We start from the raw sequence: 55361 nt of genomic DNA, 5'->3' as shown, positions 1-55361 counted from the left end.
GGCCAAGGCGGTGGCGGGACGCCCGCTGGCCTTCGGCGGTCCCGGCAAGACGCCGGACGAGATCACGGCGGCCCTTGAGCTCGGCGTGGAGCGCTTCCATGTGGAGAGCGCGTACGAGCTGCGGATGCTGGCAGCGCTCGCCGCCCGCGTCGTGCCGCACACCCGCGTCGGGGTCCTGCTCCGCTTCAACCTCGACCTCAACGCCGATGCCCTGGCGGGGAGTTCACTGGCGATGGGCGGACGCCCCACGCCGTTCGGCATCGACCCGAGCGAGGCAGACTCCGTGGTCTCTGCGGACTCCGCGGTCTCCGGGTTCGCCGACGGAAGCTTCGCGCAGCTGCATCTGCTCGGCGTGCACGCCCATTTGGCCAGCGGACTCGACGCACCGCGCCAGCTCGCGGTCGCCGATTCCGTCGTGACCTGGTCGCAGGCGCTCGCCCGGCGGCACGGCATCCGGCTGTCGGAGGTCAACGTCGGCGGCGGGATGGGCGTGGACTACGCCGAGCCCGGCGCGCGCTTCGACTGGGCCCGGTACGGCGACGGCCTCGCCCGGCTCTGCGCGGCGCACCCCGAACTGACGCTCCGCATCGAGCCGGGGCGGGCACTGACTGCGTACTGCGGTTGGTACGCCACCGAGGTCCTGGACGTGAAGCAGAGCCACGGCGAGGAGTTCGCGGTGGTGCGCGGCGGCACCCACCATTTGCGCACCCCCGCGGCCAAGGGCCACGACCAGCCCTGCACCGTGCTCCCCGCGCGTGAGCCGTGGCCGCATCCGTGGCCCAGGTCCGAGGCGCGGCAGGGCCGGGTGACGTTCGCGGGGCAGTTGTGCACCCCGAAGGACGTCCTGTCCCGGCGGGTTCCGGTGGCGGGGCTGCGGGCCGGGGACCGGGTGGTGTTCGCGATGGCGGGTGCGTACGCGTGGAACATCTCGCACCACGACTTCCTCATGCACCCGAGGCCGGGCTTCCACTTCCTCTGACCGCCTGCGGTGGGTCCGCTGCCGTCCTCCTAGTAACCCTGGGACCACCGCACGACGTTGTGCGGCGGATCCCCGCCTGCGAGCCGCCGCCAGTTGTCCGCGAACAGGTCGAGGATCCGCTTCGTCTCGTCGCGTGATCCGCCCGCGGTGTGCTGGGTGAGGATGACGTTCGGGCAGCTCCACAGGGGGTGCCCGGCGGGCAGCGGCTCCTGGCGGGTGACGTCGAGGACCGCGCCGCCGAGGCGGCCGGAGGCGAGGGCGGCGACCAGGGCGTCCTCGTCCGCCAGGGTGCCGCGACCGGCGTTCACGAAGACCGCGCCGGGGCGCAGCCGGCCGATGCGCCGCCGGTCGAAGAGCCCGGCGGTCTCGGCCGTGCCCGGCAGCAGTCCCACGACGATGTCGAACTCGGGGAGCCCGGCGTCGAGTTCCGGTCGGGTGCGGAGGTCGCCGTCGCCCCGTGCGAAGTGCGTGACGGAGCAGCCGAAGGGGACGAGGAGTTCGGCGAGGCGCAGGGCGATGGATCCCCTGCCAAGGATGAGGACGTTCGCGCCGCCCAGGAGGCGAAGGCCGGGCCGTACGTCGAGCTTGGACCAGGACTCCCCGGCACGAAGTCCTGCCAGTACGTCGACCCCGCGGTAGAGCGCGAGGATGCCCGCGAGGCAGGTCTCCGCGACCGGTTCGGCGAAGAGGCCGCCGAGATTGGTGACGGTCAGACGCTCTCCCAGGACCGGCCAGTCGAGGCCGGCGTAGCGGTCGATGCCGACGGACGCGAGCTGCAGCCAGCGCAGCCGCGGCGCCTTCTCCACCCAGTCCGCCCTCGGGTTGCCGAGGGCGATGTGGGAGTCGGCGAGCACACGCGCGTCGTCGGCCGCTTCGGAGTCCGGTTCGGCGAACCAGACCGGGCCCGGCGTGACGGCGCGGACGCGTTCCTGTTCGGCGGCGTCCAGCGCCAGCTCCACGTACAGGGCGGCGTCCGGTGGCAGGTCGGCCGGGTCGGAGGCCTGCGGAGCATGTGGTGCACGGACCATTCCTGATTCCCCCGTGGTACGGAAAGCGCTGGTGAACGTGCGTTCACCGAACTTAGGGCTTTCGCTCCACGGGGGTCAACAGTGATCTATCCGCCCGTGAGGTGGAGGGTGAAGTTCTCGTGGTCGCCGACATCGAGTTCGCGGAAGCCGCGCGGATGCCCACCCGACACCGACGGCTTCCAGCACCGATTGAAGGCCTGGTCCGGAACCTGCGTGACGTACTGCCCGGCCCAGACGGGACCGTTGTTCACCGCCTCGGCCACGTAGAACCACTTGGGGCTGTACTTGTTGACGTCGTTGGCGTACACGAGCGCGGAACGCCCCGGGTCGATGCCCCACCAGCCCATGATGTGCGGCCCGGTGTTGAAACGGCAGGTGTCGTCGGAGAAGCCGATCGCCACATACACGCGTGCCCGGTAGTGGTTGCTGATCGTCAGACCCACGGTCTCACCCTTCCGGTGGTGCGTCCGCGGCGGTGGGCGCGGCGCCCGGCTTGTGCCACGCCTCCCCGTGGGGAAGCCCTGGAGCCGGGGCCTGGAACCCTTCGGGTCCGCGGCTCACCGGTTCGTCGCCGATCGCTCCGCGCGGATCGGCTCCGAACTCGTCGGGATCCCTCTCCGCGCCCGCGTCCGAATCGTTCACCGTCCCCATCGAGCACCCCCTCAAAGGAAGTTGAGCGTCTGACCACCTCTACTGCGGGGCTGCCGGTCGGTCAATCGACGGCGTACGGGGGATCAGGATCCCGGGAGAAGGGATCAGGCTCCCGTCGTGGAGCCGGGCCGGATGATCATAAGGACCGTGACGGTGGCCCAGAGGAGGTTGAACACGCCTGTGTACATGGCGAGTTGGCTGCTGGTGCGCTCGCCCACGGCCACCACACCCGCTCCGTCGACCGGGTGGCCGTCCACGTCGATGCGGCCTTCCCCGGTCACCGCGTCGAGCGCCGCCTCCTGACGCGGCAGGACGAGAATGATGAGCACCACGGCCGCGGCGGCGGTGAGGATGATCGATACGATCAGCCAGGCGCTGCCGAGCACGTTCAGGCTGGCGGCGGTCGCGAAGCCGGTGATGGGGACGGCGACGCCGACGAACGCGTACACCGAGCAGATGCGCTGCAGCAGGCGCAGCGAGGCGACGGCCGACGCGTCCTGCGGGTCGGCCTGGGCGCGGCGCAGGGCCGCGGGGAACATGCTGGCGGCGACGGTGACCGGGCCGACGGCGAGGATGGCGGCCAGCACATGGAGCGTCAGGAAGAACTTGGTCACGGCGGGCCCTCGGGATTCGAAGAACGGCGGAGGTCGGGTGGTCAGGTGGCTCCCGATCGGGACCCGGTCGCCGAGATTAGCCAGCGTCCGCGTCCGCGGAACAGTGGCATTAGTGACAGGTTCCGCAGAGATACCGCCATGGAATCCCAGGCCAGTTCACGCGCCACGGGCAGGCCGTACCGCCTGTGCACGCGCTTGGCGGGATGGCGGCGCCGGCGTACGTTGCCGCCATGCACACCGTGGCCGTCCTGGCGCTGGACACCGTCATCCCGTTCGACCTGTCCACCCCGATCGAGGTCTTCAGCCGTACCCGGCTGCCGGGCGGGCGGGCCGGCTACCGGGTGCGTGTCTGCGCCGCCGCGCCGGAGGTCGACGCCGGTCTGTTCACGCTCCGGGCGCCGTGGGGCCTGGAGGGGCTCGCGGACGCGGACACGATCATCGTGCCCGGCAGGGCCGACGCGTCCCGGCCGGTCCCCGACGCGGTGCTGGACGCGCTGCGGGACGCGGCGGCCGACGGCACCCGGATCGCCTCCATCTGCGCGGGCACCTTCACGCTGGCCGCGGCCGGTCTCCTGTCCGGGCTCCGCGCCACCACGCACTGGATGGCCGCGGCCGTGCTCGCCGAACGCCATCCCGACATCGACGTCGACCCGGACGTGCTCTACGTCGACAACGGGCAGATCCTGACGTCCGCCGGCGCCGCCGCCGGGCTCGACCTCTGCCTGCACCTGATCCGCCGGGACTACGGCTCCGCCGTCGCCGCGGACGCGGCCCGCCTCTCGGTGATGCCCCTGGAACGCGAGGGCGGCCAGGCCCAGTTCATCGTCTCCGAGGCCCCGCCCACGCCCCAGGGATCGGAGCTGGAGCCGGTGCTGCGCTGGCTGGATGAGAACACCAGGAGCGAACTCACGCTGGAGGACATCGCGGGCCGGGCGGGGATGAGCACCCGCACCCTGCTGCGCCGCTTCCGGGAGCAGACGGGCAGCACACCGCTGCAGTGGCTGCACCGCACGCGGATCCGGCAGGCACAGCACCTGCTCGAGACGACGGGGCACTCCGTCGAGCGCATCGCCGTCCAGGTCGGCTTCGGATCGCCCACCGCCTTCCGCGACCGCTTCAAGCGCGTCGCCGGTGTCAGCCCGCAGGCCTACCGCAAGGCGTTCCAATGAGCCGGGGACGCGGGTGACGCTCAGACCTTCCGCGCCTCGACGAGGCACCACCTGGGGCTGCCGTCGCCCCGGCGGCCGAACTCCTCCAGCGGGTGCAGCCGCATCGTGAACCCGGCCCGGAGCAGGTCCTCAAGGACTCCCCGCAGCGGGAAGGTCCGGTAGTACATGACGAACGGCGGGCGCCACAGCAGATTCCGCACCCGCATCACCCCGTCGAAGCCGAGCAGCGCCCAGTACAGCGGCGAGGTCGGGGGCGGCGGCGCGCCGATCGGGAAGGCGAAGACCCCGCCGGGCCGCAGCGCCCCGCAGACCTCCGCGAACAGCCGTGGCCGCTCGGCGGGCAGGAAGTGGCCGAACGCCCCGAAGCTCACCGCGAGGTCGTAGGCCTCGGTGAAGGGCAGGGCACGGGCGTCGGCGCGCACCCACTCCACCGCGGGCCCGCCGTCCCGGGGGACCACGGCAGCCCGCGCCTCGGCCAGCATCCCGGCGCTGAGGTCGAGGCCGGTGACCCGCTCCCGGCACAGCGGCAGCAGCGTCTCGACGCCCGCGCCGGTGCCGCAGCAGACATCGAGACCCGCGTCGAAAGGACCGAGGTCACTCAGCGTGTCCGCGACCGCGTCAAGGATCCGGTCGGGCGTACGGAACGGGGTGTGGTCGAACTTCGGGGCCAGCAGGTCGTAGCCGTCCTCGATGGAGGAAAGGGCTTGCACGGCCAGTTCGCGGAGTGTGGGTCCCTGGGAGGTGAACACCGTGCCCACCCTAGTCAGCGGTCCGACGGCAAGGGCTCGACCGTGGACAAACCTGGGCATATCTTTGTTAATGACGGGCGACTCGGAAGATTGGGGGTCGTCATGGTCGAAGAGCTGCTCACAGCAGGGGCCGCGGTCGCGGCTGCCGGGTTTGTGTACGTGGTGTCGGCTGCTCGCGTGGTCAAACAGTACGAGCGGGGCGTGGTGCTCCGTCTCGGGCGGCTGCGGGAGAGCGTCCGCCAGCCGGGGTTCACCATGGTGGTGCCCGGCGTGGACCGGCTGCACAAGGTGAACATGCAGATCGTGACCATGCCGGTCCCGGCGCAGGACGGCATCACCCGGGACAACGTCACGGTGCGCGTCGACGCGGTCATCTACTTCAAGGTGATCGACGCCGCCGACGCGGTGATCAAGGTCGAGGACTACCGCTTCGCGGTCTCGCAGATGGCGCAGACGTCGCTCCGGTCGATCATCGGCAAGAGCGACCTGGACGATCTGCTCTCCAACCGCGAGAAGCTCAACCAAGGTCTGGAGCTGATGATCGACTCGCCCGCCCTCGGCTGGGGCGTGCAGATCGACCGGGTCGAGATCAAGGACGTCTCGCTCCCGGAGACGATGAAACGCTCGATGGCCCGGCAGGCCGAGGCCGACCGTGAGCGGCGGGCCCGCGTGATCAACGCGGACGCCGAGCTGCAGGCATCCAAGAAGCTGGCCCAGGCCGCACACGAGATGGCGGACGAACCCGCCGCGCTCCAACTGCGGCTCCTGCAGACCGTGGTGGCGGTCGCCGCCGAGAAGAACTCGACCCTCGTGCTGCCCTTCCCCGTAGAGCTGTTGCGCTTCCTGGAGAAGGCCCAGCAGGCACAGCCGCCTTCACCCGCACCACCCGCCCCCTCGGCGAAGCCGATCCCGAAACGGCCGACGGCGGCATAGTCATGATCCCGGCCGTTCGGGCCTGAACCAGCTTCGGAGGCGTTCTTGGACAGGAGCGGACAACCGGCCTTTGACCAGCGCGCACACGGATCCGGCCGGGACTGCGGCAGGGGCGCGTAGCCGCCGTCGTGGCCGGTTACCGCCAGGAGGTCTATCGGGTTGAGCCATGGGTCAGGTAGACGTATCGCGGCCGTAGACCCGCCACTCAGCAAGAGGAGGCATGCCTCATGACCGGTGCCCGAACCACCACCGCGGCAGGCAAGACCCGGTTCGACGACATCTACAACCAGCCTGACCCCCGCGCGTACTTCCGTACGCTGGCCCCCCTGCAGTACGAGATACCGCACCAGGCTCAGGACGTCTTCCGGGGCACGCTCGCCCAGCGGTCGGCGGTGCGCGGCACCCACCTCCCCGTCACGGTCCTCGACCTCTGCTGCTCCTACGGGATCAACGCGGCGCTGCTCAACCACGACCTCACGCTCACGGACCTGTACGCGCACTACACGAGCGCCGAGACGGCCGCCCTCACCCGGGGTGAGCTCATCGAGTCGGACAAGGAGTTCTACGCCTCGCGGCGGCGGGCGGACGCCGTCCCGGTCGTCGGCCTCGATACGGCCGAGAACGCGACCCGCTATGCCTTGGAGGTGGGGCTGCTCGACGAGGCCTATGCGGAGAACCTCGAGCGTCACCCGCCCAGCGACGGGCTGCGCCGTGCCGTGGGGCGCGTCGGCCTGATCACGGTCACCGGAGGCATCGGCTACATCACCCACCGCACCTTCGACGCGCTCCTCGACGCGACGCGCGTCCCGGTGTGGGTGAGCGCGTTCGTCCTGCGCACGGTGCCCTTCCAGCAGATCCTGGCCAGTCTGGACGCTCATGGTCTCGCCACCGAGACCGATCCCCGACGGACCTATCCGCAGCGGCTGTTCAGCGGTGCCACAGAGCAGAGCAGCGCGGTGGACCAGGTGCTCAAGGCCGGCGACGATCCCACGGGCCTTGAGGCGGAGGGCCGCTACTACACCCGCCTCTACCAGTCACGGCCCCGCCCTGCGTAACTCGCGGCCGCCGAGCGGCACAGACCCCGCCCGCTCAGCTCGTGAAGAACTCGGTGACCTGCTCCGCGAACTGCTGCGGGCTCGCCTCGTGCACCGAGTGCCCGACCGGGATCGTGATCAGCCGGGAGTCGGGGATCTCCGTGGCCATGTCGGGGATGCGTTCCTGCGGCATGCTGCTGTCCGGGCCGCCCGCCACGATCAGGGTCGGTGCGACGATCTCGCCGAGCCGCTCGGCCCACTCCGGGTCGGGGTCGAAGATCTGGGCGCGGACCGCGGGGGACACGGGCCAGTCGAAGTCGAGGGCCCCCTCGGGGCGGGGGGCCTCGGCCATGTCACGCGGGTAGGGCGGCGGGGTCTCCTCGAGGACGAGGCGCTCGACGCGGTCGGGGTGCTCCTCGGCGAGCAGGTACGCCACGACGCCGCCCATGGAGTGGCCCACGACGCCCACGCGGTCGAGGCCGAGCTCGTCGAGGAAGCCGAGCACGTCGTCCCGCATCAGTTCGACCGAGTACTCGTCGGGCCAGTCGCTCTCCCCGTGCCCGCGCAGATCAAGCGCGTACACCCGCCACTCCTCGCCGAGCACCTGGCCGACCTGCTCCCAGGTCGCCGAGGAACCGCCGAGCCCGTGCAGCAGCACGACGGGCGCTCCGTACGAGTCGCCCCAGGTCCGATAGGCCAGGCGTACGTCGCCCACATCCACCACTGCGTGATCGTTCATACCCCTGACGCTACAGCGCGTTGCGCGACCCATTGAGCAGTGGCCTGGACCCATGCTAGAAAGCGCTTACTCTCCTCACGGCCCGCGCGCCTCTTCCGCCTCGCTCCCCCCCTCCCGCCATGCCGTCATCCCCTCCCGCCACCCCGTCATCCCCCTCCCACCATCGGAGACCCCATGCACTCTCCTTGGTCCCGCCGCGCCTTCCTGCTGACCACCGGCGGCTCCGCGCTCGCCCTGACGTCCTCGGGGCTGCTGCCCTCCGACGAGGCCGCGGCAGCGGCGGCCGACGAGTACGGAACACTGCGCGCCAAGTGGCGCACTTTGATACTCGGCGAAGGCTTCACCCCCACGGCCGAGCCCTTCAAGAGCCGCCTCGCCGAACTGGGCGCCACCGCGCGGGAGTTGCGCGGCACCATGGCCCCTGCCACGGGGTCCCTGTGGCCGGACGCCTCGTACGCCGATCCCGATCCGGACACCGACCAGGAGTCGTACGGCTACTCGGCGAACGTAGTAACCGGTTACAGCCGACTCGGCACCATGGCCCAGGCCTACCGGCAAGAGGGCACGGGCCTGACCGGTGACGCGGGCCTCAAGGCGGACATCCTCACCGGCCTCGATCATCTGTACGCGGAGATCTACAACGAGAACCAGGCGCGGTTCGGCAACTGGTACAGCTGGCAGATAGGCGCCCCGCAGCATCTCCTAGACGTCTGCGTGCTGATGTACGACCAGCTGTCGGCGGCCCAAGTGGCCGACTACTGCAAGGCCGTGGACCACTTCGTGCCCGACTCGGCGGTGGGCAGCTACACCGGGACGAGCACCGGCGCGAACCGCGTCGACCTGTGCCGCGTGCTGGCGCTGCGCGGGGTAGTCGGCGCCGATTCGGCGAAGATCGCGCTGGCCAGGGACGCACTCTCCCCCGTCTTCCCGTACGTGACGAGCGGCGACGGCCTCTACACCGACGGCTCGTTCATCCAGCACACCACCGTGCCCTACACGGGGTCGTACGGATCGGTGATGCTGGGCGGCATCGGCATGCTCTTCTCCCTGTTGCGCGGCTCCAGTTGGGAGGTGACGGACGCCAAGAAGCAGATCATCTTCGACGCCGTGGAGAAGGCGTGGGCGCCGTTCATCTACAACGGTCTCGTCATGGACGGCGTCGCGGGCCGGGCCATCAGCCGTGGCATCTCCGCGTCCGACACCAAGAAGATCCAGGCCGACGACCATCGGCGCGGCCACCCCATCATGTCCGCCGTCGTGCTCCTCGGTCAGGGCGCGAGCGCGGCCGAGAACGCGCGCTGGCGCGGCCTGGTCAAGGGCTGGATGCGGCGCGACTACTACAGCCCGCCGCTGAGCGACGCCTCGCTGGGGCTCACAAGTCTGGCCCGGCTGAAGGGGGTTGAGGACGACACGGCGGTGGCCGCCATCGCCGAGCCCACCGGCCACCGGCTCTTCGCCGACATGGCCCGCGCCACGCACCGCCGCCCCGGCTGGGCGGCTTCGATCAGCATGGCCGATCCCCGCATCACGTACTACGAGACGGGCAACGGCGAGAACCTGCGGGGCTGGCACACCGGCTCCGGAATGCTCTATTGGTGGGGCGACACCTACGCCAACGGGCAGTACAGCGACGCCTTCTGGCCCACCGTCGACCCCTACCGGCTGCCCGGCACCACGGCTTCGCGCAAGGCGCTCGCGGACGCCGCGGGCGGCGACTGGGGCGCGTCGATGCCGGACGTGAAGTGGGTGGGCGGCGCGAGTGATGGCCAACGGGCCTCCATCGGGCAGTACTTGAAGGGGCTGCAGAGCACCCTGCGTGCGAAGAAGTCGTGGTTCTGCCTGGACGACACGATCGTCTGCCTGGGCGCGGGCATCGTCTGCACGGACGGCGCGGCGGTCGAGACCACCGTCGAGAACCGCAACCTCGGCCCGACGGGCACCACCGCCTTCCAGGTGGACGGCGCCGCCAAGCCGACCACCGCCCCCTGGTCGGCGACCCTCACCGGCGCCAGGTGGGCGCACATCGGGGGCCACGGCGGTTATGTCTTCCCCGGCGGCGCGACGGTGAAGGCGCTGCGCGAGCAGCGCACCGGCAAGTGGAGCGACATCAACAAGGGCGGCGCGACGACCGCGATCGCCCGCAAGTACCTCACGATGTACGTCGACCACGGCACCGCCCCGACGAACGGGACGTACGCCTACGCCCTGATGCCGGGGGCGAGCGCGGCGCAGACGGCGGCCCGGTCCGCGGACACCGGATGGCTCCAGATCCTCGCCAACTCCGACAACCAGCAAGGCGTTTCCGTGCCCTCGCTCGGCTTCACCGGGGTCAACTTCTGGTTCGGCGGCACGGCGGGCAAGCTCACCGCGAGCGCGCCCTGCTCCGTACAGATCAGCGAGAAGAGCGACGGCACCGCGGTCATCTGCGTCAGCGACCCGATGCGCGCGCAGAGCTCCCTGACCCTCACCTGGAACCGCGCCGTGTCCGCGGTGACGGCCAAGCCCGCCACGGTCACGTCGGCGGTCACGGGTGCGTCCCTGAAGCTGACCTTCGGGGATCTCAGCGGCACGAGGGGGGCCAGTCAGCGGATCAGCGTCAAGCTGGGCTGAGGCGGGGCCGGCGGGGGTGCGGTCGTCCGGGGCGCACCCCCGATCCCCTTAGCACCGATGCTTTCCGGTCGACCCTCGATTCCGGTAGAAAATCAAAACAACTGTCGTCGCAGGTCAGGCTGTTGTTCTTGCTTGCACAATCGCTTCCGGTCCACATGTTGGACACTTGTAGCGCGGCCTTCCGCACCTCCGCCGCCCGTTCTGAGCTGCCCGAACAGTCGTCCGGCGACCGCTCAGCGGACACACGCATCCGGAAATCGACCATATATTTGGTGCTCACTCTCCGCACCGACAAGACTCCCGTACGCAACCAGGAAAACACCCGCATCAAAGGAGAGTTGACGTGCGTTTCTTCCTCAAGACGGTGGGCGCCACCGCTGTCGTGGCCGCCTGTGTGATGTCCGGAACCTCTGGCACGGCGCAGGCCCAACCCAAGGCCGCCCCCGTCGGCCTCTACGCGCCCTCGTCACTGGTCCTCGCCGTGGGCCAGGGCGAAGAGGCGAACACCGCGACCATGCAACGCGCCGTGACCCTGACCTGTACGCCCAAGGCCTCGGGAAGCCACCCCTCGCCGTCCGCCGCCTGCGCCGAACTGCGCGCGGTCAACGGCGAGTTCACCCAGCTCGTCGGCATGTCGTCCGGCATGGCCTGCACGAAGGAGTGGAAGCCCGTCGTGGTCACCGTCGACGGCGTGTGGCAGGGCAAGCGAGTCGCCTGGACCCATACCTTCGGCAACAGCTGCGAGATGCAGGCGAGCCTCGCGGGCGGCGCGGCCCTCGCGTTCTGAGCCCCGCCTGCCGTGCACCCGAGGGTAGCTGGGTGGACGCGGCCTCGGCCCTGACGGTGGGATGAGGCCTCGACACTCACGACCGCGCCTTGGACGACGCCCCGAGCGACGTCCAAGGCGCTTCCCATGACCGGGAGCCCCTCGGCTACGCTGCCTCGCGCGGCATAGGAGTCTCACCTCGGGGGCGTAGGACGTTGAACGGTCAGCCAAGCAGACGGGGTCGTTGATGGTGTCCCCCGTGGCCCCCGTCCACGCCCAGGAGATCGGCACCGCCCGCCTCGTCCTCGTACCCCTCCAGGTCGGGCATGCCGACGAGATGGCCGATGTGCTCGCCGATCCCGCCCTGCACGCCTTCATCGGCGGCCGTCCCGACGATCCACAGGCCCTGCGCGCCGCTACCGGCGGATGACCGCGGGCTCCCCCGACCCGGCGGTCTCCTGGTGCAACTGGGTGCTGCGGCTGCGCGACGATGGCTGCCTGGCCGGGACCGTGCAGGCGACGGTCGGCCCCGCCGACGACGGCAGCGGCGCGCTGGTCGCGGAGATCGCCTGGGTCGTGGGGACTCCGTGGCAGGGTCGGGGCATCGCCGTGGAGGCGGCCCGCGGCCTCGTCGAATGGCTGGCGGGGCAGCCTGCCGTGCGCGGCGTCATCGCCCATGTCCACCCGGACCACCGGGCCTCGGCCGCCGTCGCCACCGCCGCGGGGCTCACCCCGACGGACGAGTGGCAGGACGGAGAGGTCAAGTGGCAGCGGGTGCTGGCGCGTTGAGCCGAGCAGGGCGGCAACGCCTCAGCACCGGCCACGGAACGTGCGGCGCAGGTCGCCCACCCAGCCGTCGGGGATCTCCCACGGGATGAAGTGGCCGCCGCTCTCGTGCGCGGTGAGGTTCACGTGCTGATACCAGTCGGCCCTGTCGCCGGCGAGCCAGCTCTGGATCCGCTGCTCGGTGGTGGTGACACCGGGCGGGTTCTCGTGGCCCACGAAGGTGATGCCGGTGGGGGCCTCGATGAGCGGCTGACGGTCGTGCGAGGGAGTCCAGGGGTAGCGGTTGGCGTTGGCGTAATAGCGAATCGACGTACCGATGGCGTTGTTCACCCAGAAGATCATCGCGTGGGTGAGGAGATCGTCCTTGGAGAAGACGCTCTCCACGTCGCCGTGGCTGTCACTCCATTTGTCCCAGCGCTCCAGGATCCAGGCGAGCAGGCCGACAGGTGAGTCGCTGAGCGCGTAGGAGAGGGTGCTTGAGCCGAGGACGTGCACGGCCAGGTGGGCGGCGAAGCGCCTTTCCAGGGAGATCAGTTGGCGGTGGGCGGGCTCGGGCAGGCCCTCGGGGATCGGCTGCCCGCCGCTGAGGTCCCAGCCCCGGTCGCCGTTGAACATGGTGAGCTTCTGGCCGGAACCGATGTGGATGCCGTGGAGTTCGTCGGCGTACTTGTGGCCGAGCTGACCGGTGACGAGGGCGCCGATGTCGCATCCCGCGGCGGCGTACTTCTCGTGGCCGAGCGTGTCGGTCATCAAGGTGTGCCAGAGGTCGGCGACCTTCCAGAAGTTCATGTCGGGGTGGTCCGGCAGCGGCGTGGAGAAGCCGAAGCCGGGCAGCGAGGGGACGATGACGTCGAACGCGTCGGCGGGGTCGCCGCCGAAGGCTGCCGGGTCGGCCAGCGGGTCGACGACCTTGGACCAGTGCCAGAAGGTCCAGGGCCAGCCGTGTGTGAGGACGAGCGGGGTGGGGGCGGGGCCGACGCCGGGCCTGCGCATGAAGTGCACGGGCACGCCGTCGACGCTCACCCGGTAGTGCTCGTAGGAGTTGATCGCCGCTTCGGCCTTGCGCCAGTCGTAGTCATGGAGCCAGTACTCGGCCAGTTCCTGGAGGTAGCCGCGGCGGACGCCGTAGTACCCGTCGTCGTTGCCCGCGTCGTCGGGCCACCTCGTCAGCCGCAGCCGCGCCCTGAGGTCGTCGAGCACCGCGTCGGGGACGTGGATCGGCTCGGGCGTCAACGGGAAGCTCGCTGCGGCTGACATGAGGTTCCTTCCGAGATGTCCTGGCCACCGGCGGTCGCCCGCCGGTGGCCGGGGGATCAGTACGGGCGGTCGCCCGCGATCGCGACACGTTCGGCCACGCGACGGTGCGGGGCGTAGTCGTCGACGGCGTAGTGCTGGGTGGAGCGGTTGTCCCAGAAGGCGACGTCACCCGCCTGCCAGTGGAACCGCACCTGGTACTCCGGGACCTGCGCCTGCCGCACCAGATAGCTCAGCAGCCGGTCGCTCTCCGCCCGCTCCATGCCCACGATGTGCGTGGTGAAGGAGGTGTTCACGAAGAGCATCCGCCGCCCCGTCTCCGGATGCCTGCGCACGACGGGGTGCGTGACCGGCGGGAACTGCTCCTGGAGCGGGATCAGCTTCTCGGGGCCGTAGAAGCGGACGAAGCCGGGGATGAAGTCGTGCACCGCGCGGGCCCCGTCGATGCGTGCCTTCACCTCGTCGGGGAGGTTGTCGTACGCGGCCGCCATGTCGGCCCACATCGTGTCGCCGCCCACCGGCGGCACCTCACGCAGCTGCAGGACGGCGCCGAGCGCGGGGCGTTCGCGGAAGGTGACGTCGGCGTGCCAGACGTTCTCGTACGTGGGGGTGGCGCTGCCTCCCTTGTCGAACCGGACGACATCGTCGGCCGAGCCGCGCGCGAGCAGCGGATTGGTCTCCAGGTCACCCCAGTTGAGGGCGAAGGCGCGCTGCTGCTCGGAGGTGATACCGGCGCCCCGGAAGAAGAGCACCTTCCACTCCAGGAGGGCGCGGTTCAGCTCCGCACGCAGCGCGGCGGTGAGCGGCTTCGCGAGGTCGACGCCGCGGATCTCGGCGCCGATGAGACGCCCCTGGGGGACGACGTCCATCAGCTCGTAGGGGCGCTCTTCCCAGCCTTCGGGTACGCGGCGCAGGGTGCGGCGGCCTTCGTACATGCCGTCGGCGGGAACGCGGGCCTCGCGGAGCGCGGGAGAGACGGCAGGGGAAACCACAGTCATGGTGATCCTTCAGTTCTGAGTGAGCGGGTGGCAGTACGGAGACGGATCCCCGGACAGCTGCGGTACGGAGACGGATCCCCGGACAGCTAGCGACCCGATCGCTCGCACCCACGCCGCCACGGAACCCCGAAGGTCCTCACGGCGGCGGTCAGGTGCTGGATCATGCACACCATTGTGTATGGCTATGCCTTGCGGAGCAAACCCCCGTACTCGTAGATCCCCTTGCTCTGCTCGGTGGCTCCCAGGTAGGGGGCCAGGTCCTCGTGGACCGGGGCGAGCGGGGGCTGGTCGGCGTCGGGACGCCAGTCGACCAGGTTCACCAGGCCTGGCTCGACCGGCTCCAGGCCGTCCAGGAGCGCGTCCAGCTCGGCGGGGGTGCGGGTCTGCCAGGGGACACCGCCGCCGGAGATGTGCGCGCTCATCGCGGCGCCGCGGACCGGGTCGTCGGCGACGACCTGGGAGAGGCCCAGGTAGCTGCCGGGCGCCGCGCTGTCGATGATCGTGCGCAGCACGCGGCGGGGGCCGTCGGCGTCGGTGAGGTGGTGCACCACCGACAGGAAGAGCACCGCGACCGGCTCGTCGAAGTCGATGAGGCGCGTGATGTCGGGGTGGCCGAGGATCGCGTCCTGGTCGCGCATGTCTCCGTTGATCACGGTGGTGGTGGAGTCGTCGGCGAGCAGCGCCCTGCCGTGCGCGAGGACGATCGGGTCGATGTCCACGTAGACGACGCGGGTGTCCGGAGCGAAGCGGCGGGCGACCTGGTGGACGTTGTCGTCGGTCGGCAGGCCGCAGCCCATGTCGATGAACTGGCGGATCCCCGCCTGGGTCAGATGGCGCACGACGCGGAACAGGAACTCGCGGTTCTGCCGGGCGATGTCGACGCACTCGGGGAAGTCGGGCAGCGTCCGCAGCAGGAAGTCGCGGTCGACCGCGTAGTTGTCCTTGCCGCCGAGCATCCAGCCATAGGCACGTGCCGAAGTCGGCACGTCGAAGGGTATGGACATCATCTCGGACTGGTCGTCTGCGGCCACAGCGCGCTCTCCACCTCTCCCAGAGGGATATGGGTTTGTGCTCCGTCGCGGCGACACTATCCCGTGGCCCGAAGCCGGGTGAACCCGGCACGGGATCACCAACAGGCGGGCTCATAAAGGCGGTTGATGGCGCGATCACACCGCCCTTGCATCCGGAGCGGGGCCGTCGTCCGGGTTGTGCGGGGCATGGGGACGCGGATCGTGGGGCACGGTGAACCTCCGGCAGAGGAGCACTACTTGACCGACCGGCTGTGTGGCCCTCTCGCGCGCCGCGCCACCGGGGGAACCCGCCCGCCGCCGAGGCGGCCACATGACGCATGATCGAGGCATCGGGCCGTCCGCACCAGCGGCCGCGTCCCACCGGCGCCACCACCACCCGTACGCGAGATACGTACCACCAGAGAGGACCTCCCCATGGAAGACCGCTTCGACGTCGTCGTGCTCGGAGCAGGACCCGGCGGCTATGTGGCCGCCATCCGCGCCGCCCAGCTGGGCAAGCGGGTAGCGGTCGTCGAGGAGAAGTACTGGGGAGGTGTCTGCCTCAACGTCGGCTGTATCCCGACCAAGGCGCTGCTGCGCAACGCCGAGCTGGCCCATTTGTTCACGCACGAGCAGAAGACGTACGGCATCAAGGTCGACGGGAACGTCTCCTTCGACTACGGCGAGGCGTTCAACCGCAGCCGCACGGTCGCCGACGGCCGCGTCAAGGGCGTCCACTTCCTGATGAAGAAGAACAAGATCACGGAGTTCGACGGCCGGGGCACGTTCCTCGACGCGAACACGCTCCAGGTCGCCAAGTCGGACGGCACCACGGACACGATCACGTTCGAGAACTGCATCATCGCCACGGGCGCCACGCCGAAGCTGCTGCCCGGCACGCGGCGCTCCGAGCGCGTCGTGACGTACGAGGAGCAGATCCTCGCGGACAGCGTGCCGGAGTCGATCGTGATCGCGGGCGCCGGTGCCATCGGCATCGAGTTCGCGTACGTCCTGCACAACTACGGCGTGAAGGTCACCATCGTCGAGTTCCTCGACCGCATCGCGCCCCTTGAGGACGCGGACGTCTCGACGGAGCTGGCCAAGCAGTACCGCAAGCTCGGCATCGACGTGAAGACCTCCACCCGCGTCGAGTCGATCGACGAGTCCGGCGCCAAGGTCAAGGTCACGGTCACGGGCAAGGACGGCAAGCAGGAGGTCCTCGAGGCGGACAAGGTCCTGCAGGCCATCGGCTTCGCGCCGAACGTCACCGGCTTCGGCCTGGAGGCGGCGGGCGTGGCGCTGACCGAGCGGGGTGCCATCGACATCGACGGGCGCGGGCGGACGAACGTGCCGCACATCTACGCCATCGGCGACGTCACCGCGAAGCTGATGCTCGCGCACACCGCCGAGGCCATGGGTGTCGTCGCCGCCGAGACCCTCTCCGGCGCCGAGACGATGGAGCTCGACTACCCGATGATCCCGCGCGCCACCTACTCCCAGCCGCAGATCGCCAGCTTCGGCTGGACCGAGGCGCAGGCGAAGGAGAAGGGCTTCGACGTCAAGGTCGCCAAGTTCCCGTTCATGGCGAACGGCAAGGCGCACGGCCTCGGAGACACCGTCGGCTTCGTCAAGATCATCAGCGACGCGCAGTACGGCGAGATCATCGGCGCCCACCTGATCGGCCCGGACGTCACCGAGCTGCTTCCCGAGCTGACCCTCGCCCAGCAGTGGGACCTGACCGTGCACGAGGTCTCCCGCAACGTGCACGCGCACCCGACGCTCGGCGAGGCGGTCAAGGAAGCGGTGCACGGCCTGGCCGGACACATGATCAACTTCTAAGGGCCCCGCGGGCGCGCCCCGCCGCTCAGCCGAACGGCTCAAGTGGCGGGGCCGCCCGCTCCGGAAGATCCTTGGTCAGAACGCATCGCTACGCCTCGGGGGCGAGGGAGAGGCAGCAGCATGTTCTCTGGCCTGGGCCGATTCGTGGTCCGTCGCCCCTGGTGGATCATCCTGGCGTGGGTCGTGGTGGCCGGTGCCGTGATCTCCCTGGCGCCGAAGCTCACCTCAAGCAGCGACGAGGCGAGCTTCCTTCCGGACCACTACGAATCCATCCGCGCGGCGGACGTGCAGGAAGCGGAGTTCCCCAAGCAGCAGAACATCGGGGCGGTCATCGTCTTCCAGCGCTCCGACGGCGGGAAGCTGACAGCGGCCGACTCCGCGGACATCACCCGTATCTCCAAGGATCTGCAGGCCGAGAAGATCCCCGAGGTGCAGGCGGTCGTGCCCGGCGCGGTCTCCCCCAACAGGCTCGTGCAGACGTCGGTCGTCGCCATGCCGAAGCTCACCAACCCGGAGGACACCGCGCAGCAGGACGCGGTCGAAGACCTGCGGTCCGATCTCAAGCCCGAACTGAAGGGCACGGACCTGTCCGCCGGGATCACCGGCTCCGCCGCTCAGGCCCTCGACGAGAGCGACGCGTCGGAGCGGGCCGGACTGCTCGTCGGGGTCGGCACGATCGTGATCATCATCGTGCTGCTCCTGGTGATCTTCCGGAGCCCGATCATCGCGCTGCTTCCCGTGGTCCTTATCGGTCTCATCTCACCGATGGCGACCGGCCTGATCGCCTCCGCGAACAAGGCCTTCGACATGAAGGCCGACTCCTCCATCCAGGAACTCCTCACCGTCGTCCTGTTCGGCGTCGGTACCGACTACATCCTGTTCCTGCTCTTCCGCTATCGGGAGGCGCTACGGGCGGGCGAGGATCCCAAGAGCGGCATGGTGCACGCCGTCGAGCGGGTCGGCGAGGCGATCACATCGGCGGCGGGCGCCGTCATCGTCGCGTTCGCCGCGCTCACGCTCTCCTCGCTCGGCATGCTGCGTTCGATGGGCCCCGCCCTGGCCATCGCGGTCTTCGTCACGCTGCTCGCCGGGCTCACGCTGGTCCCCGCCGTCGTCTCGCTGCTCGGCACGAAGGTGTTCTGGCCCTCCAAGTCCTGGCAGCGGGAGCCGCAGGGCACCGGATTCGCGCGGCTCGGCGCGTCCATCGCCCGCAAGCCCGCCGTGTGGGCCCTGGTGTCGGCGCTGTTCATGGGCGCGCTCACCCTCGGCGCCCTCGGCTACAAGGCCAACTTCGACCTGGCGGGCTCCTCGCTGCCCAAGGACAAGGAGTCGATGGTCGCCCTGAAGAACCTCCAGAAGGGCTTCCCGGCGGGCACCACCGACCCCACCTTCGTCTACCTCACATCGGCGGACGACGGACCACTCCCCGCAGCGCGGACGGCCGCCTTCCGAGGGCAGCTGGACGACGTCCAGGGCGTGGGCGAGGTCTCCGCTCCCCGACTGAGCACGGACGGCACGACGGCGTCGTTCTCCGTGGTCCTCTCGGACCCGCCCGCGTCCGACAAGGCCCTGGAGACCGTCAAGGACCGCCTGCGCCCGATCGCCCACGACGACGCCCCGGCCGGCACCGATGCACTCGTCGGCGGGACGACGGCGGTGTACGTCGACATCAACAAGGCCGTGGACCGCGACTACTCGGTCGTCTTCCCGGTCGCCGCGCTGGCCATCATGGTCATCCTCGGCCTGCTGCTGCGGAGCCTGGTGGCGCCCTGGTACCTGATGCTGTCCGTCGCCCTCGGCTTCGGCGCGACCCTGGGCGCGACCTCGCTGCTCTTCCAACAGATCGGCAGCCAGCCCGGGTTGATGTTCATGCTGCCGGTGATCATGTATCTGTTCGTGGTCGCCCTCGGCACTGACTACAACATCCTGATGGTGTCGCGGCTGCGCGAGGAGGCCCGCGAGGGCCGCACCCCGCACGACGCGGCCGGCACGGCGGTGCGCCACTCCGGCCCGACGATCGGCTCGGCGGGCGTGATCCTGGCGGGCACGTTCGCCACGCTGATGCTCGCGGGCAACTCGACGCTCTCCCAGATGGGCTTCTCCCTCTCCTTCGGCATTCTCATCGCCGCCTTCGTCATGGCGATGATCTTCACGCCCGCCCTGACGGCCCTGATAGGGCACATGGCTTGGTGGCCGGGGCACGGGGACGAGAAGCGCGACGGAGGCGGTACGCCACGCGCCGGAGACGAAAGGCCGGACGAGGACGGCGAGTTGGATGTGGACCGGGTGCGCCGCTAGTCCCCCTTGGTCACTCTTAGCCCCCCTCAGCCCTCTTGCCGTACGCCGCCGAGAGCGCCTGGGCGTCCGCGTACGAAGGAAGGCCCTCCGGCACCGCGTCGCCCCGCGCGATCGAGCGCGCCGCCTCGACGGCTCCGTGCAGCGCGGCGCGGAAGAGCAGCGAACCACTGCTCACCCTGCGCACGCCGAGCTCCGCGAGACGCGGGTAGGTCAAGGCGCCGGGCGCGATGAGGATGTTCAGCGGGATGTCGATCACTCCCTCGACAAGGCCGGCGATGGCCTTGTCGTCCTGGAGGCCGGGGACGAACAGGCCGTCGGCACCCGCCTGTTGATAGGCGGTGGCCCGGCGCTCGGTCTCGCCCGCTCCCCCGGCGCGCAGCCAGAGCGTGTCCGTGCGCGCGCTGACGAACAGGTCAGGGGCCGCCTCCTTGACGGCGCCGATCAGCTCGCACTGCAGAGCCGTGTCGGCCAGTGTCCCGTCCGGGCGGCCGTCCTCGATGTTCACGCCCACGACGCCCGCCCCGACGAGTTCCGCCGCGAGCGCCGCCACCTCCCCCGGCCGGTCGCTGAAGCCGCCCTCGATGTCCACGGTGATCAGCGCGGGCAGCCGGGCCAGGCCGCGGGCGAGGCGCAGGGTCTCCTCCCGCGTGTCACCCGTGGCGTCCGCCTTGCCCGCGGCGGCCGCCACGCCGAGGCTGGTCGTGCCGATCGCGGGGAAGCCGCCGTGGGCGAGCGCGGCGGCGGAGGCGTGGTCCCACGCGTTGGGCAGCAGCAGGGGCTCGCCGGTGCGGTGCAGGGCCCGGAACTGGTCGGCTCGCTGTGCGTACGTCATGCCCGGACCGTAGCCGCGCGTCGGTTCGGCGACCACCGAAATGTCCTGGTCGGCGAGGGCCGGGTCGGGCAGCCGGGCACGCCCTTCCCGCATGGCGTCAAAATTGTTCCGGCGTAATGTCGAGAACGGGTCGTCCGCTCCGACGTCCCCTGTGAGAGTTGCCCACAAGGGGTGACCACCGCACAGCGGAGGAGCGACATCATGAAGTACCTGGTGATGGTTCAGGGCACGCAGGCGGACTACGAGGCGCAGAGCGGCAAGCCGAACGCGACCAGCCCGGCCTGGAGCGAGAAGGACCTGCAGGCGATGTTCGCCTTCATGGGCGCACTCAACGACGATCTGGCCGAGTCCGGCGAGATCGTCGACGGGCAGGGCCTGGCCGAGCCCTCGCAGACCCGGCTGGTCGACGTGGACAAGGACGGCCGCCCGGTCATCACGGACGGTCCCTACGGCGAGACGAAGGAAGTCCTCGCCGGGTACTGGGTCCTCGACTGCGAGAGCCTGGACCGGGTCACGGAGATCGCCAACCGGATCCAGACGTGTCCGATTCCCGAGGGCGCGCCCAACTACCCCGTGGTGATCCGTCCCATCATGGGCGGCATCGACGACGCGCCCTGAACAGCACAGCCACGGTCGAGGACCTGCTGCGCCTGCACGCGCCGCAGGTCCTCGGCGCGCTCGTGCGCCGGTACGGACACTTCGGCGAGGCCGAGGACGCCGTGCAGGAGGCGCTGCTCGCCGCGGCGCGGCAGTGGCACGAGCAGGGCGTTCCCGAGAACCCGCGCGGCTGGCTGATCAGGGTCGCGTCACGGCGTCTCATGGATCAGCTGCGCAGCGACGAGGCCCGGCGCAGGCGCGAGGAGGAGGCCGCCCAGCTGTCCCCCCGGGACGCGTTCACCACTCCGGCGCCGGGCGATAGCCGTGCGCCCTCCGACGACGACACCCTGACGCTGCTCTTCCTGTGCTGCCATCCGGGGCTGAGCCCGGCCGCGCAGGTCGCGCTGACGCTGCGCGCCGTCGGCGGTCTGACCACGGCCGAGATCGCCCGCGCCCATCTCGTGCCCGAGGCGACGATGGCGCAGCGGATCAGCAGGGCCAAGGCGAAGGTCAAGGGGGTGCCGTTTCGGCAGCCGGGCCCCGAGGACCGTGATCAGCGGCTCGCGGCCGTCCTCCAGGTGCTCTACCTCATCTTCAACGAGGGCTACACGGCGACCTCCGGCAGCGCCCTGCACCGCTCGGATCTGGCGCGCGAGGCGATCAGGCTCACCCGGTCCGTGCGCACCCTGCTGCCCGAAGAGGGCGCGGTGACCGGCCTTCTCGCGCTCATGCTGCTGACCGAGGCCCGCAGCGCGGCCCGCACCGGCCCGCACGGGGAGCTCATCCCGCTCGACGAACAGGACCGCTCGCGCTGGGACCGGCGCGCGATCGAGGAGGGCTCCGCACTGGTCGAGAAGGCCCTGTCCCAAGGCCCGGCGGGCGCCTACCAGTTGCAGGCGGCGATCGCCGCGCTGCACGACGAGGCGGCGCGCGCCGACGACACCGACTGGCCGCAGATCCTCGCCCTCTACGACATCCTCGTACGCCGCGCTCCCGAACCCATGGCCGAACTCAGCCGGGCCGTGGCCTTCGCCATGGTGCACGGGCCGCGGGCCGGGCTCGCCGAAGTCGCGGCCCTTGAAGGCAGGTTGGCGGGCCATCACCGGCTCGACGCCGTGCGCGCCCATCTCCTGGAGCGGGCGGGCGATACCGAAGCGGCCCGCGCCGCCTACCAGTCGGCGGCCAAGCGTACGCTGAGCATCCCCGAGACGCGCTACCTGCAGATGCGTGCGGCCCGCCTGTCCTCGACATGAGCACGGAGAACGAAATGATCAGCGTCCCGGCCGGTCAGGTGACGCTGTCGGACCGGCGGACGCAACGCAGTTGGCCGGTCGAGGTCGCGGCCCACGAACTGGCGGCGTTCCCCGTCACCCAGGAGCAGTACGCGGACGTCACCGGCGAGCGGCCGAGCACCCCGCGCGGCGACCGGCTGCCCGTCGAGGGCGTCTCCTGGCTGGACGCGGTCCGGTTCTGCAACGCCCTGTCCGTGCGCGAGGGACTGACTCCCGCCTACCGCCCGCACGCCGACGGCGAAGGCGCCGAGTGGGACGTCTCCTCCGGCGGTTACCGGCTGCCGACCGAGGCCGAGTGGGAGCACGCGTGCCGGGCCGGTACGGCCGGCGCGCGGTACGGGCCGCTCGACGAGATCGCCTGGCACGGCGGCAACGGCTCCGGACGGATCCACGACGTGGGCGGCAAGCAGCCCAACGCGTGGGGCCTGCACGACATGCTGGGCAACGTGTGGGAGTGGTGCTGGGATCTCTACGACCCCGAGGTGTACGGCACCTATCGGGTGCTCCGTGGCGGCGGGTGGTTCGACGAGCACTGGAGCTGCCGGGCCTCGGTGCGGCGCCGCAGCCACCCGACGTTCCGGATCGACGACGTGGGGTTCCGCATCGCGCGAAACCCCACCCGTTGAGACCGGAGCCGTCACGCGGCCAGGGTCACGGCCTCCACCGCCGGGGTGCGCAGCGTCCGGCGCGCCGTGCCGAGGCTTGTGATCATCGTCGCGGCGGCGGCGACCGCGACGATCGCGAGCCAGATGCCGAGTCCCTGGTCGGGCAGGAGTGCGTCGGTCCGCACCGAGCTGAACGGCAGGATCCCGGCGAGCCCGGCCACCGTTCCGAGGAACACTCCGGTCACGGTGAGGACCAGGCCCTCGACGCCCACCATCCCGAGCACCTGCGCCGGAGTGGCCCCGGCAAGACGCTGCTGGCCGAACTCGCGGCTCCGGTAGGAGGTCGCGGCGTACAGGCTGTTGATCAGCATGATGCAGGAGAAGACCACGATGATGCCGACGACGGTGAAGTTCAGCGTCTCCAGGTTCTTGTCCTCGACGGACTTGGTGAGACCCGACGCCTTGATCGCGTCGCTCTCGACGGCCTGGATGTAGAGCGTCGCGGTCGCCATCCCCGTGAAGAGCACGAGGGGCATCAGCACACCGGCGAGCTGGTCGGCCTGCCGCCGCATGTTGAGCACGGTGAGATAGCCGCTCGGCCCCGCGACCGCCTCAAGCGGTCCGGCGAGGCCGCCGAGCAGCGCCCGCAGCAGCCGGGGCGAGAGCAGCGCGAAGCCGACGGAGAGCAGGATGGCGCCGTAGGCCGGGGTCGCCATCAGCGCGGGGGCCGTCGCGTCGAACGCGAAGGTGGAGAGCACGGACGCGGCACCGGCCACGACGGCGGCGTGGGCGGCGAAGTTCCGCAGCCTGCCCCGGCGTCGGGGCGCACCGGCTGCCGCCCTGGTCGCGCGGCGCACCGCGAGGAACGCGGCGCCCACCGAGGCGAGCAGGGTGATGCCGATGCCCGACATGAGGGCCACCGGCCCGAAGGAGAAGTCCACGCCGTCGGCGACCTGACCACCGTCCTTGAACATGGCGAGCAGCGCCCGGCCGCCGAGCATCGCGGGACCGGCGGCGAGCACCGCCCCGGCCAGGGCGACCACGGCGGCCTCGCCGACGACCATCCGCTTGATCTGCGCCGGGGTGGCCCCGGTGCTGCGCAGCAGGCTGATCTCCTCGCCGCGCCTGCGTACGTTCACGGTCAGGGTGGAGGCGATGGCGAAGAACACCAGGAGTGCTCCGTAGCCGCCGACCACACTGGCCGCGGTGGTGAGGGTTTCCGCGCTGACGTCGTCGACGCCCGGGGCGCCCGCGGTGTCGTGCATCGAGTTGAAGGTCATGATGATCGCCGCGCCGAGGAAGGCGGAGAGCAGGGTGGCGATGAGGCGTCCGGGGCGCTGCCGGATGGAGCGCAGGGCGAGAGTGAACATGGCTCAGACCCCCAGCGGCATCGTGTCGGAGTGCGTGTCGGTCTGCGTGTCGGTCTGTGTGTCGGTCTGTGTGTCGGAGCGCACGCCCGCCACGGCGTCGCCCAGGTGCGCGAGGCGCTCGGCGACGGCGTCGACGGTCGGGGCTTCCAGGTGACCGGCGATGCGGCCGTCAGCGAGGAACAGCACGGAGTCCGCGTACGAGGCGGCGACCGGGTCGTGCGTCACCATCACCACGGTCCTGCCGTGCACCCGCACGGTCTCCTGGAGCAGCCGCAGGACGTCCCGCGCGCTGCGGGTGTCCAGGGCGCCGGTCGGCTCGTCGGCGAAGATCACGCTCGGCTCGGTGACCAGGGCCCGCGCGATGGCCACACGCTGGCACTGGCCGCCGGAGAGCTGGTCGGGGCGGTGTCCGATGCGGTCACCGAGGCCGACCTGCGTGAGGATGGCGCGGGCCTTGTCCCGGTCGATCCGGCGGCGCGCGAGCTTCAGGGGCAGCGTCGTGTTCTGCGCGACGGTGAGGGTGGGCAGCAGGTTGTACTGCTGGAAGACGAAGCCGATCCGCTGCCGCCGGAACTTGGTCAGCTCGGCCTCGCTGCCGCCCGTCATCTCCTCCCCGTCCACCACGACGATGCCGGAGTCGGGCCGGTCGAGTCCCGCCGCGCACTGCAGCAGGGTCGACTTGCCGGACCCGGAGGGCCCCATCACCGCGGTGAAGCTCCCCGCGCGCAGGCTCAGCGTGACGCCGTCGAGCGCGGTCACGGCGCTCTCGTCGGCACCGTAGGTCTTGCTGACCTTGACCAGCCGCAGAGCTTCGGCGCTCCTGGCGGATCCGGTCCTGCCTGTACGACGAAACATGGCCGACCATCCCTTCCGACGGGCGCCCGCTGCGCCACACGTCAGAAGTTACGGACGGCCGGAGCCCGGCACATTGGGCGTACGACCCGAGATCGGAGTGGCGGTACGTACACCCCCCGACACCGCCCGGCACCCCCGACACCGCCCAGCACGTAACGCAGCTCACAACAACAAGGCCCCGACCTGGGAACACCTGCTATTGGTTCACCGTTGAACAGTACGTAGGTCCCGATCGCGATTCCCCCGTCCGGTCGGGGCCTACCTGTATTTCCGACCGTTCATGTCCGTCCCGTTCCGTTTCACGCCTTCGAGCGCGAATATGCCAACCGCACCGCGCGGCGCACCCCTCGGACGGCATCATGCGTTCATGGACGGTGCCAAGCCTGTGCAGGTCTTGTTCACGCCCGACGAGTACGAAGCGGTCCTGCGGAACGCGGACCAACTCGGGCTCCCGGTCGATGAGTTCATACGCCGGGCCGTGACCGTCGACGCCACGGAACTCCCCTGCCCCACCGCCGGGACCCGGCGCGGCTCCGGCACACCGGCGGCCGTGCCCCCCATCCGCCGGAGCCTGGGCCCTGGTGGCGCGCCCGCGCTCCAGCGGTTCCTGGACACCCTCGCGACCACCGCGACCACGGTGGAGCCCGACCCCGAGGGCCGGGTTCCCCCGCAGCCGACGGTCCGCAGCTGCTCGGGGCAGTGACGCTCAGGTCAGGGAGATCTCCGGCTTGTACAGGTCGAGCCAGAGCGCCAGGTCCAGCGTGCGCTCGAGACCGCGCCGGGACGCCTGGGTGATCTGCGGTACGTCGCGTCCCGCGGCCCGCGTCACCCGGTCCAGGTCGACGAGGTCGAAGACCGGGTGGGAGGGATCGGCGAGCAGATCCTTGACGTGCCCCTGGAGGGCGATGGCGTACTTGGGGTCCTGCGTGGAGGGATAAGGGCTCTTCACGCGGTCGTACACCGAGCGCGGCAGGACGTCCGCCGTCGCCTCCCGCAGGAGGCTCTTCTCCCTGCCGTCGAAGGACTTGAGGGACCAGGGCGCGTTGTAGACGTACTCGACCAGACGGTGGTCGCAGAACGGCACCCGCACCTCAAGGCCGACGGCCATGCTCGCGCGGTCCTTGCGGTCGAGCAGGACGCGCACGAACCGGGTCAGGTGCAGATGGCAGATCTTCCGCATCCGGAACTCGAAGTCGCTCTCGCCGTCGAGGCGTTGGATGCCGGCGACCGCCGTGTCGTAGCTCTTCCGGATGTACGAGGGCAGGTCGAGGGCCGCCGTCAGGTCCGGGCGCAGGACGTCGGCGTCGTCACCGAACTGCTCGGCGAACTTCACGAGCCAGGGGAACGTGTCGGCCTTGCGGGCGCTTTCGTCGAAGAACTGCAGGTAGCCGCCGAAGACTTCGTCCGCCGACTCCCCCGAGAGCGCCACCGTCGAGTGTTCGCGGATGGCCCGGAAGAGGAGATAGAGGGAGGCGTCCATGTCGCCGAAGCCCATGGGCAGGTCGCGGGCGCGGATCATGTTGGCCCGGACCTCGGGGTCGGCCAGCGCGTGCGAGTCAAGGACGATGTCACGGTGATCGGTGCCGGAGGCCTTGGCGACGTCGTGCACATAGGGCGTGTCCGGGGTGGAGCGCAGCGCGTCGGCGACGAAGTTCTCGCTCTGGCCGACGAAGTCGACGGCGAAGCTGCGTACGGTCTCGCCCGCCTCACCGAGTTGAAGCGCGGCGAGCGCGGTCATCGCCGAGGAGTCGAGACCCCCGGAGAGCAGGGTGCAGCGCGGCACGTCCGAGACGAGCTGGCGGCGCACGATGTCGTCGAGGAGCTCGCGCACCTTGGCGATGGACTCCTCGCGGCCGTCGGGGTGCGGGCGGGTCTCCAGCTGCCAGTAGACGTGGCGGCGCAGGCCGGCGCGGTCGACGGTCACGACGGTGCCGGGCTCGACCTCGTTCATGCCGTCCCACACGGCGTGACCGGGCGTCTTGACGAAGGTGAAGAGCTCCCGCAGACCGTCGGTGGTCACCCGGGCGCGGGCCAGCGGGTTGGCCAGGATCGCCTTGGGTTCGGAGCCGAACAGGACGCCGTCCGGGGTCTCGTAGTAGTAGAAGGGCTTGATGCCCATGCGGTCGCGGATCATGACGAGCTTGTCGTGCCTGCCGTCCCACACCGCGAACGCGTACATGCCGTTGAGCCGTTCGGCGACCGACTCGCCCCACTCCAGATAGCCGCGCAGGACGACTTCGGTGTCGGATTCGGTGGTGAACCGGTGGCCGCGCCCGGTCAGTTCGCGGCGCAGTTCGGTGAAGTTGTAGGTCTCCCCCGAGTAGACGAGCGCCACGGTGCCGCGCGGCGTCCGCACGGTCATGGGCTGGCGCCCGCCGGGCAGGTCGATGATGGCGAGCCTGCGGTGCCCGAGTCCGGCGGGGCCCTCGATCCAGGTTCCGCGGTCGTCGGGGCCGCGGCAGGACATCGTCTCGGTCATCGCGTCCAACGTGCCGGACACGGACCGCAGATCACGGTCGAAGGAGACCCAGCCAGTAATGCCACACATGCGCTACCTCCTGCTTCACGCTGCCTCTGCGCTACCACCCGAGGAACTAGGTGTAGATAGCAGCTATGTGGCAAGCGTGCTCCGGGCGATTGCGTACGGTCAATGAGCCGGTAACACGGAACAACACATTCCGGCCAACGGCAAAGACTTCCCCAAAGGGGCTCTCACCTGCGTTTTTCTTCAGCGGTTGAGGCCGCGCGGAGAGCGTCACTGAGCAGCGCCGCCGCCTCGCCGCGGGCGTGGTCGATCGCGTCCGGGAAGATACGCAGGCCGTGTGCGACCAGCGCACCCTCGTGCAGCAGCATGAGCGTCCGGCCGAGCTTCGCCGCGCGCCGGGGCGCGATGTCGCGGGCGAGGCCGGTGAACAGGGCGAGCATCCAGGCCTTCTGACCGGTGATGACCTGATACGCGGGATGCGCGGGGTCACTGACCTCGGCGTGCGCGTTGACCATGCTGCAGCCCTTGGCGCTGTTCGCCTCCGCCCAGTCGCGCGAGGCGTCGAAAACGGCCAGGATCCTGGCCCGCGGGGTGGTCGCGGCCTCGACGTACGGAGCGAGGAAGGCCTGCCAGCGCTCGTCGCGGGCCGCCAGGTACTCGACGACGATCTGCTCCTTGGAGCCGAACCGGTCGTAGAGCGTCTTCTTGGTGACCCCGGCCTCGGCGGCGATGAGGTCCACCCCTACGGCGTGGATTCCGCGGTCGTAGAACAGCGTGCTCGCGGCGTCCAGGGCGCGCCGCGCCCCCGGCGTCATGACGATCCTCCGCGGCGCACTCCCGGAATCCGCGGCGGCCTTCGCGATCTCACTCACCCTGTCACCCATACCCCCACACTATACCGATCTGTATACTCAGAAGCGAGTAGACAGATCTGTTTACTCTTGCTCGCATCGCCGTCCACTCCTGACGGCCCCGCCGGGACCGCAGCCGCCACTGGAGGAACGCCATGAACGTCCTGCTCTCGATCGCATTCGTACTGACCTGGAGCTCGGGTTTCATCGGGGCCAAGCTGGGCGCCGGGAGCGCGTCCGCCGTGACGGTCCTGATGTGGCGCTTCCTGCCGCTGGCCCTCGTGCTCGCGGTGGTCGCCCTCACCGTGGCGCGGGCGTCCTGGCGCGGGCTCACGGCACGTGACGCGCTGCGGCAGGCGGCGGTCGGTGCGCTGTCGCAGAGCGGCTATCTGCTCACCGTGTACTACGCGATCCAGCTCGGTGTCTCCAGCGGCACCACCGCCCTGATCGACGGCACCCAGCCGCTGGTGGCGGGCGCCCTGGCCGGGCCGCTGCTCGACCAGTACGTCTCGCGCACGCAGTGGGTGGGCCTCGGGCTCGGCGTCACCGGGGTCGTCATCGTGACCGCCGCGGACGCCACGGGCGGCACCGACGCTCCCTTGTGGGCCTACCTGGTGCCGTTCCTCGGGATGTTCTCGCTGGTCGCGGCGACCTTCCTGGACCGCCGCTCCCCCAACCCGGTCGCACCGGCGGTCTCGATGACGGTCCACTGCGTGACCAGCGCCGTCATCTTCACGGCGCTCGCGGTGGGCGCGGGCGCCGCGACACCGCCGGCGGAGGCGTCGTTCTGGGTGGCGATCAGCTGGCTGGTGACGCTCTCCACCTTCGGCGGGTACGGGCTCTACTGGCTGATCCTGCGGCGCTCGGGGGTCACGCAGGTCAACACGCTCATGTTCCTGATGGCGCCGGTGACGGCCCTGTGGGGCGCCCTGATGTTCGGCGAACCCTTCGGCGTACAGACGGCGTTGGGCCTCGCGGTCGGGCTCGCGGCGGTCGCCGTCGTGCACCGGGGGAAGGACTCGGCGGGCACGGTGGTGTGCTCGCCCCGGGACGCGTCAGCGACCGCGCCGCGTCAGTCCGCCAGCCGGAAGTCCGTGTAGTCGAAGCCGGGCGCGACGACGCAGCTCACCAGAACCGGCTCGTCTCCGGTCGGGCGTGCCGCCTGCCACACGCCTCCGGGCACCAGGATCTGCGGGCGCTCGCCGCGCTCGACGCCCGGGCCCAGACGCATGGGTGCCGCGCCTTCCTTCGGGACGTCGCCGTCACCTCCCAGGTGCAGGTCCAGGGGGCCGCCGCGGTGCCACAGCCAGATCTCGTCGGAGCGCACCACGTGCCAGCGGGACTCCTCTCCCGGGCAGAGCAGGAAGTAGATGGCGGTGGCCGCCGTCCGCGTGCCGGGGTAGTCCGTGGGCGTGAAGGAGTGGCCCGAGGCCCAGGTCTCGACGAACCAGCCGCCTTCCGGGTGCGGCTCCATGCCCAACTCGCGTGCCAGGGCGGGGCGTTCGCTCGCGTCACTCATGCGTGCTCTCCATTCCTGACTCATGCGTGCTCTCCATTCCTGAAGCCTACGGGGCTGGGGCAGCGTGTGCGCCGGACGCACCTGACCTCACGGAGGCGTGAGGAAGGCCTGCACGGTGGGCGCGTACCGCTCGGTGATCTCGGCCACGGGTGTGCCGCGTAAGTGTGGCCCGCGGGCTATTCCGTACATCACGCCCAGGCCGAGCAGCGTGCCCACCGCGAGCTCGGCGCGCACACCCGCGTCCGGGCCTTCGAGACGTTCGCCGAGGCGATCCACCACCTGCGTACGGAAGTTGGTGCGCAGGGTGTCGCCCTGTTCGCGGTGGAGCGGGGCGAAGACGATCCGCAGGATGGGGTCGGCGCCGTGCTCGGCCTGGCCGGTCAGCAGGTGGTGGACCATGTGGTGGCCCAGTGCGGCCAGGGGCGCGTCGAGCAGCGCCTCGACGTCGGCCTCGAAGGACATGATCCGGGCGAACAGCGCTTCCTTGTTGCCGAAGTACTTCAGGATCAACGGCGCGCTCACACCGGCCCGTTCGGCCACCGCCTTGAGCGTGATGTCGGCGTGCGCGTGCCGGGCCAGGAGGTAGCGGGCGGCGCGGATGATGGCGGCCTTCGTCGCTTCGGCGTCGCGGCGGGCGGGTCCGGCCGCACACACCTCAGGCTCCGTTGCCGTGCCGAAGGCGGATGTGGTCGTGGCGTCAGAGGTGTTCATGGCGTCAGCTTCTTTCTTCCAGGGCCGTCTGCTGCGTGGGTCCTGGCTGTCCGGCGGTCCGTTCCGGGCCGTCCGGTGTCGGGTCCGAGGGTATGGCGATGGCCGCGGCGCAGGCGACGAGTGCGATGGTTCCGGCCATGGCGAAGGCCACTTGATAGCCGGGCAGGGTCGGTACCCGCACCCCGTCGATCGCGGTGGTGTGCCGGACGAGCACGGCGGCGACCGCCGCGCTGCACACGCTCTGCCCGATGGTGCGCATCAGGACGTTCACGCCGTTCGCGGACGCCGTCTGCGTGAGGGGCACCGCCCGCAGGATCAGAGTGGGCAGTGCCGAGTACGCGAACGTCGTGCCCATCGACACCACGGCCGCCCCCAGGACGATCACCCACAGGTGGCGGCTGTCGACGATGCGTACGGCATAGCCGAGCGCGATGACGGCCGCCCCGACGGCCAGCGTCACACGGGCGCCGTACGCGGTGGACACGCGGGCCGACACGGGTGAGAGCACCAGCATGATCAAGCCGTTGGGCAGCAGACAGAGCCCCGTCGCCACGATCGAGAGGCCGAGTCCGTAGCCGCTCGCGACGGGCGCCTGCACCAGCTGGGCGGTGACCAGCGAGTTGGCGTAGAAGGCGAACCCGGCCAGGAGCGCCGCCACATGCGGCAGCGCCACGCGCCGCCCGGACGCAAGGCGCAGGTCCACCAAGGGCTGCTTCGCCCGGAGTTGCTGCCTGCACCACACGGCAAGGACGACGAAGGCCCCGGCGAACAGGCCGAGCACGGGCCCGCTGCCCCACCCCCACTGCCCGCCCTGCGAAACCGCCAGCAGCAGACAGACCAGACCTGCGGCCAGACCCAGCGCACCCCAGGTGTCGAAGCGCCCCGGCGAGCGGACCGGCGACTCGCGCACGGTCCACCAGGCGAGGGCGAGACCGATGGCGCCCAGCGCGCTCGTGGCCCAGAACATGGCGTGCCAGTCCGCGTACTGCACGATCAGCGCGGCGAGCGGCAGGCCGAGCGCCGCCCCGATCCCGACCGTGGAGCTCATCAACGCGACCGCCGAACCGGTGCGCTCCGGCGGGAGTTCGTCCCGCAGGATGCTGATCGACAGCGGTACGACGGCCGCCGCCGCGCCCTGCAGCGCGCGGGCCGCGATCAGCACCCGGATGTCGGAGGTGAGCGCGCACAGGGTCGAGCCCACGGTCATCAGGCCGAGCGCGGCGAGCAGCACCCTTCGCTTGCCGTACATGTCGCCCGCCCGGCCGAGTACGGGCGTGAGGACGGCGCCGGCCAGGAGGGTGGCGGTGACCAGCCAGGACACCGCGCCCGGTGAACTGCCCGTCAGGCGTGGCAGATCGGGGAGCAGCGGCACGACCACCGTCTGCGTGACCGCCATGAGAATGCCGCCGAACGCCAGGACGGGAACCGTCAGGCGGGCGCATATGCCTGCGCTATCTGCGGAAGATATCGGGGCGAACTTCATGATCACTCCAGCGCGGGCACGTGGTGCAGGGAAGCGAATGGACGCGAGGCGAAGTGAATGGGAATTCACCATAGCCGGTGAATGGGCTTTCACTACCGGCGAGTTCGGATACGAGATCCAGCCACACGCGACTTGGAGACAACAGCGAAGAGCCGCCAACTCCCTTGCGGACACTGACCGTCGCCACCACCGACGGTATGGAGTCAGCCATAATGCCGCCCATGGAGAGACTGCGAATTGGACTGGTCGGCACGGGCCCCTGGGCCTCGTCCACGCACGCGCCCGCACTCGCCGCGCACCCGGACGTGGAGTTCGGCGGCGTGTGGGGACGGCGGCCCGATGCGGCAGCCGCGCTGGCGTCGGCGCACGCGGCCACGGCCTACGAGGACGTGGACGAACTGTTCGCCGCGAGCGACGCCGTGGCGTTCGCCGTGCCGCCGGACGTACAGGCACCGCTGGCGACGCGGGCCGCGGCGGCGGGCTGCCATCTGCTCCTGGACAAACCGGTGGCGACGACGGTGGCCGCGGCACGTGACCTCGCGGCGGCGGCCGAAGCGGCACGGGTGGCGTCCGTCGTCTTCTTCACCCTGCGCTTCGCCGGGACGACGTCGGCCTGGGTGTCCGAGCAGGCGGCGACGGAGGGCTGGTTCGCGGGGCGCGCCGACTGGTACAGCTCGTTCTACGCGGCGGACGGGACCAGCCCGTTCTCCTCGCCGTGGCGGGCCCGGCGGGGCGGCCTGTGGGACGTCGGCCCGCACGCCCTGTCCGTCCTGATGCCGGTGTTCGGCGATGTCACCGACGTGACGGCGGCGGCGGGCCGGGCGGACCTGGTCCATCTCGTCCTGCGGCACAGTGGCGGGGCGTCGAGCACGGCGACGCTGAGCCTGACCACACCGGCGAAGGCCGCGGGGGTGACGGTGGAACTGCGCGGCGAGGCGGGAACGGCGCTGATGCCGTCGGGAGGTGAGGCGCTCGACGCGTTCGGCTCGGCGGTCGACGCGCTCGTCGAGTCGGCGCGATCGGGCCGGCCGCACGCCTGCGACGTGCGATTCGGACTGCGCGTGACGGAGATCCTGGCCCGGGCCGAGGAGCAGCTTCCTGCCGGATGAGGCGGGTGTCGACCGGCTTGCTGAACCGCCCGGGGAGAACCGCGGGCGGCCGGTACCGTGGCCGCTACGTAATGGCGAGTGACGGCACCGGCCGCAGCCAGTGGGCCCAGGAACCGATTCGGGAAGTCATGCGTCGTACGTCCCGAGTGCGACGTTTCCGACCACACACATCGGAATACGAACAACCGATCCATACTCTTCCCGCAACGGCCCAGTAGGCCTAGGGGGTACCCAACGCCGAGGAATTTCAGCCAATTTCAAGCTCCCCGGTCAAGATGCCCCACAGTTGTGTCCGCGCGCCCACCGACGATGGAACTCGCAGGTCGGTGGTCCCGCTCCCTCCATGATGCCGCATCGACTGATCGTTTTTCTTCGGGCAATCTTTACTACCAAAGCTGATGTGAATATTTAGACTGCTGATGCTCAACTCGGCTTGCACCAAGAGGGATTACCCACCATGAACAAGACGGCGCTCCGCGCTCTGCTCCGCGAACGACGCGCCCTCATTGCCCCCGAATCGCACGGCTTCAGCCGCCCCACGGGCCAGGGGCGACGGGCCCGCGGCCTCTCCCAGCATCAGGTCGACCAGCTGCTGCACCGGGCCATCGGGACGTATCACCGCCTGGAGTCGGGCAGTTACCCCAATCCGCCCACGTCGCTGCTGCGGGATGTCGCCCGGCTGTTCGGGCTCAATGAGCAGGAGTGGGTGTCGCTGTGCCGGTACGCGACGCTGCAGGAGCCTCCGGGGCCGCTGCATCAGTCGTCCGGCAAGGAGGTCCCGGGGGTGTGGCAGGAGGCGGTCGACGGGATCCGGCACATGGCGTACATCACCGATGCCTCATGGGACATGCTCGCCTACAACGAAGCTCTGACCGGCATGTTCCCCGGCAGGAACGTCCCGAGCAACATCATGCGATGGATGGTCCTCGACCCCGCGGGCCGCCGGAACCTGATGCAGTGGCACACGGCCTGGGCCCCCATGGTGCTGCCGCAGCTCCGTGCCGCGCTCGCGTCCCGGCCCGAAGACAACACCTTGCGCCAGATAGAGAAGGAGGTCCTCGCCGATCCCGAGACCGCCGCCCCCTATGACGCCGGGAATCCGTACCCGCACCCCGACGGCGACGAACGCCCGCTGCTGCACGCGGAACTGGGGCCCGGCTGGGTCACCATGTGCGCGGCGCAGCCCCTGACGGCGCCCGGCGCCCGCCTCATGATCCTCGTGTTCCATCCCGGAGCACGGCGCGACCACACACGTGCGCCCATGCTGCGGGCTCACTGACGGTTCGTCATGTCTCTTGACCCCCGCGTTCGGAGGGGGGACGACTCCAGCACCTTGAAGTACGTTGTCGCCCATCCCCCACATCCGACCCGATCCCCGTGGGAGTCACCTCGTGCCCGTTTATGTCTCAAGACCCACGACAGTTCTGGGTGACCACAAAGTCACCACCTCCGAGATAGCCGACGACATACTCGCCCATCATCCCGATCACCCCCGGCTCCGGGCGATCCTCCGAGTGGTCGGCAACTGCGGTGTCCGCACCCGCCACTTCACCCGCCCTCTGAACTCCCCCACCGTTTCCGGCTCGGGCGACATGGGAGAACGTGCCCGCGTGGCGTTCGGCGACGCTCTCGCCATGGCCGAGCGTGCCGCCGTAACGGCCCTCGACACGGCCGGGCTCACCGCCGGGGACATCGACGCGATCGTCACCACGCACACCACGAGTTGGGCGATCCCGAACCTCGACGTCAACCTCATCGAACGTCTCGGCCTGCGTCCCACGGTGCGGCGCCTGGCACTGACGACGGTGGCCTGCCCGGGGGGTGCCCACACTCTCATCCGTGCCTCCGAACTGATCGCCGCCCGCCCCGCGAGCAAGATCCTCGTGGTGGGCGCGGAGGTCCTGTCCGCCATCTACCAGCACTCCGACACCAGCATCGAATCGATGATCTACAAGGCCCTGTTCGGGGACTCGGCCTCCGCGGCCGTCGTCACGGACACCCCTCTCGGGCCGGGACTCGCGATCGACGACACCTTCGAGTACGTCCTTGCGGACAGCCTCGACCGGCAGCGCGGTCGCATCGACGTGGACGGGATCCACTTCGACTCCAGCAAGAAGGCCCTCAGCGCGGCAGCGGAGGTCTTGCCCCACTTCAAGGATTGGTACGGCCCGACAGAGACGCCGGACTTCGCGGTCATCCACCCCGGCAGCCCCCGCATCATCTCCGACACCACCGACGCCCTCGGCCTCACCGCGCACGATGCACGCCACTCCACCGACACCCTCGCCGACGAGGGCAACCTCGGTGGCGTCAGCGTCCTGAGGGTCCTGGAACGCACCCACGGCGATCCCCCCGCCGACGGCGCCCGCGGCGTCATGGTCGCCTTCGGACCCGGCTTCGCCACCGCGGCGCTGCGCTGTCACTGGCAGGCATGACCAGGCTCTCCCCCTCACCATGGCCATAGGCTCGAGTACGTGAAACTCCGCCTGCGGCAGCACACCGACGCGCTCGTGACCGGCGCCGTCGCGCTCTTCGTCGCCGTCGGCGCCCTCGTCACCCTGCTGCGCAGCGACGAACCCGGGCGCCATGACGCGCTGCCCTTCGTCATCCTCGTACTCACCTGCGGCGCCCTGCACTTCCGCGGCCGGCACCCGGTGGCGGTAGGTGTCCTCACGCTTGCGGGCACCGCCGCGTACTACCTGCTGTCCACGACGGACGGACCACTGCTGCTGGTCTTCGCCGTCGCCCTGTACGCGGTGTCGGCGGCCGGGCATCTGCCGGTCGCGGTCGTGCTCGCCGCCGTCGCGCTTGCCGGGGTGGGGATCAGCTCCCTGCACAAACCCGATCCGCCGATCGACGGCATCTCGCTGATCCTCATGACGGGCTGGTTCGTCGCCGCCGTGTCGATCGGCGTGGTGTCGCGGCAGCGGGCCGCCTCGCTGCGCGCCGCCGAGGAACGGGTGGCCGGTGAGGAGCGGCTGCGGATCGCGCGCGAGCTGCACGACGTCCTCGGCCACACGCTCTCCGTGATCAATGTGCAGGCGGCCGCAGCGCTGCACCGTATGGAGCGCGATCCGGTGCAGGGCGCCGATGCCCTCCGTACGATCAAGGACACCAGCAAGGAGGCGCTCACCGAGGTGCGCGCGGCGCTCGGTGTGCTGCGCGAGCGGGGTGAGGCAGCTCCGAAGCGGCCGGCGCCCGAGCCGTCCCTGGCCCGGCTCCCCGAACTTGCCGAACGCGCGCAACGCGCCGGGATCGGCCTGCGGACCGAGACGGCGGGCGAGGCGAGGCCCCTGCCGGCGGGCGTCGACGCGGCGGCGTTCCGCATCGTCCAGGAGTCGGTGACCAACACGATCCGGCACGCGCGTGCCCGTACGGTGCTCGTGCGGGTGGAGTACGGCGAGCGCGAGGTGCGGCTGCGCGTCGAGGACGACGGCACGGCGCGGGCGCCCGAACGGCCCGCCTCGGGCAGCGGCATCCGTGGGATGCGGGCGCGTGCCGAGGAGGCGGGCGGCACGTTCAGCGCGGGCCGCGGGGGCAGCGGTGGTTTCCGGGTCGACGCGGCCCTTCCGTACGACGGTGAGAGGCAGACGGCGTGATCAGGATTCTGCTCGCGGACGACCAGCGCCTGGTGCGCGCCGGCTTCCGGTCGATCCTCGACGACGAGGAGGACCTGAGCGTCGTCGCGGAGGCGGGCGACGGCGACGAGGCGGTCCGGCTCGCCCACGAACACGTCCCTGACGTCGTCCTGATGGACGTCCGGATGCCGGTCGCCGACGGCATCGAGGCCACCCGCCGCATCGCGGCGGACCCGGCGCTCGGCGCGACGCGGGTGGTCATCCTGACCACGTTCGACCTTGACGAGTACGTGTACGAGGCGTTGCGCGCCGGAGCCTGCGGTTTCCTGCTCAAGGACACCGAACCGGCCGAACTCCTGCACGCCGTACGGGTCGCGGCCCGCGGCGACGCGCTGCTCGCCCCCACCGTGACCCGCCGCCTCATCGCCGAGCTGGCACGGCGCGCCCCGGCCCCGCCCGATCCGGCGCAGCACCTGGCCGCGCTCACCGCCCGGGAGCACGAGGTGCTCGCGCTGCTCGCCGCCGGGCTCTCGAACGACGGCATCGCGGCGGAGCTCACCCTCTCCCCCGCCACGGCCAAGACACATGTCAGCCGGATCATGACGAAGCTCGACGCGCGTGACCGGGCGCAGCTGGTGATCGTCGCGTACGAGTCGGGCATGACGCTGCCCGGCTGGCTCGAACAGCGCTGACGGACCCACAACCACCGGTGTACGCGGCCGGGGCGCGGCCACAACTCCTGGGGTACGCGGCCGCCGCCCACTGTCCCCGCCAGGGCGACGTTTCGCGCGCCGCGGATTCCTAGCCTGCTGGACGTGGACACTCTCACCGCCCCTACAGGCCATCCCCCGCGCCGAGCCGGTGTGTTCGAGCGCCTGGCCGTCTTCTCGCACCGCCACCAGTGGCGGGCCCTGTCGCTGTGGGCCGCCCTGGTCATCGGCGTCACCGCCGTCGCGGGCCTGGTCGGCAGCGACTACCACAACGACTTCTCGCTCCCGGGCACCGATTCGCAGGCCGCGCAGACCCTTCTGGAGAAGCACGGCGCGGCGCAGGCCGGCGACAGCGTGCAGATCGTCCTCAAGGACGGTGCGGGGATCGGCTCGGCGCGCGAGCGGGTCGAACCGATGCTCGACAAGGTGGCGGGGCTCCCGGGCGTCGCCGATGTGCGCAGCCCGTACGAGGACCGGGCGGCCGTCTCCGAGGACGGGACGCTCGCGTACGCGACGGTCACGCTCGACGGCACGTCGCGCGAGGTGCCGAAGGAGGACGTGCGGCGCGTCATCGACACCGCCGAGTCCATCGCGGGGGACGGACTTCGGACCGCGGTGGGCGGTGACGCGGTCCGCGAGGCGGAGGAGAGCGGCGGCGGTCCTGCCGAGGGCGCGGGCATCCTGGGCGCCCTGGTCATCCTCGTCTTCCTCTTCGGGTCGCTGGTCGCGGCGAGCCTGCCGGTGGTGACCGCGCTGTTCGCCGTCGGAGGCTCGATCGGCCTCATCGCGCTCGCATCGCACCTGGCGAACGTCGCCGACTTCACCCCGCCGATCATGATGCTGGTCGGCCTCGGGGTCGGCATCGACTACGCGCTTCTGATCTTCTCCCGCTACCGCGGCGAGCTCCTCAAGGGCAGGACGCCCGAGGACGCGACCCGTACGGCTCTGGACGCCGCGGGGCGCACGGTCTTCTTCGCCGGCTGCACGGTCATCATCGCGCTGATGGGCCTGGTCGCCCTGGGGATCGGTTCGCTGCAGGGAGTCGCGCTCGCGGTCGCGCTGACCGTCCTTGTCACCATGCTCGCCTCGCTCACGCTGCTTCCCGCGCTCCTCGGCGTCTTCGACACGCGCATCCACCGGCACGTCACCGCGCGGGAGGCCAGGCGCGAGCAGCGGAACAGGCCGCCGGAGGGCGCCCGTTGGCGCCGCTGGGCCTGCCAGGTGCAGCGGCGTCCGTGGGCGGCGCTGCTGCTCTCCGTGGTCTCGCTCGGGGCGCTCGGCGCACCGGCGGCCGACCTGCGCCTCGGGTTCGCCGACGCGGGCAACGACGGGGCGTCGACGACCAGCCGTCAGGCGTACGACCTCCTCGCGGAGGGCTTCGGTCCGGGCTTCAACGGGCCGCTGGTGGTGGTCGCGGACGGGGGCGATGACGCGGCGGCCGCGCTGCGCCGCGCTCTCACCGAGACGCCGGGCATCGCCGCGGCGAGCCCGCCCATCCCGACCAGGGACGGTGCGGTCTCGACGGTCATGGTGTTCCCGGAGACCGCGCCCCAGGCGGAGGAGACGTCGGCCCTCGTCGCCGATCTGCGCGGTGACGTGCTCCCCGCTCTCGAACGGGAGACGGGCGCGGAGTTCCTGGTCGGCGGGTCGACCGCGGCGACCGAGGACTTCGCGCGGACGGTCGCCGACCGCATGCCGCTGTTCGTCGCGATCGTGGTCGGCCTGTCGGCGCTGCTCCTGCTGGTCGTCTTCCGCTCGCTCCTGATCCCCCTCAAGGCGGCGCTGCTCAACCTCGTCAGCATCGGGGCGGCGCTCGGCGTGATCACACTCGTCTTCCAGCACGGCTGGTTCGGTGTCGAGCCGGGGCCCATCGAGGCGTTCATCCCCGTCATGATCTTCGCGATCGTCTTCGGGCTCTCGATGGACTACGAGGTCTTCCTGCTCTCCCGCATCCACGAGGAGTGGGAGCGCACGAAGGACCCGCAGACCGCCGTCCGCGAGGGCCTGGCCGCCACCGGCAAGGTGATCACGGCCGCCGCGGCCATCATGATCGTAGTCTTCGCCGCCTTCATCCTCAGCCCCGACCGGATGCTGCAACAGTTCGGTCTGGGCCTTGCGGTGGCCATCCTCCTCGACGCCCTGGTGATCCGCTGCCTGATCGTCCCCGCGGTCATGCAGCTGCTCGGCCGCCGGGCGTGGTGGCTGCCGTCCTGGCTGCGGCGGCTGCTCCCGGCGGTGGAACTGGAGCGCCACCAGCGGTAATTGGGTTGCCGCGCCCCACCACCGCTGCTGAAGTGCCCGCATGAATCACGAACTGGATCGCGAACTGGACCACGAACTGGATCACGAAGCGGTACTGGCGAGGTACGACCGGCAGATCCGGCGAGACGCACAGACGGACAGCCCCGGCGCGCGCGTCGAACGCGCCGGGGCCGTCGTCCGGCAGATCGGCGCGGAGCATGACTGGAACGGCGTCCACTGGGCGGACGTCGACGCGTCCACGGCGGACGCCGTCATCGCCGAGCAGGTGCGGTACTACACGTCTGCCGGGCGCGAGTTCGAGTGGAAACTGCACTCCCACGACCGCCCGGCCGACCTCGCCGACCGACTGCGGGCGGCGGGTTTCGTCCCCGAACCGCCGGAGACCGTGATGGTGGCCGAGGTCGCCGGCCTGCCCACCGAGCCCCAACTGCCCGAGGGGGTCCGGCTGTTCCCTGTGACGGACGCGGCCGGCGTGCGGCTGATGGCGGACGCCCACGATGTGGCGTTCGGCGCGGACGGCTCGGGGCTCGGCGAACGCCTGGCCAAGCGGGTCCTCACCCAGCTGACCGAGACCCCGGACACCATCGTCGCGGTGGTCGCGATGGCGGGCGACGTGCCGGTGAGCTCGGCCCGGATGGAGCTTTGCCCCGGCACCGACTTCGCGGGTCTGTGGGGCGGCGGCACCGCACCCCGGTGGCGGGGCAAGGGCATCTACCGCGCCCTGGTCGCCCACCGCGCCCGCATCGCCGCCGACCGCGGCTACCGCTACCTCCAGGTGGACGCCTCCGACGACAGCCGCCCGATCCTGCGGCGCCTGGGGTTCGTGCAGCTGAGCGTGACGACGCCGTACGTGTACCAGCCGTAGAACCCGCTCACAGCAGCTTCGTGATCGCCTCCGCCGTGTCCGTCTCGCCGAGCCTCGGGAAGATCTTCTCGATGCTGTTGCGGTGTGCGTCGGCGTCCATGTCGGTCACCGCGTCGACGGCGACCGTGACGTGGTAGCCGTGCTCGTGTGCAGCGCGGGCCGTCGACTCCACGCCGATGCTCGTCGCGATGCCGGCGACCACGACCTGGGTGACGCCCCGGCGGCGCAGCCGGAGGTCGAGGTCGGTGCCGTAGAAGGCGCCCCACTGCTGCTTGGTGACGACGATGTCGCTGTCCTGGCGGCCGAGTTCGGGGACCAGGTCCGCCCAGTCTGCGGGCACATCGCCGCCGCGGACGGGGCCTTCGGTGCGGCCGGGGGCGCCGCCGGTGACCCGGACCAGGACGACGGGCAGGCCGCGCTCGCGGAAGGCGTCGGCGAGGCGGGCGGAGCGTTCGACGATCTCCGCGGAGGGGTGGGCCGTGGGCAGGGCGGTGATGCCCTTCTGGAGGTCGACGAGGACGAGGGCCGTGGTGGGGTCGAGGGTGGTGGCGGTCATGGTTCAGATCTCTTTCCTACGGGGGTGGGGCTCGGGAGTTGGTCAGGGGCGGGCGCGCAAGGCCCGGTCCGTGAGGGTCAGGACGGCCAGCGCGAGCGCGAGGACGGTGCCGACCGCGGCCATGAGGTGCAGTCCGGCGTCGTCGGCCCGCTGCCCGTAGGCGAGGCCGATCAGGCCGGACGCGGCGATGGCGCCGATGTACTGGGCCGTACGCTGCAGCCCCGCGAGCGGCGTGCCGCCCGAGGTGAACAGGAGCAGCGTGCCGCCCACGACGAGGAGGACGGCGGCGATGCTCAGCGGGGCGCGGATGCCCTTCGTACGGGCGCCGAGCAGTGAACAGGCCAGCGCGGCAAGGGACATGGGGAGCATGACGAGCCTGGTGTGCAGGGACGAGAAGCCGCGGGCCTCCTCCAGCCACTGGGTGAAGCCGTACATCACGCAGTACACAACGAGGTAGCTCAGGCCGTGCCGCAGATAGGTGCGGGCAAGGGCGTGGTTGCGGCCGATGGGGTGCGGTGAGCCGGGTCCCGAAGGCGGGAAGCTTGCCCGGCGCCGGGCGGGCCGGGGCGTCCGACTCCGTCCTCACTTCTGCACCAACCGCTCCAACAGCACGATGGCATCGGCCAGTTGGCGGCGCTCCGCCGGGTCGAGTCCGTCGGCGAGGGCCGTCGAGAGCCAGTCGTGCTTGGCGGCCCGCATGTCGGTGAGGGTGCGATGCCCCTGATCGGTCACGGAGACGACGGACTGCCGCCCGTCGTCGGGATCGGGAGCCCGCTCGATGAGTCCCATGTCCTCAAGCGCGCCCACGGTCAGCCGCATGGACTGGGGCCGGACCAGCTCCGCGCGGGCCAGGCCCGCGGTGGTGGCGGGGCCCGCGTGGTCGAGGCGGGCGAGCACGGAACGCTGGGAGGGGCTGAGTCCGGTCGCCGGTGTCACGCCGCGCAGGCGCCGCACGAGCCGCCGGACGACGTTCGACAGATCGGCGGCGATCTGCTCGGGAGTCGAGTCGTCAGAGGGTGCGCTCATGTGCGCCACCGTAGGAGGTAGACAGGTAACCTTGCAAGTCTGCCTACCTATCCCCCGGACGGCGGGAGCCGGGAGGCACACGAAAAACCGCCCCTGCCGCAAGAGCGACAGGGGCGGATGCTTTCGGCAGATGCTTCGCGTACGGGCTGCGCGCTAGCGGATCGGCATCCCCGACAACGTACGCGCGATCACCAGACGCTGGATCTCGCTCGTGCCCTCGAAGATCGTGTAGATCGCGGCGTCACGGTGCATCCGCTCCACCGGGTACTCACGCGTGAAACCGTTGCCGCCGAGGATCTGCACCGCCTGCGCGGTGACCTTCTTGGCGACCTCGCTCGCGTACAGCTTCGACATGGAGCCCTCGGCCGACTCGAACTTCTTGCCCGTGCTCGCCATCCACGAGGCGCGCCAGACGAGCAGACGGGCCGCGTCGATCTGCGTAGCCATGTCGGCGAGCTGGAAGGCGACGCCCTGGTTGTCGATGATCGGGCGACCGAACTGCGTACGCGTCTTGGCGTACTCCAGGGCCTCTTCGTACGCGGCACGCGCCGTACCCACGGCCATGGCGCCCACCGCCGGGCGGGACGCCTCGAAGGTGGCCATCGCGGCGTTCTTCACGCGCTCGCCGCCGGTCTTGGCGCGCTCCCTGGCACGGGCGAGGCGCTCGTCCAGCTTCTCCTTGCCGCCGAGCAGGCAGTGGCCGGGGACGCGGACGTCCTCCAGGACGACCTCGGCGGTGTGCGAGGCGCGGATGCCGTGCTTCTTGAACTTCTGGCCCTGAGAGAGGCCGGGAGTGTTCGGCGGGACGATGAAGGAGGCGTGCCCCTTGGAGCCCAGCTCCGCGTCGACGACCGCGACGACGACGTGGACGTTGGCTATGCCGCCATTGGTCGCCCAGGTCTTGGTGCCGTTGAGGACCCACTCGTCCTTGGCCGCGTCGTAGACGGCGCGGGTGCGCATCGCCGCCACGTCCGAGCCCGCGTCGGGCTCGGAGGAGCAGAAGGCGGCGACCTTGACGTCGTTCACGTCGCCGTACATCTGCGGGATCCAGGTGCCGATCTGCTCCTCGGTGCCGTTGGCGAGGACGCCGACGGCGGCCAGGCCCGTGCCCATGATGGACAGGCCGATGCCCGCGTCACCCCAGAAGATCTCCTCCGTCACCATCGGGATGCCGAGGCCGGTGGGATCGAAGAACTGCTGGGCGTAGAAGTCCAGGGAGTAGATCCCCAGCTTCGAGGCCTCCTGAATGATGGGCCACGGGGTCTCTTCACGCTCGTCCCACTCGGCGGCCGCAGGACGGATCACATCAGCGGCGAACCCGTGGAGCCAGTCCCGGACCTCCTTCTGTTCGTCGTTGAGCTCCATGGTGAACTCGGCCATGACCCCTCCAGGACGTGCGGTGAAGACATACGTTACTTGCGGTAACTGGAGTCTGTTACCGGCCGGTAGCCGATGTCAACTCCCGGCCGCCCGTTCGATGGGCGCCGAGCGCGGGGTGTTACGTTGCGCGTGCGTCACGCAATCGCACGGGCGGGGAGAGAAACGCTATGGAGACCACCACACCGCAGACCGATCAGCAGCGGTCTGCCGAGCGCCGGCGGCGCGAGTTGCTGGAGGCCGCCGACCGGGTGGTGCTGCGCGACGGCCCCGGTGCCTCGATGAACGCCATCGCCGCGGAGGCCGGCATCACCAAGCCGATCCTGTACCGGCACTTCGGCGACAAGGGCGGACTGTACGCCGCGCTCGCCAAGCGGCACACGGACGCGCTCCTCGAATCGCTGCGCGCCGCCCTGGACGCCCCGGCCGAGCGCAGGGAGCGCGTCGAGCAGACCCTGGACACCTACCTCGCGGCGATCGAGGCCCGCCCGCAGGTCTACCGCTTCCTCATGCACCCCTCGGACGGCGCCGCCCCCGGCGAGCAGGGCTTCGACGTGGGCCTGCACTCCGCCCCTGTCCTTCGCCGCATGGGTGAGGAGCTGGCGCAGGTCATCGAGGAGCGGATCGACCTCGGTCCCGGCAGTGCGCAGCTCGCCCGCGTGTGGGGGCACGGCATCGTCGGCATGATGCACGCGGCCGGCGACTGGTGGCTGGGCGAACGGCCGTGCTCGCGCGCGGAGTTGGTGAGCAGCCTGGCCGATCTGCTGTGGGGACGGCTCGCCGCGGCCGGCAACCGCGTCGGCGGCCCCGGGTTCTGAGGGCCCGTCGGCAGCTGAGGGTCAGCTGCTCCAGGACGCCTTGGCGGCGGCCCGCAGCACCCTGCGCCGCCGCCAGCCCGTGACGTGATCGGTGTAGACGCCGCCTTCCAAGTGGTCGAACTCGTGCTGCAGGCAGCGCGCGAACCAGCCGGTTCCGTGCACCCGCACCGGCTGACCGAGCCTGTCGGAGCCCTCCACCACCGTGTGGTCGAAGCGCGGCGTGGCGGCCTCGAGGCCCGGCAGCGAGAGACAGCCCTCCGGGCCGCGCACGCTGACCCCGTCCACCTCCACGAGGCGCGGGTTCACCACGTACCCGAGGTGACGCACATCGTCGTCGTCCGGGCAGTCGTACACGAAGACCCGCTGATTCACGCCGATCTGGTTGGCGGCAAGACCCACGCCCTGGGCGGCGTACATCGTGGCGTACATGTCCTCGATGAGCCGGGCCAGTTCGGGGCCGAAGTCGGTGACCTCCTCGCAGGGCTTGTGCAGCACGGGGTCACCGAGCAGTGTCAGAGGTCGTACGCGCCCTGAGGCGCCCGGGATCGAGCCGCTTCGCATGGCCGCAAGGGTACGGTCCTTGGAGAGCCCCGGGGTCGGGGTGGTGCCGCGGTTCGGCCTTGACAATGGATCTCGATAGGCTGAGGTTCATCGCGTTGCCGGGGGCAGACGCGGCGCCGTACGCAAGGAGGATCCAGAACTGATGGCAGGCAACACGGACCCGCTGTCGCCGCGGGCCAAGCTGGCCGTGACGGCGGGCAAGGCGGCCGCGGCGGTGTCGCGCGCGGCGGGCCGCGGCAGCGGATCGGTGATCGGCGGCCGCGTCTCACTCAAGCTCGACCCCGACCTGCTCGGGCGTCTTGCCACGCACCTGGACGTGGTGCTCGTCTCCGCCACGAACGGCAAGACGACCACCACCCGGCTGCTCGCGGAGGCGCTGCGCGCCAGCGGGCCCGTGGTGTCGAACGCTCTCGGCGCGAACATGCCGGCCGGGATCACCTCGGCCCTCGCGGGCGGTTCGGACGCCAGGTTCGGCGTGATCGAGGTCGACGAGAAGTACCTCGCCGGTGTCGCCCGCGACGTGGAGCCGAAGGCGATCGCGCTGCTCAACCTCTCGCGCGACCAGCTGGACCGCGCCGCCGAGACCCGCATGATGGCGGAGAACTGGCGTGAGGGCCTCGCGGGCTCCAAGGCGGTCGTGATCGCGAACGCGGACGACCCGCTGGTCGTCTGGGCGGCGTCCTCGTCGCCGAACGTGGTGTGGGTGGCCGCCGGCCAGGAGTGGAAGGACGACGCCTGGTCGTGCCCCTCCTGCGGCGGTGTGATGCAGCGCCCCGGTGACGACTGGTTCTGCGGTGAGTGCGGTTTCCGCCGCCCAGCGCCCAGCTGGGTGCTCTCCGGCGACCACGTCCTTGACCCGCACGGCTCGGCCTGGCCGATCCATCTGCAGCTGCCGGGCCGGGCGAACAAGGCGAACGCGACCACGTCGGCCGCCGTCGCCGCCGTCTTCGGCGTGCCGCCGCAGGTCGCCCTGGAACGGATGTACCAGGTGCAGGCCGTCGCAGGACGCTATGACGTCGTGCAGTTCCAGGGCCGCGACCTGCGCCTGCTGCTCGCGAAGAACCCCGCGGGCTGGCTCGAAACGTTTTCGCTGATCGACCCGCCGCCCACCCCGGTGGTGCTCTCCGTCAACGCCCGTGGCGCCGACGGCACCGACACCTCCTGGCTGTGGGACGTCGACTACACGCGCCTGGCCGGTCACCCGATCTTCGTGCTCGGCGACCGCAAGCTGGACCTCGCCGTGCGTCTTGAGGTCGCGGGCCTGGACTTCCGGGTCTGCGAGTCCCTCGACGAGGCCGTGCAGCTGGCGCCGCCCGGACGGATCGAGACGATCGCGAACTACACCGCGTTCCAGGATCTGCGCCGCCGCGTCGGCAACTGACCCCACCGGACCCTCTAGACCCTCGTAGGGACGAATGAGCATGAGCGACAACAGCCTGCGGCTGGTGTGGGTCTACCCCGACCTGCTCAGCACGTACGGAGACCAGGGCAACGCCCTGGTCGTGGAGCGCCGCGCCCACCAGCGCGGCCTCCAGGTCGAGCGCTACGACGTGCGCAGCGACCAGCCGGTGCCGACCTCCGGCGACATCTACCTGATCGGCGGCGGCGAGGACCGTCCGCAGCGCCTGGCGGCCGAGCGGCTGCGCCGCGACGGCGGTCTGCAGCGGGCCGTGGGCAACGGCGCCATCGTCTTCTCGGTGTGCGCGGGCTACCAGATCCTGGGCAACGAGTTCATCAACGACCTCGGCCAGCGCGAGCCGGGCCTCGGCCTGCTCGACGTGATCTCCACGCGCGGCGAGGGCGACCGGTGCGTCGGCGACGTCCTGGGCGACATCGACCCGCAGCTGGGCCTGCCCCCGCTGACCGGCTTCGAGAACCACCAGGGCATCACGCACATCGGCCCCTCCGCGCGCCCCTTCGCGCGCGTCACGCTCGGCCGGGGCAACGGCACGGGCGACGGCACCGAGGGCGCGTACAACGGCACCGTCTTCGGCACCTACATGCACGGCCCCGTCCTCGCCCGCAACCCGCTGATCGCGGACCTGCTCCTGAAGCTGGCCCTCGACGTGAACGCGCTGCCGCCGACGGACGACCGCTGGTACGACGCGTTGCGCGCCGAGCGCATGAACGCGGCGCAGCAGCCCGCCTGAAGCCCTTGCCGCACAGGTGAGCGGCACAGTCCAGCAGTCGGACGCCCGGTGCGGCCCCGCCCCCTCCCGCCTATAGGGTGGCGGGGTTCCCGCCGGACGACGTGGTCCGGACTTCGGCCCACGTAGCAGAGGGCCCCTCTTTATGAAAGACGTTGGCGGGCTATGCGCATTGGTGTCCTCACCTCCGGCGGCGACTGCCCCGGTCTCAACGCCGTCATCCGCTCGGTCGTGCACCGTGCCGTCGTCGACCACGGCGACGAGGTCATCGGCTTCCACGACGGCTGGCGCGGCCTGCTCGAGTGCGACTACCGCAAGCTCGACCTGGACGCGGTGGGCGGCATTCTGGCGCGCGGCGGAACGATTCTGGGCTCCTCCCGGGTCCAGCCCGCGCATCTGCGCGACGGCGTCGCGCGGGCCAAGGGCCACCTCGTCGACCTGGACCTCGACGCGGTCATCCCGATCGGCGGCGAAGGCACGCTGAAGGCGGCCCGGCTCCTGTCGGACGCGGGCCTGCCGATCGTCGGCGTACCCAAGACGATCGACAACGACATCGCGGTCACCGACGTCACCTTCGGCTTCGACACCGCGGTCGGCGTGGCGACCGAAGCCCTCGACCGCCTCAAGACGACCGCCGAGTCGCACCAGCGGGTCCTGATCGTCGAGGTCATGGGCCGGCACACCGGCTGGATCGCTCTGCACTCGGGCATGGCCGCGGGCGCGCACGCGATCGTCGTGCCGGAGCGGCCCTTCGACATCGAGGAACTGGCGCAGAAGGTCGGCGAACGGTTCTCCGCGGGCAAGAAGTTCGCGATCGTCGTGGCCGCCGAGGGCGCCAAGCCTCGCGCGGGCACGATGGAGTTCGACGAGGGCACCAAGGACATGTACGGCCACGAGCGCTTCGCCGGGATCGCCACGCGGCTCTCCGGCGAACTGGAGCAGCGTCTTGGCAAGGAGGCGCGCCCGGTGATCCTCGGGCACGTCCAGCGCGGCGGCACCCCCACCGCGTACGACCGCGTGCTCGCAACGCGCTTCGGCTGGCACGCCGTTGAGGCCGTGCACCGCGGCGAGTTCGGCAAGATGACGGCGCTGCGCGGCACGGACATCACGATGGTCCCGCTCGCCGAGGCCGTCGAGACACTGAAGACGGTGCCGGACGAGCGCTACGCCGAGGCGGAGTGCGTCCTCTAGATCAAGCTCTAGCTCAAGCTTTAGATCAAGGCTGAACGAACGGCCCCCGGACGCGTCGGCGTCCGGGGGCCGTTCTAGTCTGGTGCGGACACACAGCGCACAACCGCACGAATCAGGAGCCAGTGGATGGATCACAGCGGGCACGGCATGAACATGGATCTGCCGCCGTTCACGCTGGGGCGCGGGCTCGAACTCTCGGCCGACCCCTTCTTCCTCGTCGGCTGCCTGGTGGCTCTGGCCCTCTACGGATGGGGCGTCGTCCGGCTCGTACGACGCGGGGACAAGTGGCCCGTCGGCCGCACGATCTCGTTCGTGGTGGGCGTGCTGACCATCCTCCTGGTGATGTGCACCAAGCTGAACGACTACGGCATGGTCATGTTCAGCGTGCACATGGTGCAGCACATGATCATCAGCATGCTCTCGCCGATCCTGATCCTGATGGGCGCCCCGATCACCCTCGCCCTGCGCGCGCTGCCGGTCGCGGCCCGCGGCCACAAGGGCCCGCGCGAGTGGCTGCTGTGGGTCCTGCAGAGCCGTTACATGAAGATCATCACGCACCCCGCGTTCACCATCCCGCTCTTCATCGCCAGCCTGTACGCGCTGTACTTCACCCCGATCTTCGACACCCTGATGGGGTCCAAGGTGGGCCACATCGGGATGATGGTGCACTTCCTCGCGGTCGGCCTGGTCTTCTTCTGGCCGATCATGGGCGTCGACCCGGGTCCGCACCGGCCCGGCTACATCATGCGGATGCTGGAGCTGTTCGCGGGCATGCCCTTCCACGCGTTCTTCGGCATCGCGCTGATGATGGCGTCGGAGCCGATGGTGGGCACGTACAAGAACCCGCCCGCCTCTCTGGGGATCGACGCCCTCGCTGATCAGACCGCCGCGGGCGGCATCGCCTGGGCGTTCAGCGAGGTGCCTTCGGTCCTCGTGCTGCTCGCGCTGCTCTTCCAGTGGTACCGCTCGGAACAGCGCCAGGCACGGCGTACGGACCGGGCCGCGGACCGTGACGGTGACAAGGAGCTGGAGGCGTACAACGCCTATCTGGCCTCACTGGCCGCGCGCGGGCGCTAGCGGCAAAGGGTCCTCGCGGGTGAGGATGGTCTCAGGCCGCGGTCTTGGCGTCGAGGCGTCGGGGCTGCCGGGAGGAGGCAGGGCGATGCCTGATTCTACGAAGACGATGGGTGTATTCACCATCGGAGGCTTGGTCGCGGTGACCGCGTACACGGTCGCGCTCGGGAGCAACGGCTGGCTGTGGTTCGGCTGGGTCGTGGTCGGAATGCTCACGCTGGCGATGGTGCTCTCGCGCAGTACCCCCTGAGGCGCCGCGCGGGCAACGAGCAAAGGTGCGCGGCGGCGCCGGGGACGTCAGTGGTTCCTGTCAGAAGCGGAAGACGGCGCCCGTCGCGTACCCCATCTCGCAGGCGTTGCCGTACGTCTTGTTCCAGCTGACCGGCTTGCCTCGGTGGGTGCCCGTCGCGCTCACGGTGACCGGGGCGTACTGCTTGGTGCAGATCCCCGACTTCGCGGGCAGGGCGTCGAAGTCGCCGCCCGCCCCGTCGATCGCCGCGCAGGCCTCGGCCGCGTGCGGATGGTGCCCGGGCCGCTGGGTCACGCAGTCGAGCAGCACCCCGCGGATCCAGGCGTTGTCGTCCCCGGCGACGGTGAGGAAGACGCCGCTCAACCGGCCGGGGGCCGCTTCGTCGGCCGCGTGGGCCGGCGCGGCCACGGCGAGGGAGACCAGCGCGGCGGCGGTGGCCGCGACCGGGCGCAGGCGGGGCGTGGGACGGGACCTCATGGGGACCTCCTGGGACGGTGACGTGCTGCGTCGGAGAGAGGCCAGGCCACCCCCGTGCCCGCCGCGCGCCCGGGCGACACGCCGGGCGGTCACCCGTACGAGTGCGGCTCGGGGTCCGGATGGGCGTCCCGTCGGTCGCGGCAGCCGAAGGGGCCGGGGCCACCCGGCTTCGCTCCCTTCTCCCGTCGGGGTGGCGCACCTAAACTGATCGCTGCGCGAGGACCCGTGACCTGCGAAGACGCAGCACCCAGGCCGGTCCACCTACGTCAAGGAGCAACGGGTGTTCTACTACCTGCTCAAGTACGTCGTCCTGGGGCCGCTGCTGCGGCTCATGTTCCGGCCGCGCATCGAGGGGCTCGAGCACATACCGGAATCCGGCGCGGCGATCGTGGCGGGCAATCACCTCTCGTTCTCGGACCACTTCCTGATGCCCGCCATCATCAAGCGGCGGATCACCTTCCTCGCGAAGGCCGAGTACTTCACGGGACCCGGCATCAGGGGCCGCCTCACGGCCGCGTTCTTCCACAGCGCCGGGCAGATCCCGGTGGACCGCTCCGGCAAGGAGGCGGGCCAGGCCGCGATCCGCGAGGGCCTGGGCGTGCTGCGCAAGGGAGAGCTGCTCGGCATCTATCCCGAGGGCACACGGTCGCACGACGGGCGCCTCTACAAGGGCAAGGTCGGCGTCGCCGCGATGGCGCTCAAGGCGCAGGTGCCGGTGATCCCGTGCGCGATGATCGGCACGTTCGAGGCGCAGCCGCCGGGCCAGAAGGTGCCGAACTTCCGCAGTGTGTCCATCCGCTTCGGCACACCGCTGGACTTCTCGCGCTACGCGGGCATGGAGAACGAGAAGGCGGTCCTGCGCGCGGTCACGGACGAGATCATGTACGCCATCCTCGGGCTCTCCGGGCAGGAGTACGTCGACAAGTACGCCGCGGTCGTCAAGGCGGAGGAGGCCGAGCGTGCCGCCGCGGCGAGCAGGAGGAAATTCCCCCGGATGCCGCTGAGTTGAAGCCCTGACGTACGGTCCTGCACATGAGCGAACACAACCTGTACACCAAGCTGATCGGGCTGCTCGATGAGCGGGGCGCGGCGTACCGCGTCATCGAGCACGAGGAAGAGGGCGCCACGGAGGCGGTGAGCGCGCTGCGGGGCAACACCCTCCAGCAGGCCGCCAAGTGCATCGTGGTGATGGTGAAGATCGGCAAGAAGACGAAGCGGTATGTGCTCGCGGTGGTGCCCGGTGACCGCCGCGTCGACCTGAACGCCGTCAAGCAGCTCCTCGGCGGTACGTACGCGGGGTTCGCCACGCAGGAGGCGGCCGAGCGGCTCGCCGGCAGTGTGAGCGGCACGATCCTGCCGTTCTCCTTCGACCCCGAGCTCGAACTGGTGGTGGATCCGGCGCTGCTCGCCCACGACGAACTGTTCTTCAACGCGGCGCGCCTTGACCGCTCGCTGGCGCTGCGGACCGCTGACTACGAGGCGATCGCCGAGCCGCGCAGGGCCGTGATCGCGCAGGAGGCGGCATAGCGAAGGGGTCGGCATAGCGAAGGGGCGACCGGGTTCCCCCGGTCGCCCCTTGCTCAGATGCCTAGCGGCAGGCCGCTACGGCTTGGGCGTGGCGTGCGGTGCGCACGTCACGTCCTTGCTGTCCAGCTTGCCGGTCAGCAGGTAGGCCTCGACACGGTCGTTGAGGCACGGGTTGACCAGGTTCGTGATGCCGTGCGAACCGGCGTCCTTCTCCGTGATCAGACGCGAACCCTTGAACCGCTTGTGCAGCTCGACGGCGCCCTCGTACGGGGTCGCCGCGTCGCGGGTGGCCTGGGCGATCAGGACGGGCGGCAGGCCCTTGCCGGTCTTGACCTCGACCGGCTCGTGCTGCTTGCTCTTCCAGGTCGCGCAGGGCAGGTTCATCCACGCGTTGGACCACGTCATGAACGGGTTGTCACGGTGGATGCGGGTGTTGTCGCGGTCCCACTTCTTCCAGCTGGTGGGCCACTTGGCGTCCGCGCACTCGACGGCCGTGTAGACGGCGTTGCCGTTCTCCGACGCGATGTTGCCCGCGGTGTCCGACAGGTCGGGGCTTGCTGCCTCGATCAGCGGCTTGGCGTCACCTGCGACGTACTTGCTGAAGTTCGTCGCGATCTCCACCCAGGCGGAGTCGTAGTACGGAGCGCTCTGGAAGTACGCGATGAGTTCGGCGGGGCCGACCACTCCGCCCAGCGGCTCCTTCTTCGCGGCGGCGCGCAGCTTGTCCCAGTTCTTGGCGACCTGCTCCGCGGTGTCCCCGAGGTGGAAGGTGGCGTCGTACTTGGCGACCCACTTCATCCAGTCCTTGAGGCGGACCTCGAAGGCGACGTCCTGGTCGAGGTTGGCCTCGTACCAGATCTTCTTCTTCGAGGGGTTGACCACCGAGTCGACGACCATGCGGCGCACGTGCGTCGGGAACAGCGTCCCGTAGACAGCGCCGAGGTAGGTGCCGTAGGAGACGCCGAGGAAGTTCAGCTTCTTCTCGCCGAGCGCGGCCCGGATGACGTCCAGGTCACGTGCGGTGTTCGGCGTCGTCATGTGCGGCAGCATCTCGCCGCTGCGCTCGGCGCAGCCGTCCGCGTACTCGGCGGCGAGCTTGCGCTGGGCGCGCTTGTCCGCCTCGGAGTCCGGCACCGGGTCCAGCTTGGGTGCCTTGACGAACTCCTGCGGGTCCACACAGGAGATGGGCGCCGAGTGACCGACACCGCGCGGCTCGAAGCCCACGAAGTCGTACGCCTTCGCCGTCTTCTCCCAGAGCTTCGCCTTGGTGACGACGCGGTTGGGGAAGCGGAGTCCGGAGGCGCCGGGGCCACCCGGGTTGTAGAGAAGAGCGCCCTGGCGCTCCTCCTTCGTCCCGGTGCTGCCGATGCGGTCGACGGCAAGCTTGATCTTCTTGCCGTTGGGCTTGGCGTAATCGAGCGGGACGGTGACCCAGCCGCACTTGATCGCCTTGTCCAGACCCCAGTCGGCGGGGCACGCCTGCCAGTCGATGCCGGACTTGGCGGCACGCTGCGCGGCGAGCGCGACACCGCGCGCCTCGGAGCTTGTGCGCTGACGGGCGTCAGCGCTGCCGCTGCCCTGACGGGCGTCGGCATTGGCAACCGGCGCCATGATCGCGCCCGCTATGAGCGAGCCCGTGATCAGCGTGCCGGCGGCGCCGAATGCTGTGGTGCGTCTCAACTGGTTCCTCCCCCTGTCGATTTCCCTGTCGATTTTCGAACAGTAGGAGGATCCTGTCGGTCATCGGGTTCAGTGCGACAGACCGGGCAGGTGTTTCTTTACCAATCCGATAGACGGTGCAGGGAACTCCGCTGAGCGGTTATGCCCCTGTTCACGTGAGTGTGCGCAGCGCCGCGTCGAGGATGCGGCGGATGCGCAGGGCGTCGGGGGCGACGGCGGTGACTAGCACGGCGGGCCCGGCGAGCGGGGTCAGCGCGGCTCCGTCGCCGAGCAGCGTGGGCTCGGGCCGGTTGTGCTCGAACTCCGGGCGTACGACAACGAGTTGCCCGATCGCGCGATGCCCCGCCAGGACCGCGGGACCGTCCCACCCGCCGGGCGCGCCGGGCCCGCAGGAGAGCTCCTGGTCGAGGAGGAGCCTTCCGGCGCGGCGCACGGTGAGACGGCTGGTGAGGCGCCCCGCCTCTTCGCCGGTCCGCCCGAGCACCTGCTCCTCCCGCAGCACGAGGCTCGCGCTCCCGGCGAGCTCGGCCCGCGTGGTGACCCGCAGATCGCTGTCGCGTACGGAGATCAACTGCTCGGGCAGCCAGTGCAGTTCCGCGTCGTCACCGACGGCGATCCGCACGTCGTACCGCGCCGCCTCCTTCGCCTGCCCCGGCAGGGCGAGCGTGGCGGCGGCCGAGCCGATGCGCAGCCGGGCACCGTCGTGGGCGGCGGCCTCGACGGTGAGGTGATCGCCGCCGAGGGGGCCGCTCATCGCCCCGACGAGGGTGACCTGGGCGCCTGTTCCGGCCGACCGGGTGCGGCGCGGGGCGAGCGGCCCCTCTCCGTCGAGCACGGGCAGGACGGTGCCGCCCCGCCCGTTGCCTCGCGCGGTGATGCGGGCGGTGCCGCGCACCCCGGATGCCGCGACGGCGTGCACGGTCATGCGGACGCGGTCCAGGCGGCGTACTGGGCGCGCACCCAGGCGGCGACGGGCCCGACGCCCTCGTCCGACCTCAGCGACTGGAAGATGACGGGCAGTTCGGCACGCTGGGCCTTGGCGTCCGCGGCCATCCGGGCGAGATCGGAGCCGACGTGCGGGGCGAGGTCGGTCTTGTTGACGACGAGGAGGTCGGCCGTGGTGACGCCGGGGCCGCCCTTGCGGGGTATGTCGTCGCCGCCCGCCACGTCGATGACGAAGATCTGCGCGTCGACGAGCCCCTTGGAGAAGGTGGCGGTGAGGTTGTCCCCGCCGGACTCGACGAGGATCAGGTCCAGCGGCCCGACCTCGTCCTCGAGGTCCTCCACGGCCTCCAGGTTGGCGGAGATGTCGTCACGGATCGCGGTGTGCGGACAGGCGCCGGTCTCCACGGCGGTGATCCGCTCGGGCGGCAGGACGGCCTCGCGCAGCAGGAACTCGGCGTCCTCGCGGGTGTAGATGTCGTTCGTGACGACGGCGAGTGACCGCTCGTCCCGCAGCTCCTTGCAGAGCGCGGCGACGGTGGCGGTCTTGCCGGAACCGACGGGCCCACCGAGCCCGATCCGCAGCGCGCGCCGACGCCCGTCGGGGCGGTGGGCGTCGGCGCTCACGGCGGCGGACTCGTCGTGGGAGTGATCGAGATGCATGTACGACTCCTCTGTGGTTCAGCAGTTCATTTCGCCCTGGGCCAGGGGGCTTTGGTGCCGGTGGCTCGCGAAGGGAGGCCGAAGTCTCGCTAGGACGCGAACAACCGCGCAGGCCAGGCCGCATGCGCCTCCGCTCCGATCTCCAGCAGCGGCGCGGACGCCGCGGGCAGCGCGTCGATCCCGTCGGCCAGTGCCTCCCTCGCCGCATCCGCCGCCGCCCGAGCGACGAGGTCCAGCTCAGGTGCCAGCCGGGCCAGCACACCCGTCGCGTCGAACGGGTCGAGGCTCAGCAACCGCACGGTCGCCGTCGCGGGCCCGCTGACGCACTCGTACGCGGAGCAGTACGCGGCGTCCTGCGCGCCGAGACCCGCCGCCCGCGCGGCAAGACCGAGAACGACGGGCTGGTGCGCCCCCTTGGGCCGGGCGGCGGCCAGCTGGTCCAGCGAGGGCTCGGGCCACGCGGCTCGCGCGGCCCGCATCATCTGCCTGCC

The 55361-nt window shown here is 70.6% G+C and carries 53 protein-coding genes and 3 pseudogenes (1 of these 56 running past the window's edge); 29 read left to right on the top strand and 27 right to left on the bottom strand.

Going from position 1 to position 55361, the window contains the following annotated elements; all coding sequences use genetic code 11:
• Positions 1-979, top strand: partial view of a type III PLP-dependent enzyme gene (locus ABD378_RS06005; protein WP_344519364.1) — the 3' portion only. The gene continues 242 nt to the left of window position 1, outside the view; the window shows 979 of its 1221 coding nt (coding positions 243-1221); its start codon lies off the left edge, out of view; its stop codon occupies positions 977-979.
• 29 nt (positions 980-1008) lie between these two features.
• On the opposite strand, the gene ABD378_RS06000 is transcribed toward ABD378_RS06005, so the two are convergent.
• From ABD378_RS06000 to ABD378_RS05985, 4 genes are all read right to left on the bottom strand, one after another.
• Positions 1009-2007 (bottom strand): D-2-hydroxyacid dehydrogenase, encoded by a 999-nt coding sequence (locus ABD378_RS06000; protein ID WP_344519363.1) that lies wholly within the window; start codon positions 2005-2007, stop codon positions 1009-1011.
• A gap of 86 nt (positions 2008-2093) precedes the next feature.
• A complete protein-coding gene (locus ABD378_RS05995) occupies positions 2094-2450 on the bottom strand; it encodes a DUF1036 domain-containing protein (protein WP_344519362.1) in 357 nt (118 codons plus the stop codon).
• 4 nt (positions 2451-2454) lie between these two features.
• Entirely contained in the window at positions 2455-2658 is a 204-nt protein-coding gene (locus ABD378_RS05990) for a hypothetical protein (protein ID WP_344519361.1), read from the bottom strand.
• 104 nt (positions 2659-2762) lie between these two features.
• Positions 2763-3272: a hypothetical protein gene (locus ABD378_RS05985; protein WP_344519359.1), complete on the bottom strand. Its 510-nt coding sequence runs from the start codon at positions 3270-3272 to the stop codon at positions 2763-2765.
• 230 nt (positions 3273-3502) lie between these two features.
• Between ABD378_RS05985 and ABD378_RS05980 the strand changes: the two genes are divergently transcribed.
• Complete coding sequence (locus ABD378_RS05980; RefSeq protein ID WP_344519358.1) at positions 3503-4441, top strand: GlxA family transcriptional regulator; 939 nt, start codon at positions 3503-3505, stop codon at positions 4439-4441.
• A gap of 20 nt (positions 4442-4461) precedes the next feature.
• On the opposite strand, the gene ABD378_RS05975 is transcribed toward ABD378_RS05980, so the two are convergent.
• Positions 4462-5190: a class I SAM-dependent methyltransferase gene (locus tag ABD378_RS05975; protein ID WP_344519357.1), complete on the bottom strand. Its 729-nt coding sequence runs from the start codon at positions 5188-5190 to the stop codon at positions 4462-4464.
• Positions 5191-5292: 102 nt separating this feature from the next.
• Here ABD378_RS05975 and ABD378_RS05970 point away from each other — a divergent pair.
• Positions 5293-6117, top strand: a pseudogene (locus ABD378_RS05970) (slipin family protein); the annotation flags it as partial.
• Between the two features lie 233 nt (positions 6118-6350).
• Positions 6351-7178, top strand: coding sequence for a hypothetical protein (locus ABD378_RS05965; protein WP_344519356.1), 828 nt, complete (start codon positions 6351-6353; stop codon positions 7176-7178).
• A 34-nt stretch (positions 7179-7212) separates the two neighbouring features.
• Here the strand turns inward: ABD378_RS05965 and ABD378_RS05960 are convergent, their stop codons facing one another.
• Positions 7213-7896 (bottom strand): alpha/beta fold hydrolase, encoded by a 684-nt coding sequence (locus tag ABD378_RS05960; protein ID WP_344519354.1) that lies wholly within the window; start codon positions 7894-7896, stop codon positions 7213-7215.
• A 174-nt stretch (positions 7897-8070) separates the two neighbouring features.
• On the opposite strand from ABD378_RS05960, the gene ABD378_RS05955 reads away from it, so the two are divergent.
• From ABD378_RS05955 to ABD378_RS05945, 3 genes and pseudogenes are all read left to right on the top strand, one after another.
• Entirely contained in the window at positions 8071-10506 is a 2436-nt protein-coding gene (locus tag ABD378_RS05955) for a polysaccharide lyase 8 family protein (protein WP_344519353.1), read from the top strand.
• A gap of 343 nt (positions 10507-10849) precedes the next feature.
• Complete coding sequence (locus ABD378_RS05950; RefSeq protein WP_344519352.1) at positions 10850-11293, top strand: subtilase-type protease inhibitor; 444 nt, start codon at positions 10850-10852, stop codon at positions 11291-11293.
• Positions 11294-11519: 226 nt separating this feature from the next.
• Positions 11520-12061, top strand: a pseudogene (locus ABD378_RS05945) (GNAT family N-acetyltransferase).
• Between the two features lie 21 nt (positions 12062-12082).
• Here ABD378_RS05945 and ABD378_RS05940 read toward each other — a convergent pair.
• From ABD378_RS05940 to ABD378_RS05930, 3 genes are all read right to left on the bottom strand, one after another.
• On the bottom strand, positions 12083-13315 hold the full coding sequence (locus ABD378_RS05940) for an epoxide hydrolase family protein (protein WP_344519351.1): 1233 nt from the start codon (positions 13313-13315) through the stop codon (positions 12083-12085).
• A 56-nt stretch (positions 13316-13371) separates the two neighbouring features.
• Complete coding sequence (locus ABD378_RS05935; protein ID WP_344519350.1) at positions 13372-14310, bottom strand: TauD/TfdA dioxygenase family protein; 939 nt, start codon at positions 14308-14310, stop codon at positions 13372-13374.
• A 182-nt stretch (positions 14311-14492) separates the two neighbouring features.
• Positions 14493-15341: an SAM-dependent methyltransferase gene (locus ABD378_RS05930; protein ID WP_344519349.1), complete on the bottom strand. Its 849-nt coding sequence runs from the start codon at positions 15339-15341 to the stop codon at positions 14493-14495.
• A 414-nt stretch (positions 15342-15755) separates the two neighbouring features.
• Here ABD378_RS05930 and lpdA point away from each other — a divergent pair, with 414 nt between their 5' ends.
• Positions 15756-17159, top strand: coding sequence for a dihydrolipoyl dehydrogenase (gene lpdA / locus ABD378_RS05925; protein ID WP_344519347.1), 1404 nt, complete (start codon positions 15756-15758; stop codon positions 17157-17159).
• Positions 17160-17279: 120 nt separating this feature from the next.
• Positions 17280-19457, top strand: coding sequence for an MMPL family transporter (locus ABD378_RS05920; RefSeq protein WP_344519346.1), 2178 nt, complete (start codon positions 17280-17282; stop codon positions 19455-19457).
• Between the two features lie 16 nt (positions 19458-19473).
• On the opposite strand, the gene ABD378_RS05915 is transcribed toward ABD378_RS05920, so the two are convergent.
• Positions 19474-20382, bottom strand: coding sequence for an isocitrate lyase/PEP mutase family protein (locus ABD378_RS05915; protein ID WP_344519344.1), 909 nt, complete (start codon positions 20380-20382; stop codon positions 19474-19476).
• 108 nt (positions 20383-20490) lie between these two features.
• Between ABD378_RS05915 and ABD378_RS05910 the strand changes: the two genes are divergently transcribed.
• The 3 genes from ABD378_RS05910 to ABD378_RS05900 are packed head-to-tail and all read left to right on the top strand — an operon-like array spanning position 20491 to position 22804.
• A complete protein-coding gene (locus tag ABD378_RS05910; protein ID WP_344519343.1) occupies positions 20491-20907 on the top strand; it encodes a YciI family protein in 417 nt (138 codons plus the stop codon).
• The gene (locus tag ABD378_RS05905; RefSeq protein WP_344519746.1) at positions 20904-22139 is read left to right on the top strand and encodes an RNA polymerase sigma factor; all 1236 of its coding nucleotides are present in this window, start codon (positions 20904-20906) and stop codon (positions 22137-22139) included. The genes ABD378_RS05910 and ABD378_RS05905 overlap by 4 nt, the downstream gene beginning before the upstream one ends.
• Positions 22136-22804 (top strand): formylglycine-generating enzyme family protein, encoded by a 669-nt coding sequence (locus tag ABD378_RS05900; RefSeq protein ID WP_344519342.1) that lies wholly within the window; start codon positions 22136-22138, stop codon positions 22802-22804. Before ABD378_RS05905 ends, ABD378_RS05900 begins: the two co-directional genes overlap by 4 nt.
• Before the next feature lie 11 nt (positions 22805-22815).
• Here ABD378_RS05900 and ABD378_RS05895 read toward each other — a convergent pair whose 3' ends face one another.
• Positions 22816-24153 carry an FtsX-like permease family protein gene (locus ABD378_RS05895; protein ID WP_344519341.1) on the bottom strand — a complete coding sequence of 446 codons (1338 nt, stop codon included), beginning with the start codon at positions 24151-24153 and terminating at the stop codon, positions 22816-22818.
• A 3-nt stretch (positions 24154-24156) separates the two neighbouring features.
• Positions 24157-25008, bottom strand: coding sequence for an ABC transporter ATP-binding protein (locus ABD378_RS05890; RefSeq protein ID WP_344519340.1), 852 nt, complete (start codon positions 25006-25008; stop codon positions 24157-24159).
• A 367-nt stretch (positions 25009-25375) separates the two neighbouring features.
• On the opposite strand from ABD378_RS05890, the gene ABD378_RS05885 reads away from it, so the two are divergent.
• Entirely contained in the window at positions 25376-25711 is a 336-nt protein-coding gene (locus ABD378_RS05885; protein ID WP_344519338.1) for a hypothetical protein, read from the top strand.
• A gap of 3 nt (positions 25712-25714) precedes the next feature.
• Here ABD378_RS05885 and asnB read toward each other — a convergent pair whose 3' ends face one another.
• Positions 25715-27556 (bottom strand): asparagine synthase (glutamine-hydrolyzing), encoded by a 1842-nt coding sequence (gene asnB, locus ABD378_RS05880; protein WP_344519337.1) that lies wholly within the window; start codon positions 27554-27556, stop codon positions 25715-25717.
• A 164-nt stretch (positions 27557-27720) separates the two neighbouring features.
• On the bottom strand, positions 27721-28308 hold the full coding sequence (locus ABD378_RS05875) for a TetR/AcrR family transcriptional regulator (protein WP_344519745.1): 588 nt from the start codon (positions 28306-28308) through the stop codon (positions 27721-27723).
• 191 nt (positions 28309-28499) lie between these two features.
• Between ABD378_RS05875 and ABD378_RS05870 the strand changes: the two genes are divergently transcribed.
• On the top strand, positions 28500-29444 hold the full coding sequence (locus tag ABD378_RS05870) for a DMT family transporter (protein WP_344519336.1): 945 nt from the start codon (positions 28500-28502) through the stop codon (positions 29442-29444).
• On the opposite strand, the gene ABD378_RS05865 is transcribed toward ABD378_RS05870, so the two are convergent.
• From ABD378_RS05865 to ABD378_RS05855, 3 genes are all read right to left on the bottom strand, one after another.
• Positions 29417-29863, bottom strand: coding sequence for a cupin domain-containing protein (locus ABD378_RS05865; protein WP_344519335.1), 447 nt, complete (start codon positions 29861-29863; stop codon positions 29417-29419). The genes ABD378_RS05870 and ABD378_RS05865 overlap by 28 nt on opposite strands.
• An 87-nt stretch (positions 29864-29950) precedes the next feature.
• Positions 29951-30574 carry a TetR/AcrR family transcriptional regulator gene (locus ABD378_RS05860; RefSeq protein WP_344519334.1) on the bottom strand — a complete coding sequence of 208 codons (624 nt, stop codon included), beginning with the start codon at positions 30572-30574 and terminating at the stop codon, positions 29951-29953.
• 4 nt (positions 30575-30578) lie between these two features.
• Complete coding sequence (locus ABD378_RS05855; RefSeq protein WP_344519333.1) at positions 30579-32057, bottom strand: MFS transporter; 1479 nt, start codon at positions 32055-32057, stop codon at positions 30579-30581.
• 221 nt (positions 32058-32278) lie between these two features.
• On the opposite strand from ABD378_RS05855, the gene ABD378_RS05850 reads away from it, so the two are divergent.
• From ABD378_RS05850 to ABD378_RS05820, 7 genes are all read left to right on the top strand, one after another.
• Positions 32279-33166: a Gfo/Idh/MocA family protein gene (locus ABD378_RS05850; protein ID WP_344519332.1), complete on the top strand. Its 888-nt coding sequence runs from the start codon at positions 32279-32281 to the stop codon at positions 33164-33166.
• Positions 33167-33623: 457 nt separating this feature from the next.
• On the top strand, positions 33624-34445 hold the full coding sequence (locus ABD378_RS05845; RefSeq protein ID WP_344519331.1) for an MmyB family transcriptional regulator: 822 nt from the start codon (positions 33624-33626) through the stop codon (positions 34443-34445).
• Positions 34446-34557: 112 nt separating this feature from the next.
• Positions 34558-35601 (top strand): PhlD, encoded by a 1044-nt coding sequence (locus ABD378_RS05840; RefSeq protein WP_344519330.1) that lies wholly within the window; start codon positions 34558-34560, stop codon positions 35599-35601.
• Positions 35602-35640: 39 nt separating this feature from the next.
• On the top strand, positions 35641-36765 hold the full coding sequence (locus ABD378_RS05835; protein WP_344519329.1) for a sensor histidine kinase: 1125 nt from the start codon (positions 35641-35643) through the stop codon (positions 36763-36765).
• A complete protein-coding gene (locus ABD378_RS05830; RefSeq protein ID WP_344519328.1) occupies positions 36762-37436 on the top strand; it encodes a response regulator in 675 nt (224 codons plus the stop codon). Before ABD378_RS05835 ends, ABD378_RS05830 begins: the two co-directional genes overlap by 4 nt.
• A 171-nt stretch (positions 37437-37607) precedes the next feature.
• The gene (locus tag ABD378_RS05825; RefSeq protein ID WP_344519744.1) at positions 37608-39716 is read left to right on the top strand and encodes an MMPL family transporter; all 2109 of its coding nucleotides are present in this window, start codon (positions 37608-37610) and stop codon (positions 39714-39716) included.
• 76 nt (positions 39717-39792) lie between these two features.
• A complete protein-coding gene (locus tag ABD378_RS05820) occupies positions 39793-40581 on the top strand; it encodes a GNAT family N-acetyltransferase (RefSeq protein WP_344519742.1) in 789 nt (262 codons plus the stop codon).
• Between the two features lie 7 nt (positions 40582-40588).
• On the opposite strand, the gene ABD378_RS05815 is transcribed toward ABD378_RS05820, so the two are convergent.
• The 4 genes and pseudogenes from ABD378_RS05815 to ABD378_RS05800 all read right to left on the bottom strand — a co-directional run bounded on the left by ABD378_RS05815 (position 40589) and on the right by ABD378_RS05800 (position 43543).
• Complete coding sequence (locus tag ABD378_RS05815) at positions 40589-41137, bottom strand: isochorismatase family protein (protein ID WP_344519327.1); 549 nt, start codon at positions 41135-41137, stop codon at positions 40589-40591.
• Between the two features lie 42 nt (positions 41138-41179).
• A pseudogene (locus ABD378_RS05810) lies at positions 41180-41635 on the bottom strand (MFS transporter); the annotation flags it as partial.
• 84 nt (positions 41636-41719) lie between these two features.
• Positions 41720-42163, bottom strand: coding sequence for a MarR family winged helix-turn-helix transcriptional regulator (locus ABD378_RS05805; protein WP_344519326.1), 444 nt, complete (start codon positions 42161-42163; stop codon positions 41720-41722).
• A gap of 153 nt (positions 42164-42316) precedes the next feature.
• Complete coding sequence (locus tag ABD378_RS05800) at positions 42317-43543, bottom strand: acyl-CoA dehydrogenase family protein (RefSeq protein ID WP_344519324.1); 1227 nt, start codon at positions 43541-43543, stop codon at positions 42317-42319.
• 167 nt (positions 43544-43710) lie between these two features.
• Here ABD378_RS05800 and ABD378_RS05795 point away from each other — a divergent pair, with 167 nt between their 5' ends.
• Positions 43711-44358 (top strand): TetR/AcrR family transcriptional regulator, encoded by a 648-nt coding sequence (locus tag ABD378_RS05795; RefSeq protein ID WP_344519322.1) that lies wholly within the window; start codon positions 43711-43713, stop codon positions 44356-44358.
• Between the two features lie 21 nt (positions 44359-44379).
• Here ABD378_RS05795 and def read toward each other — a convergent pair whose 3' ends face one another.
• Entirely contained in the window at positions 44380-44919 is a 540-nt protein-coding gene (gene def / locus ABD378_RS05790) for a peptide deformylase (protein ID WP_344519321.1), read from the bottom strand.
• A 142-nt stretch (positions 44920-45061) separates the two neighbouring features.
• On the opposite strand from def, the gene ABD378_RS05785 reads away from it, so the two are divergent.
• The 5 genes from ABD378_RS05785 (at position 45062) to ABD378_RS05765 (ending at position 49581) form a co-directional block, all read left to right on the top strand.
• On the top strand, positions 45062-46300 hold the full coding sequence (locus ABD378_RS05785; RefSeq protein ID WP_344519320.1) for a MurT ligase domain-containing protein: 1239 nt from the start codon (positions 45062-45064) through the stop codon (positions 46298-46300).
• A 40-nt stretch (positions 46301-46340) separates the two neighbouring features.
• On the top strand, positions 46341-47069 hold the full coding sequence (locus ABD378_RS05780) for a type 1 glutamine amidotransferase (RefSeq protein WP_344519319.1): 729 nt from the start codon (positions 46341-46343) through the stop codon (positions 47067-47069).
• A 162-nt stretch (positions 47070-47231) separates the two neighbouring features.
• Positions 47232-48257, top strand: a complete 1026-nt coding sequence (locus tag ABD378_RS05775; RefSeq protein WP_344519318.1) for a 6-phosphofructokinase — start codon at positions 47232-47234, stop codon at positions 48255-48257.
• Positions 48258-48383: 126 nt separating this feature from the next.
• A complete protein-coding gene (locus ABD378_RS05770; RefSeq protein WP_344519317.1) occupies positions 48384-49334 on the top strand; it encodes a cytochrome c oxidase assembly protein in 951 nt (316 codons plus the stop codon).
• An 85-nt stretch (positions 49335-49419) separates the two neighbouring features.
• A complete protein-coding gene (locus ABD378_RS05765) occupies positions 49420-49581 on the top strand; it encodes a hypothetical protein (protein WP_344519316.1) in 162 nt (53 codons plus the stop codon).
• Between the two features lie 60 nt (positions 49582-49641).
• On the opposite strand, the gene ABD378_RS05760 is transcribed toward ABD378_RS05765, so the two are convergent.
• A complete protein-coding gene (locus ABD378_RS05760; RefSeq protein ID WP_344519315.1) occupies positions 49642-50058 on the bottom strand; it encodes an SSI family serine proteinase inhibitor in 417 nt (138 codons plus the stop codon).
• Positions 50059-50338: 280 nt separating this feature from the next.
• On the opposite strand from ABD378_RS05760, the gene ABD378_RS05755 reads away from it, so the two are divergent.
• Complete coding sequence (locus ABD378_RS05755; RefSeq protein WP_344519314.1) at positions 50339-51067, top strand: lysophospholipid acyltransferase family protein; 729 nt, start codon at positions 50339-50341, stop codon at positions 51065-51067.
• A gap of 23 nt (positions 51068-51090) precedes the next feature.
• Positions 51091-51585: a YbaK/EbsC family protein gene (locus ABD378_RS05750; protein WP_344519313.1), complete on the top strand. Its 495-nt coding sequence runs from the start codon at positions 51091-51093 to the stop codon at positions 51583-51585.
• A gap of 75 nt (positions 51586-51660) precedes the next feature.
• Here ABD378_RS05750 and ABD378_RS05745 read toward each other — a convergent pair whose 3' ends face one another.
• The 4 genes from ABD378_RS05745 to ABD378_RS05730 form a co-directional block, all read right to left on the bottom strand.
• Positions 51661-53265, bottom strand: coding sequence for an alpha/beta hydrolase (locus ABD378_RS05745; RefSeq protein ID WP_344519312.1), 1605 nt, complete (start codon positions 53263-53265; stop codon positions 51661-51663).
• 151 nt (positions 53266-53416) lie between these two features.
• Positions 53417-54190 carry an urease accessory protein UreD gene (locus ABD378_RS05740; protein WP_344519311.1) on the bottom strand — a complete coding sequence of 258 codons (774 nt, stop codon included), beginning with the start codon at positions 54188-54190 and terminating at the stop codon, positions 53417-53419.
• A complete protein-coding gene (gene ureG / locus ABD378_RS05735) occupies positions 54187-54870 on the bottom strand; it encodes an urease accessory protein UreG (RefSeq protein WP_344519310.1) in 684 nt (227 codons plus the stop codon). The genes ABD378_RS05740 and ureG overlap by 4 nt, the downstream gene beginning before the upstream one ends.
• An 89-nt stretch (positions 54871-54959) precedes the next feature.
• On the bottom strand, positions 54960-55361 hold a 402-nt coding region (locus ABD378_RS05730), incomplete at its 5' end, for an urease accessory UreF family protein (RefSeq protein WP_344519309.1).

Origin of the sequence: Streptomyces rectiviolaceus (assembly GCF_039533825.1) — a bacterium.
Lineage (GTDB): Bacteria > Actinomycetota > Actinomycetes > Streptomycetales > Streptomycetaceae > Streptomyces > Streptomyces rectiviolaceus.
The sequence above is the reverse complement of the archived record's forward strand: the minus strand, read 5'-3'. Positions and strand labels throughout refer to the sequence as shown.

What these genes read in the sequence shown, in the direction of transcription:
- ABD378_RS06000 (WP_344519363.1), bottom strand. Translation starts at nt 2,007, where the DNA reads ATGGTCCGTGCACCACATGCTCCGCAGGCCTCCGACCCGGCCGACCTG.
- ABD378_RS05990 (WP_344519361.1), bottom strand. Translation starts at nt 2,658, where the DNA reads ATGGGGACGGTGAACGATTCGGACGCGGGCGCGGAGAGGGATCCCGAC.
- ABD378_RS05980 (WP_344519358.1), top strand. Translation starts at nt 3,503, where the DNA reads ATGCACACCGTGGCCGTCCTGGCGCTGGACACCGTCATCCCGTTCGAC.
- ABD378_RS05965 (WP_344519356.1), top strand. Translation starts at nt 6,351, where the DNA reads ATGACCGGTGCCCGAACCACCACCGCGGCAGGCAAGACCCGGTTCGAC.
- ABD378_RS05960 (WP_344519354.1), bottom strand. Translation starts at nt 7,896, where the DNA reads ATGAACGATCACGCAGTGGTGGATGTGGGCGACGTACGCCTGGCCTAT.
- ABD378_RS05955 (WP_344519353.1), top strand. Translation starts at nt 8,071, where the DNA reads ATGCACTCTCCTTGGTCCCGCCGCGCCTTCCTGCTGACCACCGGCGGC.
- ABD378_RS05940 (WP_344519351.1), bottom strand. Translation starts at nt 13,315, where the DNA reads ATGTCAGCCGCAGCGAGCTTCCCGTTGACGCCCGAGCCGATCCACGTC.
- ABD378_RS05935 (WP_344519350.1), bottom strand. Translation starts at nt 14,310, where the DNA reads ATGACTGTGGTTTCCCCTGCCGTCTCTCCCGCGCTCCGCGAGGCCCGC.
- lpdA (WP_344519347.1), top strand. Translation starts at nt 15,756, where the DNA reads ATGGAAGACCGCTTCGACGTCGTCGTGCTCGGAGCAGGACCCGGCGGC.
- ABD378_RS05920 (WP_344519346.1), top strand. Translation starts at nt 17,280, where the DNA reads ATGTTCTCTGGCCTGGGCCGATTCGTGGTCCGTCGCCCCTGGTGGATC.
- ABD378_RS05915 (WP_344519344.1), bottom strand. Translation starts at nt 20,382, where the DNA reads ATGCGGGAAGGGCGTGCCCGGCTGCCCGACCCGGCCCTCGCCGACCAG.
- ABD378_RS05910 (WP_344519343.1), top strand. Translation starts at nt 20,491, where the DNA reads ATGAAGTACCTGGTGATGGTTCAGGGCACGCAGGCGGACTACGAGGCG.
- ABD378_RS05900 (WP_344519342.1), top strand. Translation starts at nt 22,136, where the DNA reads ATGAGCACGGAGAACGAAATGATCAGCGTCCCGGCCGGTCAGGTGACG.
- ABD378_RS05895 (WP_344519341.1), bottom strand. Translation starts at nt 24,153, where the DNA reads ATGTTCACTCTCGCCCTGCGCTCCATCCGGCAGCGCCCCGGACGCCTC.
- ABD378_RS05890 (WP_344519340.1), bottom strand. Translation starts at nt 25,008, where the DNA reads ATGTTTCGTCGTACAGGCAGGACCGGATCCGCCAGGAGCGCCGAAGCT.
- ABD378_RS05885 (WP_344519338.1), top strand. Translation starts at nt 25,376, where the DNA reads ATGGACGGTGCCAAGCCTGTGCAGGTCTTGTTCACGCCCGACGAGTAC.
- asnB (WP_344519337.1), bottom strand. Translation starts at nt 27,556, where the DNA reads ATGTGTGGCATTACTGGCTGGGTCTCCTTCGACCGTGATCTGCGGTCC.
- ABD378_RS05875 (WP_344519745.1), bottom strand. Translation starts at nt 28,308, where the DNA reads ATGACGCCGGGGGCGCGGCGCGCCCTGGACGCCGCGAGCACGCTGTTC.
- ABD378_RS05870 (WP_344519336.1), top strand. Translation starts at nt 28,500, where the DNA reads ATGAACGTCCTGCTCTCGATCGCATTCGTACTGACCTGGAGCTCGGGT.
- ABD378_RS05865 (WP_344519335.1), bottom strand. Translation starts at nt 29,863, where the DNA reads ATGAGTGACGCGAGCGAACGCCCCGCCCTGGCACGCGAGTTGGGCATG.
- ABD378_RS05860 (WP_344519334.1), bottom strand. Translation starts at nt 30,574, where the DNA reads ATGAACACCTCTGACGCCACGACCACATCCGCCTTCGGCACGGCAACG.
- ABD378_RS05855 (WP_344519333.1), bottom strand. Translation starts at nt 32,057, where the DNA reads ATGAAGTTCGCCCCGATATCTTCCGCAGATAGCGCAGGCATATGCGCC.
- ABD378_RS05850 (WP_344519332.1), top strand. Translation starts at nt 32,279, where the DNA reads ATGGAGAGACTGCGAATTGGACTGGTCGGCACGGGCCCCTGGGCCTCG.
- ABD378_RS05845 (WP_344519331.1), top strand. Translation starts at nt 33,624, where the DNA reads ATGAACAAGACGGCGCTCCGCGCTCTGCTCCGCGAACGACGCGCCCTC.
- ABD378_RS05815 (WP_344519327.1), bottom strand. Translation starts at nt 41,137, where the DNA reads ATGACCGCCACCACCCTCGACCCCACCACGGCCCTCGTCCTCGTCGAC.
- ABD378_RS05805 (WP_344519326.1), bottom strand. Translation starts at nt 42,163, where the DNA reads ATGAGCGCACCCTCTGACGACTCGACTCCCGAGCAGATCGCCGCCGAT.
- ABD378_RS05800 (WP_344519324.1), bottom strand. Translation starts at nt 43,543, where the DNA reads ATGGCCGAGTTCACCATGGAGCTCAACGACGAACAGAAGGAGGTCCGG.
- ABD378_RS05795 (WP_344519322.1), top strand. Translation starts at nt 43,711, where the DNA reads ATGGAGACCACCACACCGCAGACCGATCAGCAGCGGTCTGCCGAGCGC.
- def (WP_344519321.1), bottom strand. Translation starts at nt 44,919, where the DNA reads ATGCGAAGCGGCTCGATCCCGGGCGCCTCAGGGCGCGTACGACCTCTG.
- ABD378_RS05785 (WP_344519320.1), top strand. Translation starts at nt 45,062, where the DNA reads ATGGCAGGCAACACGGACCCGCTGTCGCCGCGGGCCAAGCTGGCCGTG.
- ABD378_RS05780 (WP_344519319.1), top strand. Translation starts at nt 46,341, where the DNA reads ATGAGCGACAACAGCCTGCGGCTGGTGTGGGTCTACCCCGACCTGCTC.
- ABD378_RS05775 (WP_344519318.1), top strand. Translation starts at nt 47,232, where the DNA reads ATGCGCATTGGTGTCCTCACCTCCGGCGGCGACTGCCCCGGTCTCAAC.
- ABD378_RS05770 (WP_344519317.1), top strand. Translation starts at nt 48,384, where the DNA reads ATGGATCACAGCGGGCACGGCATGAACATGGATCTGCCGCCGTTCACG.
- ABD378_RS05765 (WP_344519316.1), top strand. Translation starts at nt 49,420, where the DNA reads ATGCCTGATTCTACGAAGACGATGGGTGTATTCACCATCGGAGGCTTG.
- ABD378_RS05760 (WP_344519315.1), bottom strand. Translation starts at nt 50,058, where the DNA reads ATGAGGTCCCGTCCCACGCCCCGCCTGCGCCCGGTCGCGGCCACCGCC.
- ABD378_RS05750 (WP_344519313.1), top strand. Translation starts at nt 51,091, where the DNA reads ATGAGCGAACACAACCTGTACACCAAGCTGATCGGGCTGCTCGATGAG.
- ABD378_RS05740 (WP_344519311.1), bottom strand. Translation starts at nt 54,190, where the DNA reads ATGACCGTGCACGCCGTCGCGGCATCCGGGGTGCGCGGCACCGCCCGC.
- ureG (WP_344519310.1), bottom strand. Translation starts at nt 54,870, where the DNA reads ATGCATCTCGATCACTCCCACGACGAGTCCGCCGCCGTGAGCGCCGAC.